The organism is Myxococcus sp. AB036A, from assembly GCF_006547355.1.
GTDB classification, from domain to species: Bacteria; Myxococcota; Myxococcia; order Myxococcales; family Myxococcaceae; genus Myxococcus; species Myxococcus virescens.
Map to the genome: position 1 here is coordinate 1 of NZ_VHLC01000030.1, position 57547 is coordinate 57547.

Genomic DNA, 57547 nt, shown 5'->3' on the forward strand with positions numbered 1-57547 from the left:
CGGGTGGTGGTGGCGGGCCCACCGGAGGAGGTGGTGGGCCTGCCCTTCAGCCAGACCGCGCCCTTCCTGGAGGAGGCGCTGGGCTGAGCTTCCAGCGCCCGCTGGAGCCTCCGAGCCGTGGCCGTGAGGGCCGCCGGGCTCGGAGGTGGAGGCCGCGGAATCAGCGCGCCTGCGCCTGCGCCGCGGGCACGGACAGGCCTTCCGCCTTGAGCGTCTGGCTGGCCATGCCGGACATGCTCTCCGCGAGCGACTGCACGGAGCGGGTGGCTTCCTGCGTCTCCTGCACCGTCTTCAGCGTGCGCTGCATCTGCCCGGAAAGCTCCTGGATGGCCTGGGCCATCTGGTGGGTGCCCGCATCCTGCGCGCTGACTGCGGCGGTGATCTGCCGCACGCTGGAGCTGGTGTCGCCGATGATGTCGGCCAGCTGCTGGAACTGCGCGCTGGAGGTCCGCACGGCGTCGAGGCTCAGCCGCACGCGCTCGTCGCCCTTCTCACTGGAGCGGGCCGCCTCACGCATGCTGTTGCTGACGCCGTCGAGCACCTCGCGGATGCGGTGCGTGGCCTGGATGGACTGGTCCGCCAGGCCGCGCATCTCCCGGGCCACCACGCCGAAGCCACGGCCGCTCTCACCACTGCGCGCCGCCTCGATGGCGGCGTTGATGGCCAGCATGTTGGACTGGTCCGCCAGGTCCTTCACGGAGTCCACGATGCCGGAGACCTCGCGGGTGCGCTCGTCGAGCGCGAAGATGCGCCGGGCCATGTCGGAGACCTCGGTGCGGATGGCCGCCAGGTCCGACAGCGTGCGCTCCAATGCGGCCGTTCCCTCGCGGCCCACCTGTTCGGCGCTCTCCGCGGAAGCCGCGAGCGCGCTGGCCTTCTCCGCCGTCATCTGCGAGCTGCGGCGGATCTCCTTCACCGTCTGCTCCGCCTCCTGGAGCGCCACGGCCTGACGGCTGACGCCCTCGGTCTGCTCGTCGCTGGACGAGCGGAGCTGCTGCACCACCGTGGCGAGCTCGCCGGCGCCGTTGCCCATGCGCTCGGCCAGGTTGCGCACTTCCTGCGCGCGCGCCTCCAACTGGTGGGTGTGCGCTTCGAGCGTGCGCACCACCATGATGGAGCGGCGGGTGACGATGCCCAGCAGCGACAGCGTCAACGCGACGTAGCCCCAGTGCGTGACGTTGCCCAGCGACCAGCCCACCAGGCCGATGACGGGGAGGATGGTGAGGACGATGGAGAGGACGAGCCCCGCGAAGCCACCGACGAAGAGGCGCGCGTCCGGGTTGCCCAACCACGCCTGGGTGATGGCCACCGAGAGCACCACCAGCAGCACCACCATCGCCATGGGGAGGAAGGGCACGAGGATGCGCTGCCCGATGCCCAGGTCCAGGAGCGTCGCCAGGGCGCACACGCCCGCCACGGGCGAGAACACCATGGCCGCCTTCTGGAACCAGCCGCGCCGGTTGTCGAGCAGCGCGTCCGAGACGAACTCCATCAGACCGGCGACGAGCAGGAAGATGCCCACCGTGGTGCCCAGCGTGGCGGCAGCGGACGAGCCCCACAGCGCCGTGGGCATGCCGCTCAGGCCCAGGAGGATCAGGCCGCCGCTGGCCGCGGAGACCGCCAGACCCGCCAGCATCCGGCGCCGCCAGTGGAGCGCGAAGGCGCCACCCGCGCCGAGCGCCACCGCCAGTAGCAGGCAGCAGATGACGAAGGGCGCCTGGCCCTGGCGCGTCACGTAGACCAGCAGGTCATACTTCGAGCCCACCTGCGCGGCCTGGGCCACGCCGATGTTGGGATTGCTGGACTGGATGCGCAGCAGCACGCGCTTGCCCTGCGCGTCGCGCGGCAGGGGCACGATGTGCCAGGACAGGTTCTCGCCAACCTCGTAGCTGTCCGGCCGGATCTTGCCGCTCGTGTAGATGCGCTGGCCGTCCGCGTACACCTCGAGCGCGTGGGTGATTTCGCCCAGGTACAGCGCGGGGTCCGTCCAGCCGCCGTCGGGGATGGGGATGCTGAGCCACATGAACTTGTGGTCGCCGCGACCCTCTGGCGCCGTGAGCGCGGGCGTGGTCCGCCACTCCTTCGAATCCCCCGTTTCCTTCGCCCACAGGGGCGTGCCATCCGAGCCCACGGGGGAGTCGCCCCATCGGAAGCGCCACCCGTCGAGCACGTTGACAGGAGGTCCCGCCTCGGCCGCGTGGGCCGAGGACGTGAGGGCAAACATCAGCAAGAGGGCGGAACAAAAGCGGAAGCCAGCCATGGAGTGCGTATGGTCTTCCGCCCGGGCACCGAATGTAAATGGGTCTTCCCGACCTCTCCCGAGAATCGATTGGCGTTGCTTGGAATTGAGGTCCACAGAGAGCGTGGCAGGCAATGAATGCCGCGAATTTTATACTTCCGGTGAATTCCTCGCTCCGGCAGCCCGTGGGGGAGGCGGCCCACCGGCAAGGTTGTTCCTGGAAAGCCGGATGATCCTCCGCGTGCGGACCCTGTTCCGATCGGGTTTGAACGGCGACCCGGTGCGTCATGTTGAGTCCGAGGCGGGCGTGGGCATCAGCCGGGGGCCCCTCCCTTCCCATGGGGTGGGCCAAGCGGCGACACTGGGGCCATGGCGCATCTGGAGTTGATCCCCAAGCGGGACCTGTCGAGCTTTCGCAAGCTTGCGATTGGAAGTTGGAAGACGGCGTACGACCCCACCGTCTACGGAACGCTGACCGTCCGCATGGACAAGGCGATGGCCTACATCGAGGCCTTCCGTCAGCGCACGGGCGTGCGGCTCACGGTGACGCACCTGGTGGCCAAGGCCATGGGCGAGGCGCTGCGCCGCTGCCCGGACGCGAACGCCATCCTCCGCTTCAACCGCATCTACCTGCGCCAGCGCGTGACGCTGTCCACGCTCGTCGTCCAGACGGACGGCGGCAAGGTGGACCTCACGTCGGCCCGCATCGAGGACGCGGACAAGAAGAACCTGAAGGAGATCGCCAACGACCTGGAGGAGGCGGTGCGCCGCGTCCGCGAGCGTCGGGACGTGGCCCTGGAGAAGGGCAAGGGCACCATCCAGAAGATTCCCTACCTGTTCCTCAACACCTTCACGTGGCTGCTGTCCTTCTTCATGTACACGCTGAACCTGGACATGAGCCGGTTCGGCATGCCGAAGGACGCCTTCGGGTCCGCCATCATCACCAACGTGGGCTCGCTGGGGCTGGACACGGCCTACGTTCCGCTGGCGCCGTACACGCGCGTGCCCATCTTCGTCGCGCCCGGCGCGGTGAAGGAGGTGCCCGTGGTGGAGGACGGCAAGGTGGTGCCGGGCAAGGTGATGAACATCAACGCGACGTTCGACCACCGCTTCATCGACGGGTTCCACGCGGGCGTGCTCGCCAACACGCTCCGGGAGATGCTGGAGAACCCGTTCGAGAGCTTCGACGCGCTCCCGGAGACCGCCGACGCGGCTCCGGTCGCCGCCGTGGGGTAGGGCGGCTCACAAGCCGCTGGCCTCACCTCCGCGAGGGAACCCGGACCAGGCGGAAGCCGATGTTGGGCGCCGCCCCGGTGTCGCTCGCGGAGCGGAAGCTGACCCGCAGCGCGTCCGCGCAGTCCGCCCACGAGCCGCCGCGCAGGACGTGGATGCGCTCGGGGATGTCCTCGCCCAGCACGCAGACGGGGGACGTCTTTGGCGAGCGCCGGTAGTACTCGGCGTCGTAGTGGTCCTGGCACCACTGGCTCACGCCGCCCGCCATGCCGAAGAGGCCGTAGTCGTTGGGCGGGAAGGCGCGCATGGGGCGGAGCGAGAAGTCATTGAAGCGATCGAAGTCCGCGCGGCTCGCGTCTGGAGGTTCGTTCCCCCATGGATACGCCGCGCCACGGAAGCAGCCCCGCGCCGCGCGCTCCCATTCGGCTTCGGTGGGCAGGCGATAGGTGACGGAAGGCGTGCTCAAGCGCCGCGCGAACTGTTCCGCGAGCGAAGGGGCGACCGCGACCATGGGCTTGCGGTCATAGCGCAGCGGGCCCTCGCCCGCGCGCGCTGGCGTGCCGAACAATTCCTGTGAGGTCTTGATGACGCCGTCGCCGGTTTCCCATCGCGTGTGGATGGCGTGGGCGTGCCAGTCACTGGCCTGCAGGGTGTCGTTCTCGCAGTACTGCAGACGAATCTTCGAGTCGTTGAAGTACGCGAAGCTGTCGGGGAATCCGTCGAGTTGTTCGTTCGTGGGGAACTCGGGCGGTTCGGGCCAGTCCAGGAGGCGAGCGAAGGCGCTCCAGGACAGCGGTGTGTCGCTCATCCAGAACGCGGACAACGTCACCGCGTGGGCGGGGCGCTCGTCGGGTTCGCCGTCGTCGCTGCCCATGATGAACGTGCCCGCGGGGACATAGCGGAACACGAAGCCGTTCTCGATGACGGTGAGCTGCTCCAGCACGTCCTGGAGCAGCGGCAGGACGTCCTCGCGTGCCTGCCAGGCCACCGCGTCCAGCGTCGCGGCGGCGCCTTCCAGGTCTCCACTGGCATGCTGGACCCGGGCTTTCCCCAGCGCGGCTTGGATTACCGACATGCGCCCCCCTGGCCCCGCTCCGCGCCGAGCACGGGCAGTGGATGTGACTCCGTGGCGGCGCCCAGGGACTGGGCCTGCCAGGGGTCCTCCGCGAACGCGGAGCCATTGTAGAACTGCGCACGCGCGCGGCAGCCCCCGGTGAAGCGGTCTCCCGCCTGCTTCGCCCGGAGGCGCTGGAAGGCCTGCCCGTCACGCCAGATGTCCTCGAAGGGGCGCGTTCGGATGTTGCCGGACTCGAAGGCCCGGCCCAGGAAGCTGCACGGATTCACGTTGCCCTGGACGGAGACGGAGGCCACCGTGTTCGCGGCCCCGCAGCCCGGGCCCTCCGTCACGACGCCGCGCAGCTCCTCGCGCGCCGAAGGACTGAAGGGGTCCAACGCGAAGAGGTCCGAGTCGGCTTCGACGCGCTCCAGCCGCGCGAGTGCGTCCACGTAGCCGTCGAACGTGGGCATCAGCTCTGGGTGCCGGGTGGCGGTGCCGACGGGGTACAGCGGGCGGAAGACGGCGGTATGCGCGCCCACCCGCCGGGCCAGTTCGACGCAGGCCTCGACTTCCGCCACGTTGTTGCGCGTCAGCGTGAAGGCGAGGGTGAAGCGCGCATGCTGGCCGAGCAGCGCGAGCTTCTCCATCACCCGGTCGAAGACGCCAGCGCCCCGCACGGCATCGTTCGTCCCCGCCTGGGCGCCTTCCAGCGACACGTTCAGCCACACCAGCTCGCGCTTGCCGAGCTCACGCGCCCACCGTTCGTCGATGAGCAACGCGTTGGTGGTGATGCAGGGATGGAGGCCGTGGCCCGTCGCCGCGTCGAGGATGTCCAGCAGGTCCTTGCGCATCAGCGGCTCACCGCCGGTGAGTCCCAGCCGGAAGCTGCCCAATCCGGCGAGCTGCGCGAAGAGCGCGTCCATCTCCTTCACGGAGAGCGGGGACTGATTGCGCGGCAGCTCCCCCGCGAAGCAGTGCGTGCACGTGAGGTTGCACGCGCCAATGACCTCCAGATGGACGGCGAGCGGGCCCAGCAGGTGGTCGGGTGGGGGCGCCCGGTCGATGCGGGCCGCCGCGAGCCGGCCATCCATCCGGAGGTAGCCCTTCGTCGACAGGTGCTGGATGAGCCCGATGACGGCGTCCCGGTCGCCAGCCTCCGCATCACCGATGACGTCGTCCGCGGTGTGCTCGGTGAGCCGGGTGAGCACGGCCGCAGCGGGGGCGTCGAACGGCATGTAGCGAGAGGAGCGCCGGTCGAAGAGGAGGGCGCCGAAGTGCTGCGGGATGAGCACCAGGGAAGGGCGGCTCATTTGAAGCCCTCGTCGTCCACGTGGAAGGACCACCGCACCCAGGCCTTCGTGGCGCTCGAGGCCAGGCCCAGGCCCGTGGCGTCGTCCTTGAGCATCTGCCACCGCCAGCGCTCGTTCGTCTCCGGTTCGGGAACGGGCCGTTGCACCAACGGCGCGAAGCCCGCGTCAGCGAAGTCCGGGAGGCGCCAGCCTTCGGGAGGTGGCCATGTCATGGCCTTCCATCGGCCATCCGGAGCGGATGCCAGTTTCGGGTGGACCGCGCTGGCGATCTCCGGATCCAGCCGGGCCTGCATCAGGACGAAGCCCTTGTCTCCGGGACGGTTCACGTCAAATGACAGGACGTGCGCACCCGGGGTGACGAGCACCCGTTGCTCCACGAGGGGATTCCCATCGAGGAACAGGCCGCCGTCCGGGACGCCATTCAGGTAGGAGAACAGCGACAGACCGATGGCCGCACCGGGCCTTCGCCAGCGAAGCACCACACCGCCACAGCCCGCGGGCACCTCGCAATGGCTGTGGACCTCCAGCGCGAGCTGGCTCGACCTCTTGCGGTAGCGCGCCAACGCATTGAGACGGAAGTCGTCCGAGTCCGACATGCCGGCGTTGTACCGCGTGCCGGCCAGCGGCGCGCTGAATAACTTGGGACTGTAGCGCGTGCTCATTCTCTCCAAGGACCCGTGATGAAGCTCGAAGGCTCCTGCCACTGTCGCGGCGTGCGGTTCCGCGTGGAGACGCACCACCCGTCTCCCTTCATGCGGTGCTACTGCTCCGTGTGCCGCAAGACACAAGGGGGCGGAGGCTTCGCCATCAACCTGTCGGGGGACGCGCGCTCGCTCAAGGTGCGCGGCCAGCAGCACGTCAAGGTGTACCGGGCGCGCATCCAGAATCCGGAGGACGCGAAGGCGCACCAGAGCAAGGGGCAGCGCCACTTCTGTGGCCGCTGCGGCTCCGCGCTGTGGCTGTATGACCCGACGTGGCCGGAGCTCATCCATCCGTTCGCGTCGGCCATCGACACGCCGCTTCCCGAGGCGCCCGAGTTGGTCCACATCATGCTCGAGTTCAAGCCGGACTGGGTGCCCGTCCATGCGGGCAAGAAGGACAAGAAGTTCCAGCGCTACCCGAAGGAGTCCATCGCGGAGTGGCATCAGCGCCACGACGCGGAAGTGGACTGAAGCGGCTCGGGGGGCCGCCTGCTGCCCGGACGGGCGGCACGACGTTGCCCGGAGCGTGGGTTGTGGCGGGTGCCTCGGGGGCCCAGCGTGTCACTCATACGCGGAGGCAATCGATGGCACAGGGCAGCTCGCGGCGAATCCGGTATGCGGTGGTGGGCGCGGGGAATATCGCGCAGGTGGCTGTACTTCCGGCCTTCCAGCACGCCCGTGAGAACTCGGAGTTGGTGGCGCTCATTTCCTCCGACGCGGAGAAGCGCGACGTGCTGGGGAAGATGTACGGCGTGCGCCACACCGCGAGCTACGACGACCTTGAACAGGTGCTGCGCGACGCGGACGTGGACGCGGTGTACATCGCGTTGCCCAACACCCAGCATCGCGCCTTCACCGAGCGGGCCGCTCGCGCGGGTGTGCACGTCCTCTGCGAGAAGCCCATGGCGACCTCGGTGGAGGACTGTGAGGCGATGATTCGCGTCACGGACGAGAATCACGTCAAGCTGATGATCGCCTACCGGCTCCACTTCGAGGAGGCGAACCTGCGGGCCATCGACCTGCTGCGCTCGGGGCGCCTGGGTGAACCGCTGATGATGTCGGCGCTGCTGACACAGCAGGTGCGGACCGGGGACATCCGGACGCGCGTGGACGTGGGCGGAGGCGCGCTGCTCGACGAAGGGCCGTACCCCATCAACGCCGCGCGCTACCTCTTCCGTGACGAGCCCACCGAGGTGTTCTGCTACACCAACGAGGAGCAGGACCCTCGCTTCAAGGGCGTGGATGCCACGGCCTTCGCGTTGATGCGCTTCTCGAACGGGCGCATCGCGCAGTTCGGCATCAGCCACGCCGCGTCGGCGGTCTCCAGCTACCGGGTGGTGGGGGAGAAGGGCGATCTCCTCGTCGAGTCCGCGTTCGGCTACGAGAAGGAGCGCAAGCATGTACTCACGCTGGAGGGCAAGACGGAGGAGCGCGTCTTCGCGACGCACGACCAGTTCGCGCCGGAGTTGCTCTACTTCTCGAAGTGCGTGCTGGAGGACCAGGAGCCCGGGCCGTCCGGCCGGGAGGGGCTCGCGGACGTGCGCGTCATCACCGCGATGCAGGAGTCCGCGAGGACGGGGCGCCCGGTGAAGCTGGAAGCATTCCCGATGAAGCGGCGGCCGTCCTTGGACCAGCTCATCGTCCGCCCCGCGGCCAGGCCGCCAGCGCCGGTGAACGCGCCCGCGCCAGCGCAAGGATGAACTTGCGTCCACTGGAAATATTTCCCGCATGCGCGCTTCTTCGTGCGCTGAATGTGTGGCGACATCCGCCTCCGCAAGTCGTGTCAGACCCTTGATGCATTCATTGCCGCGAACCGGGAAACCAGAGGTCGGCAATGACAACACACGCATCTCATCAGGGCACCTACGCGGTCGAGCACGTTCTCCAGCGGATTCGCCGTTGTGCCGCCGACGTCACGCGGTACCCCGTGGACATCCTGACGGCGGACGCGCAGCTCGAAGACGAACTCGGCATTGACTCCGTCAAGCTGGCGGAGATCGCGGCCGTGGTCGGGCGCGAGTTCAACATTCCGTCCGAGCGACTGCCACGGGGCGCTCAGGCGCGTACATTGAGTGCGATGGCGGACGTGGTGGCGCGGCTGCTCGCGGACACGCAGCCCGCCGCAGTCGCGACGCCTCCACCGGCGCCTGTCGCGGCTCCCATGCCCCCGGTGGCGTCAGCGGGCTCTCCGGTGGAGGACCTGGAGGAGCGGGTCCGTGCCGTCTTCGCTCGGGTGACGCGCTATCCGGAAGAGCTCTTGACGCCGGAGGCGGACCTGGAGGACGAGCTGGGCATCGACTCGGTCAAGCAGGCCGAGGTGATGGCCGTGCTCATCAAGGAGCTGGGCCTGACCGATGCTCCGCAGCCTTCGCAGCGGCTGCGGACGATTTCCTCTATCTGTGAGATGGCGCGCGCTCGGCTGACGGTCGCGGCGCCCGTGCGCGAGGACCGAGCGCCGCGTCCGTCGCCAGCCGTGCTGCCCTTCGCGGGGAAGGTCGCGTTCGTTACGGGCTCTGGGAAGGGGATTGGCAAGGTCATCGCGGCTCGCCTGGCCAGCTCGGGGGCGACGGTGGTGGTGAACTCGTTCCACTCCCGTGACGAAGGAGAGCGGACGGTTCAGGAGATTGTTGACGCAGGAGGAAAGGCGTTCCACGCCTGGGGCTCGGTCGCGCAGGAAGAGCACCTGGACCGGATGTTCGCCAGCATCGAGGCGCAGTTCGGTGGGTTGGACTTCCTGGTGTGCAACGCGTCCAACGGCCTCATCGGACCGTTCGACCGGATTACTCCGCGCGACTGGGACAAGGCGTTCCGCACCTGCATCACGGGGACCTATGAGTGCGCCATGCGCGCGCGGCCCCTGATGGCCCGGCGTGGCGGCGGCAGCATCGTGACGATGTCCACCTCCATGTCCCAGCGGTACATGCACGACCTGGGCTGCCAGGGCGTGGTGAAGGCCGGGGTGGAGTCGTTGACACGCTACCTGGCCGCGGAGCTGGCACCGGATGGCATCCGGACCAACTGCGTGTCCGCGGGACCGGTACATGGCGAGCTGCTGCGCATGTTCCCCGACGCCGAGAGCCGGGTCGCGCGCTGGGAGTCGGCGACGCCGGGCGGGGAGATCTGCACCGCCGAGGATGTCGCCGACGTCACCGAGCTCCTCCTGGGGCCCAAGACGCGCCGGGTGAACGGCGCCATCTGGGTGGTGGATGCGGGGCTCTCCGGCACGGTGGACGGCCTGCTGCCGGTCGCGTCGGAGGCACGGCGTCCCGAAGCGCCGCGCGGGTCTCACCGCAGTGAGCACGACGTGCGAGCGCTTCTCGCGCTCGATTCCTGAACCTCGTACCGGAGCCAATCGCCATGGGTTACTTCGCGGTCCCGTACGACATTCATTTCGATGACACGATGGCCTACGGGAGCCATCACTTCCTCACGAACTTCAAGTTCCAGTGTGCTGGGCGGGAGCACCTGCTCTTCAGCCCGGACGTGTTCGACGTGCCGGAGTTCCGGCGCGACTTCGACCAGGTGCTGCTGCTCACCTACGAGGGCTACTCGCGCAACCTGGCACCGGCCAACCTGGGAGACCGGTTGGTGGTGCTGACGACACTGGAGGAGCGGGGCGCGGTCTCCATCCGCTTCTGCTTCCGGACCTTCAAGAGCGATGGGACGCCAGTGGCGTGCGGCTTCCAGACGGTTCTCTGTGCGGACCGGACGTCGGGCGCCCTGTGTTCGTTTCCCGAGTCGTTCCTGCGGTGCTTCGATTCGTTGTCCGGCATCTTCGAGCACGCCGGGGCACGGAGCTTCCGGGACTGTGTCCTGCAGGGAGGCTCCGCACTCAAGGAGGTGTTTCCAGAGTCCATCCGGGCGCTGGCGAGGTCGCTGCTCGCGGACCCGGCGTCACTGGGGACGTCCCGCGTCGTTTCGTTGGAGGGGGCGCCCGCGGCGAGTGCTGCCAAGAGTCCCGACGCGCTGGTGCTGCCGCCGGGGGCGACGGCATTTCTGTTCGCCGGGCAGGGCTCGTTTGAGCCAGGGCTCTATCTCCAATTGAAGGCGCTCGACCCTGACCTCGGAGACGAGCTTCAGGGGGTCGCCGCCGCATGTCGTGCGGCCGGAGTGGAGGCGGAGCCGTTGCTCGCCGCGCGTGATGTCTCGGACGTCCAGCGTGCGCTGGAAGAGGTGCCTCAGCTCGACCAACTGGGCATCTATCTGTCCGGAGTCCTGGGCGCCCGGTGGATGCAGCGCCAGGGAGCGAGCCCGGACGTGTTCGTGGGGCACAGCTTCGGGGAGATTGCCGCGATGACGGCGGCGGGTGCGCTCGACTTGCGCGCTGGCGCGCAGGTCGTCTGCCACCGCATCCGAGCGCTTCAGGTCCTTCCCGACGACTTCGGAACGCTGGCGGCGGTGGCGCTCGGGGAGTCCGAGGCCGTTCGCGCCATCGCGGAGTGCGGCGCTTCGGGATTGCACATCGCGGGACGCAACCACGCGCGGCAGACGGTGGTGGCGGGGGCGCGCGGTCAGCTCGCGCGGCTCCGCGCGCTGCTGGAAGGCCGGGGGCAGGGATTCACCTTCGTTTCGAGCCGGTACCCCTTCCACCATCCGGACATGGCCCCGGCCGCGAAGGCCTTCCGCGAGATGCTGGGCCGTGTCCCCATGCAGGCGCCGCGGGGCCGTGTCTATTCGCCCATTGAACGGCGCGCTTATGTGGGCGGGCGGCCAGAACTGGCGGATGCGCTCGCATCGCACCTGGTGCGCTCGTTCGACTTCCTGGGGACGGTGGAGACGCTCTCCCGCGCGGGATGCGCGCGCTTCGTCGACTGCGGAACCACGGGCGTCCTGGCGCGAATCGTCCAGAAAATCATCCCGGAGAAGACGGCCGCCGAGGTGAGCGTCATCAGCAAGCTGCTTCCGGCGGAGCGGTCTGCCCCGTCGGCTGGCATCGAGCCGAAGTCCGTGGATGCCGCCGAGGGCGACGAGAGCGGCATTGCCGTGGTGTCGCTGGGCTGCATCCTTCCGGGGGGCGCGAAGGACCCGGAAACGTACTGGCAGAACATCCGGAAGGGCATCAGCGGCATCGTCGACCAGGGACTGTTGCAGCCCGAGTTGGTGACGGACTTCGCGGGCCCTGCTGGAACTCCAGACCGGACGTACACCCTGCTCACGGGGTATGTGCGGGATGAGGACCTGGTTCCGCCGCCGGGCTTCGACCCGACGCGTTTCCAGCAGTACGTCCGCGAGCAGAAGCTGCTGGCCATCGCTCTCTCGCAGGCCATGCAGGGACTGAAGCCGATGGCATCGAAGTCGCCGGGGCGCATCCAGTGCCTGCTCGGTTCGACGGCGGAAGGGTCGGCCGAGTACGACGCCGCGCTGAGCGTGGAGGCTGGAGAGGCGCTGCTGAGTGCGCGGGGGGAGCGGGTTCATGACATCGCGGCGCTGGCGTGCGCGGCGCGTGAGGCACTTGGGGTTGAGGCCATCTCCCGTGACCTGGCGCCGCATCCCACCCTGCAGGCCGTGGTGACGGACGTGGTGGGGCAGGGTGTCGCCACCACGCTGCTCGACGCTGCTTGTGCGTCGTCGCTCTATGCCATGGCGCTGGGCATGAAGGCGCTGGAGCGAGGGGACTCGGACCTGATTCTTGCTGGCGGCGTGTTCTCGCCGGGGCCTGGCAACAGCTGTCTGTTCTCACAGTTCAACGGACTGTCCGCCACGGGGAGCCGGCCCTTTGACGTGCGCGCGGACGGCGTCATCTTCGGTGAAGGCGCGGGCGTCGTTGGGCTGATGCGCCTGAAGGACGCCGTCGCGGCGGGGCACTGGGTCCATGCCGTCATTCGAGGCGCGGGGCTCTCCAGTGATGGACGGAGCAGCTCGGCGAACGTGCCCCGGTCGGAGGGGCAGGTGGCGGCGATGGAGGCGTGCTACTCGGGGGCCCAGGTTGACCCGGCGAGCGTGCAGTACATCGAGGCGCACGGAACGGCGACTCCCGCGGGGGACGCCACCGAGCTCAGGTCGATTGCCCGCGTCTTTGGTGGCAAGCGCAGTGGCGTTCAGCTCGCCAGCGTCAAGGCACTGATTGGCCACGTTGGCTGGGCCGCGGGGGCTGCTTCGGTCATCAAGCTGTGCAAGGCGATGGAGCACCGGACCTTCCCGGTGCAGTCCAACTTCGATGCGCCCGGTGCCGCGCTGCGCGCCATGGGGCCCGGCTTCGAAGTGAACACGCGCGAGCAGCCTTGGCCGGAGAATGGCGAATTGCCTCGTCGTGCCGCCACCAATGGCTTTGGCTTTGGCGGAACCAACGCCCACCTGGTGCTGGAGGAGTACCGGGGGCCTTCGCCAGCGCCGAGGTCCCGCGAGGGCATCTCATCGGAGGCCGAACTCGTGGTCGTGGCCACGGAGGGCTTGTTCCCGGATGGACGCGGGCGGCCCGAAGCGGGTGTCCCTGTCGAGGTAGGCGCGCGCTTCGATCTGAAGGCACTGCGCCTGCCGCCCACGGTGCGCCTGCTGCCCGACATCTCCGAGGACATGGATGCGACGCAGCACCTCGGGCTCGTGGTCGGGAGTGCGCTCGCCCAGAAGCTGGGGGCGTTCGACGCGCTTCGTTCAGGGACGGCCATCGTGCTGGGGCTCGAGGGCAAGACGCGCCGTGGTGTCGAGGCGGTCCAGCGTGTCCTGGCTTTCACGCTGAAACGGCGCTTGAGTGAGAAGGCTCGTCGCGAGCCAGCATCCGCCGCGGTGCTGCCCATGGCGGAGCGTCTTCACTCGGCGGTGATGGAGAGCCTCCGTCCCTCGGGGCCGTACACGCTCCAGGGGATGATGCCGAACGTCACGCCCGGCCGTGTCGCTGGGGCGCTCGACGTCAAGGGGCCCAATTTCGTGGTGGATGCGGGGGCTGCGTCGTCCTCAGCGGCGCTCCAGGCTGCGCGGGGGCTGCTGGAGAGCGGCTTCGAGCTGGTCCTCGTGGGCAGTACGCACATTGGCAGGCCGGGTGAAGTCAGAGGGGCGCAGCAGCCCGAGGAAGGCGCGGCGCTCTTCGCGGTGACGACGGCGGAGAAGGCCCGAAGGCTCGGCTTGAAGCCCATGTGCCACCTTCAGCTTTCCACCCGTGGCACGAAGGGGACAGGTGCGGGTGTCGACCTGCCACCGCACTCGGCGGCGGAGAGCCTGGCGTTGCTGCGCGCCGTACACGCGGCGGCGGATGGTCGTGCTGGCACGTTGCGGTTCCACCCCGATGCCGCGACAGGTGTCCGGCTCGAAGTACGGCTCAAGCCGATGGCGGATGTGCTGCCCGTGGAAGCACTGCAGTCGTCGTCGCGAGCCCATGCCCATGCCGCAACGGAGGGCCAGCTTGGCGTGTCGTCTCGGGCAGCGGAGCAGGGAAGGCGGATTGACGCCTCCACGTCACCTCTTCGGACGCATCCTGATGCCGTGACGGACGGCCGGAGCGAACTGCCGTCCCGACCGTCAGAGGGCGTGCGGCTTGCTCCTTCCCGTCCTGTTGAATCCGTGTCGTCACCCGTCGCCGGTGTATCGGGAGCCGAGTTGCAAGCCGCAGCGGGAGGCTTCGACCACGCCGCGCCCATTCAGTACCTGTCGCCCGTGCTGGTGGAGCGGCCGGCCCGGAAGACACGGCCGTCGTATCTCAGAGGCCGTCGGGTGCTGTTCATCGCGGAGGACGTGGCGCTCGCGCGTGAGCTCGCAGCACGGGCGGAGGCGCTGTGCGGCTCGGAGCACCTGATTCTCTGCCCGGGAACAGGTTCGGATTCGGGACGCCTCCGGTTCATCGACCTCACGACCGACACCTCCGCGGAGGCCGGGCTGGCCGCCCTTGGCTTCGAGCCCGAGGTCATCCTCGCGGTCAGCCGCATCGAGGCAGGGGCGCTCGAGGCCGTGGTGGTCGCGGACACGGCCATGAAGCACGGGGCCCTGGAGTTGCTCTTCCTGGCCGCCCGTCGCGCCTATGAGCGCCTGTCTCGTGGCGAAGTGGCGCTGGTGAGTCTGTGCATTGGCGCTGTGGGCCCACGGCGGTGCCTGCATCCCATGTCGGGACTGTTCGCAGGGATGCTCAAGTCCATCGGGCGGGAAGTGCCTGCCCGGAACGTTCGTGCCGTCTCCACCACGGCCATGCCGATCCAGGAGGCGCTCGAGCTGGCCGAGGCTGAGCTGGGCTCGGAGGTGGAGGGGAATCACTCCATCGAGGTTTGCTTCGAAGGTCCGGTGCGCTGTGTCCGCGTGTTGCGGGTGACGGACGTCACGGCGGACCCGGCGGCGACGCTCGATTCTCGCTCGGTGATTCTGCTCACTGGCGGGGGACGGGGCGTCACGGCAGTCCTCGCGGGAGCCCTGCTCAAGCGGTTTGGATGCAAGGTGGTCCTCGTAGGGCGGAGCGATCCGGATGAGGCCCCCCTGCGCGTACTCCAGGCCCGTGAGGAAGACCTGCCGGCGATGGAGCGGGAGTTCTACGCCTCGGAGCTGGCCAGCAATCGGGGCGTGCGCATGCCAGAGCTGCGCAAGCGCTTCGAGCGCTTCCTGGCCGCTCGCGAGCTGAAGGCCACGCTGGAGGGCCTGGGCCGGCTCCCGGGCGAGGTCCTCTACCGGGCCGCGGACGTCACGCGAGCGGCGGACGTGGACCGCGTGGTCCAGGAAATCGTCGACTCGCATGGGCGACTGGACCTGGTGGTGCATGGGGCGGGCACGCAGACGTCCAAGAAGCTGAATCGCAGGCAGCTCGGGGAGTTGCGGACGAACCTGGGCACCAAGCTGCTGGGGCTCAGGAACCTGCGGGAAGCCTGCGCGAGCCGGCTCGCTCGGCCGGTGGCGTTCCACGTCCTTACCTCCGCGTTCAGCTACATCGGGAATGACGGGCAGGCGGATTACGGCGCGGCGAACGAGGCGCTGGACCGGCTCTGCGCCTGGGTCAGCGACGCGAGCCAGGAGGTCCGCTGGTGCAGCGTGGGCTGGTTGGCCTGGGACGGAATCGGCATGACACGGGGCTCGGAGTACCGCGTGCTCGGTGCCAGCCGGCATCTGCGAGGAATCCGAGCGGAGGAAGGCGAAGCGCTCTTCCTGCAACTCGTGGATGGGCGTCCGCGACAGGCCATCAACGTCCAGCTCACGGAGAGCGAGCGTTCCTACTACGCACTGGAGGTCTTGCCCGCGGAGGAGGTGCGTTCTCTGTCGGCGGGGCCCGTGCAGCGCGAGCTGGTCGTGGATGCGGCGAGTGTGCCGTGCCTGGAGGACCACCTCGTGCGCGGCACGCCCACGTTGCCGGGGGCCTGGGCGTTGGACCTGATGCTGCAAGCCGCGGTGGGCAACGGGCGGCCGGAGCTGCGCACCGTCACCATCGAGGACGTCCGGTTCTCACGCTTCATCCGCGTCAAGCAGGGAGGCCGCCAGCACCTGCGCGCCGAATGCACGCCCCTCATCGATGAGCCCGGACGTCATGGCGTGCGGGTCCGGCTGATGGGGGACATCGTCCATGCGTCGGGTGTCGTGCTGGAGAAGGACCTCGTCTATGCGGAGGCTCGGTTCACGCTGACGGCGGAGCCGCCGCGAGGCACGCCGGAGCTGGATGCGGCGGCGCCGTCGGGACAGGCCCTGCGGGTCCACGACCCACACTGCGCCGCCGGTGCGCCCATCGAACTGCGGAAGATGTTCGACTGCCTGGAGGAAATTCGCATCGAGCCGTCGGCCCGGTTCGCGCGGTTGGGGCTGCCGACCGAGCCTCGTCAGGCGGGCAGCACCGTGCCCGCGCTCGTCCTGGATGCCGCTTTGCGGCTGAGCGCGATGCATGTGGATGGGGAGTCGAGCGCGGTGTTCGCGCCCATCCAGTTCCAGCGGGCCACGTTCGACCGCGGCCTGGTGGACGTCCGGGGTGGAGCGCCGCTTCACCTCTCGTTGAAGGCACTTCCTCCGCGAGTGGATGGCGACCTGCTGGAGTGCGGCACCGTCGCTGCGCTCGACGAGGCGGGACGGCTTCGGATGTTGCTCGAGGGCGGCCTTGCGCGGCCCATGGCTTGAGACCTCCTTCCTTCGGGTGAACGCATGAATTCTTCCAATCCCCAGGTGGGTCCCATTCCCGCCGATGACCCCCGGTGGCTGCGGTCGGAGCTGCGCCGGGTGATGCCGCCGGAGTCCTTCCAGCCGCAGCCCCTGCGAGGCATCGTCGCGTTCGGGCTGGTTCCGGTGATGGTGGTCTTGATGTGGGCCGCGGGAAGCGGGCGGCTGCCATGGTGGGCGTGCCTGCTCATCTCGTTCGCGCTCGGGCAGATGGTGACGGCCGTGGGGCTGGCGGCGCATGAGGCGCTGCACCACGCGGTGTTCCGCAGCAGGGCGCTCGAGAGTCTCCTGGGCTGGGTGGGCTTCAGCCCGTTCCTGGTGACCCCCGGGAACTGGCGGGCGTGGCACGTCCAGGCACACCACAGCGCGGCGAACGTCCTGGTTCGGGACCCGGACATCCTGCCGCGTCAGAGCGAGTGGCGGACCCAGTGGTTCGCGAAGGTGTTCCACGCGATGTCCCCGGGCTCGGGCTCGTTGCTGAGCTTCGTCAGCTTCAGCTTCTTCTTCACCGCCCAGGGACAGGCCTTCCTCTGGCACCACAGCCGGCTGCCGCAGTTCAAGCATGTGCACATGCATCGAACGCGGGAGCGCGTCCTCACGGTGCTCGTGCTGTTGGGGTGGGTCGCGGTGGGCTGGTGGATGGGGCCCATGGGGGCGCTCTATGCGCTCATCCTTCCGCTCCTCATCGGCAACATCACCTTGATGATCTACATCGCCACCAACCATTGGCTGCTGGCCGCGCACGAGGAGTCGGACAACCCCTTCGTGAACACGGCCAGCGTGGCCACGCATCCGGTGATGGACTGGCTGCACTACAACTTCAGCCACCACCAGGAGCACCACATCTTCCCGGCCATGAGCCCGAAGTTCGCGCCGCTGCTTCGCAAGCACCTGCGCGAGCTCAACCCCGAAGCGTCACAGGTGTACCCGCACCTGCACGCGCTTCGGATGCTGTACCGGCGCCCGGCGCTCTATGCCGAGGACGGACAGACGCTCATGGCACCGGAGGGGGCGCCTTCGATTTCGACGGAGGCGCTGCGCAGCCAGCTCAAGGGAGGTGATTCAAGCCTTGAACACGGCCTGAACCGGTGAACGGCGACGCCTATGTTATGGGGCACCATGCCTCCCTCCGACACCGAGTCCTACCTCCTCGACTACCACCGCCGGCTCGCGGGCGTGACCGCGCGGTGGTTCGCGAAGACTCCCGTGATTCGGGGCGACAGCCGATTCGCCTCCACCTATGAGTTGCTGGCGGCGGAAGTCCCCCAGGACGCGCGGCCGAGGACCGTGCTCGACCTGGCTTGCGGCGATGGCTACCTGCTCGAGTTGCTCGCGCGGCGGGCGCCTCAGCCTCCGCGACTCGTTGGCCTGGACATGAGCGAGGACGAGCTCGCCCAGGCCCAGGTGCGATTGAAGGGGGCCGCCACGCTGATTCGAGGCGTGGCGCAGTCGCTCCCCTTCGAGGACGCGAGCCTCGACGTCGTGCTCAGCCACCTGGCGCTCATGCTGATGGATGACTGCGAGAAGGTCCTCTCCGAGATTCGCCGCGTCCTGACGCCTGCCGGGAAGCTGTCCTGTGTCGTCGGAGGAGGCTTCGTGCCTTCCGGGGTGCTCGCGGTGTTCCGCGCCCTGATGAAACGCGCCATCGAGGCGCAGCCTCGCCCCCTGCTGAGCCTGGGCGACACGCGCTTTCGCTCCACCGAGGGGCTGAGGGCACTCTTCGACCTCGTCTTCGAGCATGTCGAGGTCTTCGACCTCGAGGTCCAGGAATGCGGACAGCCGGAGCAGGTCTGGGCTTCCCTTTCCTCCACCTACGACGCCGACCAGCTCCCGCCCGACGCACGCGAGGACGTCCGGTGCGCGTTCCTCGCGGCCGTGGAGCCCATGAAGGATTCAACTGGAAACATCACGTGTCTCTGGAGCATGCGGCAGGTGACGGCGAGCACGCCACGACGCCGCGGCGTGTAGGGCCGGGCGCCTTGTCGCCCAAACGACACGGTGACCGACTCGTGATGAGTTGGCGCGCGGGCATGGGCAACCCACTCTCCTGGGCCTTCTGGCGAATGGAGACATGCCCATGCAGCGCAGGAGCTTCCTTCGACTCACGGCGATGAGCAGCGGACTCCTGGCCCTGGGGCCGGGTTTCTGGCGTTCCGTCTATGCCGCTCCCGCCCGGCCGGGGCCTGGCCCCTACGGTGCCATCTCCGGCGCTCCGGACGCTCAGGGGCTGAGGCTGCCGGCGGGCTTCAGCTCACGTATCGTCGCTCGCACCGGACAGCGCGTCCCCGGCACCCGCTACACGTGGCACGCTGCTCCGGATGGCGGCACGTGTTTCCCCACCGACGATGGCGGCTGGGTCTACACCTCCAACTGTGAGTTGCCGCTGATTGGAGGTGCCTCATCGATTCGCTTCGATGGCGGCGGCAACGTGACGAGCGCCTACCGCATCCTCGAGGGCACCCAGCTCAACTGCGCAGGTGGGCCCACGCCCTGGGGCACCTGGCTGTCCTGTGAGGAGTGGGACGGGGGCCATGTCTGGGAATGCAATCCCCAGGAACCCTCACAGGGCCTGCGGCGCAGTGCCCTGGGCACCTTCGCCCACGAGGCCGTCGCGGTGGACCCGGTGGGCATGCGCCTGTACCTGACGGAGGATCGGCCGACGGGGCGATTCTACCGCTTCACCCCCGCCCAGTGGCCCTCGCTGTCCTCGGGCACCTTGGAGGCCGCGAAGCTGAACGGCAGCGCGCTGGATGGCACCGCCACCTTCAGTTGGGTGAGGGTCTCCGCCTCGCTTCCCGCGTCTTTGCAGCTCGCTCGTTTCCTGACGACCGCGTTCGATGGCGGCGAGGGCTGCTGGTACGACAGCGGCACCATCTACTTCACGACCAAGGGCGACAATCGCGTCTGGGCCCACACCCCGGCCACCGGCAAGGTGGAGCTCCTCTATGACGACGACCTCCACCCGGAGTCACCGCTGCGCGGCGTGGACAACATCACCGTGTCCCGCTCGGGTGACCTCTACGTGGCTGAGGATGGTGACGACCTCCAGTTGTGCCTCTTCACCCCGGGGCCTGAGCGCTCTGTCGCGCCATTCCTCCAGGTGGTGGGGCACGCGGGCTCCGAACTCACCGGCCCCGCCTTCTGTCCGGATGGCCAGCGGCTGTACTTCAGCTCGCAGCGCGGGGCGGATGGCAACGGCGTCACCTTCGAGGTGCGCGGCCCGTTCCGCTGAAGCCAGGATGCGCACCGCGCGGCGCTGTTCGTCGCGTGGGGTCGTGTCACGGCGCAGGGCCCGAAGCCATCGAGAGCAATCGCTCGGCTCCGGGCCCTTCGTCGTTAGGCGAGACGTCGCTGCCGCGCGTACCGCGTCAGGCCGTGGCGGAGCGCACCGCCGCGAGCAGCTCGCCAGAGTCGACGAGCCGGCTCACCGCCTCGATGTCGAGGTGCAGCTCGCGGTCCTTGTCCATGTGGGGGACCTTCGAGCGCACCAACTCGTATGCCGCGAGGGCGCCCTTGCCGGGCTTCAGCGGCAGGCGGAAATCCAGGGCCTGCGCCGCCACCAGGATTTCAATCGCGAGGCACGAACGGGCGAAGTCGCTGACCTGGCGGCCCTTGAGCGCCGCCGTCATGCCCATGGACACGTGGTCCTCGCGGCCCGCGGATGACGGAATCGAATCCACGGACGCGGGGTGGCTCAGCACGCGGGACTCGGCCACCAGCGCGGCGCTGGTCACCTGCGCGATCATGAAGCCGGAGTTCAACCCGGAGTTCTTCGCCAGGAACGCCGGCAGGTTGGACAGCGACGGGTTCACGAGCTGCTCCACGCGCCGCTCGCTGATGGACGACAGCTGCGTCAGCGCCATGGCCACCACGTCCATGGCCAGGGAGATGGGCTGGCCGTGGAAGTTGCCGCCCGACACGATGCGCTCCGTGTCCGCGAACACGAGCGGGTTGTCCGTGGCGCTGTTGACCTCCACCTCCAGGATGCGCCGGGAGAACGCGATGCCCTCGCGCGCCGCGCCGTGCACCTGCGGCATGCAGCGCAGGGAGTAGGGGTCCTGCACCTTGCTGCAGTTGACGTGCGACTCCACCAGCTCGCTGCCCACCAGGATGCGCCGCAGGTGCGCCGCGACGTCCTTCTGGCCCGGGTGCGCGCGCACGTCGTGAATCTCAGGAATGAAGGGCTTGTGGCTTCCCAGCAGCCCCTCCAGCGTCATGGCGCCCGCGACGTCGGCGATGTCCGCCAGGGACTCCGCGCGCAGCTGGAGCAGGGTGCCCACCGCGCACATGGCCTGCGTGCCGTTCACCAGGGCGAGGCCCTCCTTGGCCTCCAACACCACCGGTTGCAGGCCGGCGCGATCCAGCGCCTGCTTCGCGGGCATCCGCTGGCCCTGGTAGAAGGCTTCACCTTCGCCGATGAAGACGAGCGCCAGGTGCGCCAGCGGCGCGAGGTCCCCAGAGGCGCCCACGCTGCCCCGCTCGGGGACCACGGGTACGACGTCCCGGTTCAGCATGTCCAGCGCCAGGGCCAGCGTCTCCATGCGGATGCCGGAATAGCCCTTGGCGAGCACGTTGCAGCGGAGCAGCAGGAGCGCCCGCGCTTCCGGAAGCGGGAGGGGCGTGCCGACGCCACACGCGTGGGAGAGGATGAGGTTGCGCTGGAGGTCGCGCAGGTCCTTCTTGTCGATGCGGACCTCGGCCAATGTGCCAAAGCCGGTGTTGATGCCGTAGGCGGGCGTGTCTCCGGCGGCGACGCGGTCCACCAGGGCGCGCGAGGCCCGCACGCGGGTGGCGGCGTCGGGCGACAGCTCCACGGTGGCCTCGTTGCGAGCCACCTGGAGGATTTCCTCGAGCTTCAGGGTGTCACCGTCGATGAGGATACGGGGGCGCGACATTCGGGACTCCAATGGGTGCGGCGAAAGGGCGGGCACCCTAACGTAAACGGGTGCGGTGGTGCTGGCCGGCGCTTTACACCCGCCAGCCGGACTCGTATAGCTCCCGCCCGTCTGAAGAGGGAGGTTGCAGGCGCCGTGGCACTCATCGTCCAGAAATACGGCGGTACCTCTGTAGGTGACGTGGCCCGCATCAAGCGCGTGGCGCTGCGCTGCCTGGCCGCCCAGGAGGCGGGGCATGACGTGGTCGTCGTCGTGTCCGCCATGTCCGGCGAGACGAACCGGCTGATGAAACTGGTGGCGCAAATCACCGACCGGCCGGACGAGCGCGAGCAGGACGTGGTCGTCGCCACCGGTGAGCAGGTCTCCATCGGCCTGCTGGCCATGGCCATCCACGCCCAGCAGGGGAAGGCGACCAGCTTCCTCGGCCAACAGGTGCGCATCGTCACCGACAGCACCTTCGCCAAAGCGCGCATCAAGAGCATCGACGCGCAGCCCATCCGCGCAGCGCTGGCCCGGGGCCACATCGTCGTGGTGGCAGGCTTCCAGGGTGTGGACGAGTCCGGCAGCGTCACCACGCTGGGCCGTGGCGGCTCCGACACCACCGCCGTGGCCCTGGCCGCCGCGCTGAACGCGGACGCCTGTGAAATCTACACGGACGTAGACGGCGTCTACACCTCCGACCCCAACATGGTTCCGTCCGCGCGCAAGCTGGACCGCATCACCTACGAGGAGATGCTGGAGCTGGCCAGCGTGGGCGCGAAGGTGTTGCAGATCCGCTCGGTCGAGTTCGCCATGAAGTACAAGGTGCCGCTGTGGGTGAAGTCGTCCTTCACCGATGACCCCGGCACCCTCGTGTGTGAGGAGGACAGTTCCATGGAGGATGTGCTGGTCCGCGGCGTCGCGTATGACCGCAACGAGGCGAAGATCACGGTGTGTGGCGTGCCGGACGTCGCGGGCGCCGCGGCGAAGATCTTCGGACCGCTCGATGAGAAGCACATCGTGGTGGACCTCATCGTGCAGAACCCGTCCAAGGACGGACGCACGGACGTGACCTTCACCGTGGGCAAGGCGGACTTCCTCACCGCGCAGGAAGTGGTGCGGAAGGTCGCCGAGGAGATTGGCGCGTCCGGTATTGAGACGGACGGGGACATCGCGAAGGTGTCCATCGTGGGTGTGGGCATGCGCAATCACTCGGGTGTGGCGGCGCGGATGTTCCGGGCGCTGTCCGCCGAGGGCATCAACATCCAGATGATCTCCACGTCGGAGATCAAGGTGTCCTGCGTGGTCCAGGCCAAGTACACGGAGCTGGCCGTGCGCGCGTTGCACACCTCCTTCGGGTTGGATCAGCCGATGCCGCCGGAAGGCATCTCCGCCGTCTCCGAGATGGCGGCCCTGATGGGCGAGAAGGTCTGAGCGCGTGGCGAGCCGCACCGCCGCGCTCGCCGCCGTCGCGCTGGGGGTGTTGGGCGTGGGCGTCGTCGCGCGCCTGCGCTGGCCGGATACGGCGCCCGCGTTGGACTGCGCCACTGAGTCAGTGCGGATCCGCCCGGATGGAGTGGCCACCTGTGGAGACGGCGCCGTGCCGACCGGGGCTCAGGCGCTGGCCCTGGGGCGTCCGTTGGATTTGAACTCGGCGACCGAGGAGGAGCTTGCCCTGCTCCCTGGCGTCGGGCGCTCCCTGGCGCGGAGCCTCGTGGAGGCCCGCGAGGAGCAGGGCGGTTTCAAGAGCTGGGATGACGTGGATGCCGTCCGTGGCGTGGGGGCCGCCAAGTTGCAGACCCTCCGGGCGGCCGCGGCGCTTGGAGCGCCTCCCGACGCCGGGCCCGTGTGGTAAGCACGTCGAGTGCAGATCTCGTGCCCTCAGTGCTCGATGCAGTACGTCCTCGACTCCCGCTTGCTGCCGCCGGGGGGCGCCTCCGTTCAGTGCACGCGCTGTGGTCACGTGTTCATGGCCACGCCACATGGTGCGCCGCCGCCCTCGCGGTCGACTCCGGCGGTGACGGGCGGGGCGGGGCCCGCGCGATCGAGCATGAAGTCCACGCAGCTCTTCGCGGGGACTCCCCCTGGCGCCACGGCGGGTTCGTCCATGACGACGACGCAGTCGTACGGTGCGGTGGCGTCGAAGGGGCAGGGCGCCGACAACGCGACGCAGGCGTTCGGGGCGGTGCCTCCCGTGGTACCGGTTGGAACGACGCAGACCTTCGGAGCCGTGCCGGCAGCGAGCAACCCGACGCAGACGTTTGGCGCGGTGCCTCCCGTGGCACCTGTGGGAACCACGCAGACTTACGGGGCAGCTCCCGCGACGAGCAACGCAACGCAGACGTTCGGAGCGGTGCCTCCGGTTGGAACCACCCAGACTTACGGGACAGCTCCCGCGACGAGCAACGCAACGCAGACCTTCGGAGCGGTGCCTCCGGTTGGAACCACCCAGACTTACGGGGCAGCTCCCGCGACGAGCAACGCAACGCAGACCTTCGGAGCGGTGCCTCCGGTTGGAACCACCCAGACTTACGGGACAGCTCCCGCGACGAGCAACGCAACGCAGACCTTCGGAGCGGTGCCTCCCGTTGGAACCACGCAGACGTTCGGGGCAGCTCCGGCGCCTGGGCGGGGAACTGACAACGCGACACAGGCGTTCGGAGCGGTGCCCCCTGTGGGCAGGACCCAGGCGTTCGGGACGATGCCTTTCAGGGGACCGGCGGCCGATGCTGGCACCTCGTCGCAGGGCGGAACTCCCGGAGCCGGGACGCAGATGTTCGGCGCTGTTCCTCCGGTGGCGCCTGTCATTCCCCCCGTAGCAAGGACGCAGACCTACGGCACGGTTTCCGGGCAGCAACAGGGGGCCCCAGGGAGTGCCGGACCTGGCTCCGTGGCACCCGGCAACGCGACCCAGACCTTTGGTGCGTACGCACCTCCTCAGGCTGGCGCTTTCATGATTCCCGACCCGGGTTCCGTGCCCACTCCGCCTCCAGTGAGCCCGATTCACGCCGGTGGGGCGCAGGTTGCGTCCCAGGGCGCCGCCTCGGCGGACGGCGCCCCCGTTGGATTCGCCGAGCCTCCCGCGAGCGACTCCGTGGCTCCATTGGGGCGCAGCCAGACGTTCAGCGCCGTTCAGCCGCCTGCCTCCGAGGCACCTGTGGGGTCGAAGCGAATCGTCGGCTCCGTGCCGCCCGTTCCCGCGCCCGCGAGCCTGTCCGGCGAGGCCCCCACGTCGTCACCGGATACCGCCGAGCCCTTCGTGCGCGTCCGAGCGACGAGCCCCTTTGGTCTGTCACCGCTATCCGGCGCCGACAGTGGCATCCAGCTCCCGCCAGAATCGGAGCCCACCGCGACGCCGGGCGCCGGGGCAGGGGGGCTGAGTTCCCTCAATGACGCCAGTGCCTCGGACCTGGGCCCTCTGGCCGGAGCCGCATCGCGCCGGGCCCCACTGGAGCTCCCTCCGGACCTGATTGCGTCGACCCGTCTGTCGATGGACGGAGCACGGGCGTTCGAGCACGGCAGGTCCCAGCGAATCCGTCCCCGGGTGGTGCTGGCCATCCTGGTTGGACTCATCGTGGTGGCCTCGCTGGGCTCCGTCGCGCTGAAGAATCGCGGGGTGGAGATCCCCGCCGATGTGGTGGATGCGACGGACCGTGCGTCGGTGCTGCTCCGTCGGGATGACTCCGCCAACCGTCATCAGGCCATCGAGCGGCTGCGAACCATCGCCACCGAGAATCCCGGCTACGTCGACGCCCAGGCCGAGCTGGCGGTAGCGCTCACGCTGAGTCTGTCGGATGTCCAGGCTGATGCCGAGCGTCTGCGTCTCCGGGGCGCTGCCATCGCCCGAGGGCTGGAGGCCGCGGCGAAGATGCGCGTCCTTGCCGACCAGGTGGCTCGCCGCACCGCACTCCAGCAGGAGCAGGACGCCAACGCGCGCGAAATGGCGTCCCTGCGTGACGCCACCGACACGCTTCGCAAGGAGCTGGACGCGCAGCTGGCTCAGCTCCGCAAGGCGCCGGAGTCCGAGCCGCCCAGTGCCGCGGCGGCGCGGCTCAAGGCACGCGCCCTCCATGCCTCCGTCCTGGCGGCACCGGACTCCCTGGCCCTGGCCGAGCGTCTTCGCAACGTGGAGAGCGCACCGTACCCGTGGAGCACGCTGGCTCGGGCCGAGTACGCGCTGGTCGCCGGGTCGCCGCCGGAGTCGCTCGAGGCGGTGGCCAGGGATTTGGAGGCGCTGCGCCAGGCCGACAGCACGCTGCTGCGCGCCTACCTGCTCGGTGCTCGCGTGGCGCTGAAGCTGAAGGACACGGCCGCCGCCCGTTCACTCCTGGACGACGCCGTGGCGCTGAACCCGGACCACCAGGCGGCGGCTCGGCTGATCGCGCAGATTGACGCGGACGCCGCCTCACCCTGAAACGACGACCGCTTCCGCCGTCTCGAGGGCTGGAAAAAGTCCAGTCCCTCACCCAGTGCAGAGCCCTCCGCGGCGCCACTGCGTGTGATTTCAAGCGCGTGGAAGAGGCACGCCTCTTGCTGAACCCGGACCCGTTTCGAGGACTGGGTGCTGGGAGGCAGGGTTGATGGCGGAGGTCTTCTTCTGGTGTGCCGTGCTGCTGCTAGCACACACTTACTTTCTCTATCCCTTGAGCCTTTTCTTGCTCGAAGGGGCCGCGCAGGTGCTCAAGAACGCCCGCGATGGACGGCGCGCGGAAACAGTCAATCAAGGCTCCGGCGGGCAGCGGGCGTTGCCCTCGGTGAGTCTGGTGGTGGCGGCCTACAACGAGGCTTCGTGCATCCAGCAGAAGCTGGAGAACAGCCTCGCGCTGGCGTACCCGGCGGAGCGGTTCGAGGTGCTCATCGGTTCGGATGGTTCGTCGGACGGGACGGATGACATCGTCCGTGCTTGCTCCGACGCGCGCGTGCGGCTGTCACCGGCGCCTCGGGCGGGCAAGACGACGGTGCTCAACCGCTGCATCCCCATGGCGCAGGGGGACATCGTCGTTCTTTCCGACGCCAACACGATGATTGAACCCGAGGCCATCGAGCGGCTGGTGCGCCACTTCGAGGACCCGGAGGTGGGGGCCGTCTGCGGCAAGCTGCGGCTCTACAACCCCACGAAGCAGGACTATGAGGAGAGCGCGTACTGGAGCTACGAGTCGCTCATCAAGATGTACGAGGGGCGGCGCGGCGCGGTTGTGGGCGCCAACGGTGGCCTCTATGCCATCCGGCGCTCGCTGTTCACCCTGCTGCCGCCGTCCACCATCGTGGACGACTTCGTGATTCCGCTGCGCATCCTGGATCAGGGCTACAAGGTCGTCTACGAAGAGCACGCCGTGGCGCACGAGGAGACCACGGAGGATTACGGCAAGGAGTTCGGCCGTCGGGCGCGCATCGCCGCGGGCAACTTCCAGAGCATCCGCATGGTGCCCGGGCTGTTGCTGCCGACCGCGGGCTTCCCGGCCTTCGCCTTCTGGTCGCACAAACTGCTGCGCTGGTGCGCCCCCGCGCTGATGGGGATGGCGCTGGTGGCGAACCTGTTCCTGCTGGACCGGCTCTTCTACCAGTTCACCCTGTTCAGCCAGGCGCTGTTCTACGCGCTCGCGTACCTGGGAAAGACGGGGGTGTTGAAGCGGGGCACGGCGAAGAAGGCCGCGTCGGTGGCGTACTACTTCGTGACCATGAACCTGGCCATCGTCGTGGGGTTCTGGCGCTTCCTGCGCAACTCGCAGCGCGCCGCGTGGGACCGGACGGCGCGCGCGTAGTCGGAATCCAGGAGCCCGTTACCGGAGTGCCACGGGGACGGGCTTCTGGGCCTTGGGGCTCTTGGGCAGCACGCTGCCGTAGCCCCCGAAGAGCTGCCCGGTGAGGACGGGCTCGCGGTTGGGGCCCGGGTGCCGGAGCATGTCGTTGAGCACCTCGCCCGTCTTCGGATCCCTCCGAAGGTGCGGGCGTTCCAGGTTCATGCGGTAGCGCACGACGCCTCGGCGCACGCGGTGGATGACGGTGACCGTCCCGCTGGCGCTGACGTTCTCCACGATGCCCACGTGGGTGAGGCCGTCATTGCGGCGCCCGTCGCGGTTCTGGTCATACGTCTCGTTGAAGAAGACGAGGTCGCCCGGGGTCGGCCGCTCTTCCTGGTACACGCGGCCTCGCGAGCGGGCGAAGCGGTACATGGCGGTGACGCCGTTGTCGCCGGGCTGCACGGTTCCCCGGAAGGTGACGCCGGCCTGGGCATAGACGCCTTCGATGAGGCCGGTGCAGTCGGACGGGTACTTGCGGCCGTTGAGTGCGACTTGTGTCTTGCCCACCAGCGAGCGCGCCGTGGTCACCACCTTGGCGCGGGCATCACCGGCCACGGGGGTGGGGCGCGTGGCTCGGGCTGGCGTCGCGCGGGACTTGCCACCCGACGCCTTGGCCGGGCGGGCGGCCACCGTGCCGGGACGCGCCGCGGGCGCCTCGCGGTTCGCGGTGGCCACCTGCTTGGAAAGGGACTCGCGCGGGAAGGCGGGCGGGGAGGCGGAGCGGTAGCGAAGACTGTAGGAGTCCAGCCATGGCTCCAGCGGCGCGCCCGTGGTGGCGCAGCCAGTCGCCAGCGTGGCGAGGATTCCCATCAGCGTGACTGTCCTCATGGTGCGACCTCCCTGTAGCGTCCTGGGGGCACATGGTCCGCCCGGGAAGCTGTGTCGTCAAAAAACCTACCCAGGCAACCGTCCGTCCGCGCTTGGGTTTCCGGGTGGGCGCGGGTGCGGTATTGCTCCAGGGACATGGCCTCCTTTCGCCGAGCCCTCGCCGTCCTGTTGCTGGCCACTGGCTGCATCCCCTCGCCGTATGACCGCGCGGCGAAGAAGGACACCATCGACGGCTATCGCGCCTTCCTTCGTGAGTACCCCACGCACGCGGACACCGACGCGGCCGAGGCGCGACTGGAGGAGCTGGAGTTCGAGGAAGCGAAGCGCCTGCACACGGTGATTGCCTACAAGCGCTTCCTGGAGGCGTACCCCGACGCGGCCCAGGCACGCACGGCGAAGACGCTGCTAGAGGGCCTGCGCTTCAACGGGGCGAAGGAGACGGACACCGTCGCCGGCTGGCGCCAGTTCCTCCAGGAGCACCCGGACGGCGTCCAGCGCGACGAGGCGAAGCGCCTGCTGGCGGAGGCGGAAGCACGTGAGCTGGCCACCACGGAGGATCCGCGCAAGCTGGCGGAGTACCTGCGCGCGTCGCCGGATGATCCCCGCCGCCAGGACGTGGAGGCCCGCCTGGATGCTCAAGCCTTCGCGCAGGCCAAGGCCTCCGGGGCGACGAAGCTCTTCGCGTACCTCAAGGAGCACCCGGCCGGCGCGCACCGCGAGGAGGCGCGCGTCCTGTTGCTGCAACTGGAGGTGGAAGGCCTGCTCGTCTCCGGCCTGGTGGACGAGGCCGAGGCCCGGGTGAAGGCCCATCCCCTGGGCCCGAAGCTCACCGCCTTCCCGGAGCGGCTGGCTCACGCCCGCGCCGAGCGCGCCGCCCTGGCCCGGCCGGAGCCACTGGCCCAAGCCGCCCACGTGGGGCACTACCTGCGCGGGGCGGAGGACCTGAGCCGCGCGCTGGTGGCGCCCGACGCGCTGGACCGCTGGCAGGCCGCGGAGGAGCTGGGGCAGCACGTGTCGGTGCGCGTGTTGGAGCCGCTGCTGGAGAGCCTGCGCGCGGCGCGCAACCCGCTGATCCGTCAGCACGCCCTGGAGTCCCTGCGCACGGTGCTGGCGGCGCTGCCCAAGCCCGTGGCGGAGTACGAGGTGGCCTCGCGCCTGGATGCCCTGCGCGAGCGCGCCACCAGCGCGGAGATGTACCTCACGGTGGCGGTGCTGCTGGACCTGTCCGGCCAGTTGGCCCAGGCGTCCACGGAGTACCAGCGCGCCGCTGAGTCGGGCGTGCCGGATCCGGTCATCCTGCGGCGCTGGGTGCAGATTCGCGAGGAGCGGCGCCAGCACTTCTCCGCGGCGGTGGCGGCGCGGCAGCTCGCGCTGTGGTCCCTGGAGGTGGCGCAGGAGGAGCCGGTGACGCCCGAAGGGCGTGTTCCCCTGGCGTCGGCGCGGCAGCTCTGTGCGGCGGCCGTCAACGCGAACTTCGCCGTGGCGGCCATTGCCCGCGCCCGGTCCGCGAGCACCGAGTTCCCCGAGGACCTGGCGGAGTTCGAGCGCAAGGCGGCGGACGCCAAGCGGCTGGCGGACGCGCGACTGGCGGACGCGGAGCTGCTGCTGCGTGAGCAGACACCCGGCGTGAAGACGTGCGCGGACCGCGGTGTGCGTGACCGCCTGGAGAACGCCGTGAAGGAGCGCACCGCCGCGCTGGACTCGGTGGCGACGAAGCTGCCGCAAGTGGGGCGGCTGCTCCTGGAGGTGGCCCGGGAGCGGGATCCGTCGCCCCAGGTCCGCGCGGCCGCGTCCGCCCGGCTGACCGCGCTCAAGCCGGTTCCCTGATCCGGGTGTCCCGGTGCGCCGGGCCGGTTAGAGTCTGCGTCCTCATGGCCTCCCGCACCGATACGCTCCAGGCTCCGGCCGTGACGCCCTCGCTGCGGATCGACTATGCCGCGCTCCTCAACGAGGAGCAGTTGCGCGCGGTGGAGGCGGGGGAGGGGCCCGTGCTGGTGATTGCCGGCGCGGGCTCCGGCAAGACGCGCACGCTGACCTTCCGGGTGGCGCGCATGCTGGAGCGGGGTGTTCCGCCCGAGGGCATCCTCCTGCTCACCTTCACCAACAAGGCGGCCCGGGAGATGACGCGCCGAGTGGCGGAGCTGGCCGGCGCCTTCGTGGACGTGCGGCGCATCCTCGGCGGCACCTTCCACCATGCCGCGCACGTGCTGCTGCGCCAGTACGCGGGCGTGCTGGGCTTCTCCACGAACTTCACCGTGCTGGACCGCGAGGACGCGCGGGACCTGATGGTGACGTGCATCGCCGAGCGCCGGCTCAAGAGCGACAAGCGCTTCCCCCGGCCAGACCTGGTGTTGGACCTGGTTTCCCTGGCGGCCAACCTCCAGCAGCCCGTGTCACACGTGCTGATGGACCGTCGGCCGCAGATGTTGCCGCTGGCGCCCGAGGTGCTCGCCGCCGCCGCGCGCTTCCAGCAGCGCAAGGCGCAGATGCACCTGATGGACTTCGATGACCTGCTGGTGCACCTCAAGCGCCTGCTGACGCATCACCCGGACGTGAAGGCGCAGCTCACCGAGCGCTTCCGCTGCGTGCTCGTGGACGAGTACCAGGACACCAACCGGCTCCAGGGCGACCTGGTGGATCTGCTCGCCGGAGAGCGCAAGGACCTCACGGTGGTGGGGGACGACTGTCAGTCCATCTACAGCTTCCGGGGTGCGGACTTCACCAACATCATCGGCTTCCCCGAACGCTACCCGGGCTGCTCCGTCCATGCGCTGACGCGCAACTACCGCTCCACGCCGGAAATCCTGCGGCTGGCCAACACCTCCATCGCGCTCAACACGAACCAGTTCCCCAAGGTGCTGACGGCGGCACGGTCCCCGGGCGTCAAGCCGCTCATCGTCCCCGCTCGGGACGCCGGGGAGCAGGCCGCCTACGTGGCCCAGCGCATCGGTGAACTCCGCGACCAGGGCCTGTCCCTGGAGGCCATGGCCGTGCTGTACCGGGCCCACAATCACTCGCTGGAGCTCCAACTGGAGTTGACCCGGCGCGGCATCCCTTTCCGGGTGCGCTCCGGCGTCCGCTTCTTCGAGCAGTCCCACATCAAGGACGTGCTGGCCCACCTCCGGTTGGTGAACAACCCGGGGGATGAGCTGGCCTTCAAGCGCGTCATCCGGCGCGTCCCAGGCGTGGGACCGGCGACGGCCGAGCACCTCTGGACCGCTCTGCGCGCATCGCCGGAGGGGACACCCCTGGCGGAGGGGCTGGCCCATGCGGACGTCCGCGCGCACCTGCCACGCAAGGCGCAGAAGGGATTCCAGGCCTTCGGTGACCTGATGGGGCGGCTGACCCGGCCGGAGGCGTCCCCCTCACCAGGGCGCCTCATCGAGGACGTCCTCGCCGGGGGCTACGCGGACTTCCTCCGGGCGGAGTTCTCCGAGGAGGAGCACCGGGAGGACGACGTCCGCCAGCTGGCGGAGTTCGCCGGTCGCTACGAGGACGTGGCGCGCTTCCTGTCGGAGATCGCCCTGGTGTCGGAGTTCGCGGCGGGGGAGGCCTTGAGGGAGGAGGGGCCGGAGGCGTGCCTGACGCTGTCCACCGTCCATCAGGCCAAGGGGCTCGAGTGGAGGGCCGTCTTCGTCCTGTGGCTGGCGGACGGGCGGTTTCCGCTGTCATTGGCCACGCGCCTGCCCGAGGAGGAGGAAGAGGAGCGGCGGCTGTTCTACGTGGCCCTGACCCGGGCGCGGGACACCCTGGTGCTGGTGTACCCCCAGTCGGTGCTGCCCCGGGACAGGGAGCGGATCCTCCTGCGTCCGTCCCGGTTCCTCCAGGAACTGCCCGGCGGGGAGGACGCACCGTTCGACCGGTGCGTGCTGTCCACCCTGGAGGCGGAGCCCGAGGCGTCCGTGGGGCAGGATGGTCCCCCTCCGGGTGGCTCGGACCCGGTGGACTGACACCGTCGCCCAGAAACGCGCACTCCCGTGCGCGACGTGATAGACAGTGGAGTCAGGGGCGGCGTCTTTTGGCACGAGCCCCCTCACTTCATGGCGGACAGACCTCGCATCATCGGGATTGACCTCGGAACCACCAACACGCTGGTGGCGTCCGTCCGCAACCGTATCCCGAAGATCGTCCCCACCGACCGCGGCAACCTCACGCTGCCCTCCGTCGTGGCGTTGTCGGCGCGCGGCGACCTGCTGGTGGGCGGGGTGGCCAAGGACCAGATGGTCACCAACCCGAAGAACACGCTCTGGGGAACCAAGCGGCTCATCGGGCGGAAGTACAACTCCAAGACGGTGGAGGAGCTCCGGGGCTACTTCCCCTACGACATCGTCGAGGGCGCCAACGGGGACGCCGCGGTGATGATGGGCGGCAAGCTGTACTCGCTGCCCCATGTGTCCAGCTTCGTGCTGGGTCAGGTGAAGACCATCGCGGAGCAGTTCCTGGGCGGCCCCATCGAGGGGGCGGTCATCTCCGTCCCGGCCTACTACAACGACAACCAGCGCAACGCGGTGAAGGAGGCCGGCCGGCTGGCGGGCTTCGACGTGAAGCGCATCGTCAACGAGCCCACCGCCGCGGCGCTGGCCTACGGCTTCAACCGGGGCCTGGATCAGAAGGTCCTCGTCTACGACCTGGGCGGCGGCACCTTCGACGTGTCCGTGCTGCACCTGGCCGGCAATGTCTTCGAAGTCCTCGCCACCGGCGGTGACACCTTCCTGGGCGGGGCGGACTTCGACAACCGCATCATGGAGTACGCGCTGGAGCGCTTCCGGGAGGAGACCAAGGTCGACCTCAACACGGAGAACCCCATCGCGCTCCAGCGCATCAAGAACGCGGCGGAGGCGGCGAAGATCGACCTCACGCTGATCCCCAACGTCGTCATCGACCTGCCCTACATCGACGAGCGCAAGGGCAAGCCGATGGACATGCGCATCCCCCTGACGCGCGAGTTCCTCAACAGCCTCACCGGCGACCTGGTGGACCGCACCTTCGAGATCTGCGACCGGGTGCTGGCGGAGAAGGGCATCTCCCGCGCGGAGATCGACGAGATCATCCTGGTGGGCGGCCAGAGCCGCATGCCGCTGGTGCAGCAGAAGATCCAGGCGCACTTCGGCAAGGCGCCGCGCAAGGGCGTCCACCCGGACGAGTGCGTGGCCCTGGGCGCGGCGCTGCTGGGCGACTCGCTGGGCAGCATCGACGCGGTGACGCTGCTGGACGCGCTGTCCATGCCCATCGGCTACGCGATGCCCAACGGGCGCGTGAAGCGCATCATCGAGAAGAACTCGCTGATTCCCATGGTGAAGAGCTTCCGCCTGCCTCCTCCCAAGGAGCCGGGCTTGCCCTTCATCGAGCTGGACATCTACCAGGGGGACAGTGACCTGCTGGTGGACAACGAATATCTGGGCACGGTTCGCGTGCCCTCGGCCGCCGCCGGCCGGAAGATCGACTTCCGCCTCACCGAGGAGTGTCTGCTCCAGGTGACGGTGGAGGAAGCGAGCGGCATGCGCAAGGTGGACCTCGCCACCCGCGACACGCCGGAGCAGCTCAAGCGGGCGCTCCAGGAGGTCGCGTCGCGTCACTCACAGCAGGTGCCCAGCTCCAGCAGCAGCGGGAGCGACGACCGGGGGCTCTTCTCCAGTATCAAGAGCATCTTCCGGAGGGGCTAGGAGTCCAGATGGCGAAGTTCCCGTCGAAGGAGTGGGTGGACGAAGCGGTCCGCCTCACCAATGAGGATCCCGAGTGCGCCATGGCCGGCAAGGGCTGGAAGGGCGACTTCGGGGCGGTGGTGGAAGCCGAGCCCGGCAAGCTGGCGAAGGCTTTCGTGGTGCACGTCGTCCCCGGTGACTGCCGCATCGAGAAGGCGCGCGTCCTGGCGGATCCGGACGACCTGGACGAGCTGGAGCCGGTGTACCTGGCCCGCGCGCCCTACAGCGTCTGGAAGCAGCTCCTCAAGGGGACGCTGGACCCGGTGGAGGCGGTGCTCAAGCGCCGCATCTCCATGAAGGGCGACCTGCAGCCGCTGATCGAACGCATGAAGTACAAGGGCATCGCCGACCGCGTCTTCGCGCAGCTGCAGACGCAGTTCATCGACGAGCCCTGAGCGAGAGACCCCATGGGAATCAAGGACGACCTGAAGAAGCAGGCCCTCAACGTGTCAGGCAAGGCCATGGAGAAGCTCATGGCCGACGACCGTCGCGCCATGGCCATCGCCAACGCCATTGGGAAAGCCCAGCGCGGGAAGCAGGCGCTCGACCGGGGGCAGGAGGAGCTGATGAAGGCGCTGAACTTCGCGCCCCGCAGCGAGTTCAAGGCCCTGGGCAAGCAGCTGTCCGGCCTCAAGCGCCGGCTGCGCGAGCTCGACGAGAAGCTCGGCGAGCTGTAGTCGAAAATGCGTTGACACCTGAGCGGGCGAATGGCATCTACACCCGCGTTCGCCGCTGGCAACACCGGCGGCGGGCAGCAGACAGCAGAAGGGCGTATAGCTCAGCGGTAGAGCACTGCCTTCACACGGCAGGGGTCGCAGGTTCAAACCCTGCTGCGCCCACTCAAGAAAGGCCGTGAGTCCGAATCGGGACTCACGGCCTTTCTGCTTTTGGGGCTCCGCCTTCACCGCCTCGCCAGACGCAAGAAAGCCCACCCCGCATACTGCGCGGAGTGGGCTTGGAAACGCGGCGTGAGGCCGCGGTGCGGCTCAGACCTTGGTCGCGTCGGCGTCGCCGGTGGGCGTGTGCCGGGCCTTGATGAGCGACGCGACGATGCTCGCGCCCAGCAGGCCGGCGATGACCGACAGGGACACCTCGGGCGGCACCTTCACGAAGTCGATGATCGCCATCTTCGCGCCGACGAAGACGAGCACCGCGGAGAGGCCCACCTTCAGGTAGCTGAACTTCTCCACCGCGCCGGCCAGCATGAAGAACATGGAGCGCAGGCCGAGGATGGCGAAGATGTTGGACGTGAAGACGATGAAGGGGTCCGTCGTCACGGCGAAGATGGCGGGGATGGAGTCGAGCGCGAAGAGGATGTCCGACGCCTCCACCAGCAGGAGCGCCATCAGCAGCGGCGTGGCCAGCTTGCGGCCGTTCTCCACGGTGAAGAAGTGGTGCCCGTCGAAGTTGGGCGTCGAGGGGATGGTCCGCCGGGCCAGGCGCATCAGCGCGCCTTCCTCCGGGTTGTCCTCCTTGTTGCGCTGGAGGAAGAGCTTCACGCCCGTGATGATGAGGAAGCCGCCGAAGACGTAGATGAGCCAGTGGAAGCGGGCCAGCATCGCCACGCCCGCGAAAATCATGATGGCTCGCAGCGCCAGCGCGCTCAGGATGCCCCAGAAGAGGACCCGGTGCTGGTACAGCGCGGGGATTCGCAGCGCCGAGAAGATGACGACGAAGACGAAGATGTTGTCGACGGAGAGCGACTTCTCGATGAGGTAGCCGGTGATGAACTGGAGGCCGGGCTCAGGCCCGAACTTCCACCAGACACCCGCGCCGAAGACGAGCGCCAGGCTGACCCACAACGCGCTCCAGCCCAGGGCCTCCTTGAACTTCACCACATGGGCTTTGCGGTGGAAGACGCCGAGATCGAGCGCCAGCATCGCGATGACGAAGGCGATAAAGCCGGCCCACAGGGCCGGGCTGCCAACGCTTGGGAAGGTTTCCATATGGGGGCGTCAGATAGGAGTCATCCGAGCCTTCCGCAAATAGGAATTCCAGCCACACTCCATCGGAAAAACCGAAGGACCCGGGCAAAATGCGACCGTGCTCCCTCTGTAGCTTGGGGGGCATACGGACAGTCAAAAACATCCCAAATGTTTGGGAAGTGGTTTTGAAGGCGATGGGTTTGGAACCGTCCCGGTTGGAAAAATCAAACACGGGGCTATGAGACCAGCCAGGCGTCACCGTCCCTGAAGGCAGCTACGCCTCCCGACGGAAGGACGCGTCGAGCCAACTCCCGGCGATAGGCGCCTGGGGACTCGTCACCCTCATGCCTCAAGCAGTAAGGACGCCATTTTGACTCGGAATCGTTTTCTGTCCTCGACGTGTGGTGCGCTCTTCGCCCTGGCCGCCATCACGGCCTGTGGGAGTGAAGCTGGTAACGAGGATTCCAACGCGCCAGGGCGGACCGAGACCCCTGGCCAGTCTCCGCAGCTGCCTGCTCCCTCTCCGTCCGAGCAGACGCCCGGAGGCCAGACCCCTGGCACCCCGGAGCCTGGGGACTCTGACACTTCGCCGGAGGGGCCTGTCGCCACCACGCCGCCCGACGAGCCCTCGACCCATCCCGAGGACCCGTCGACCGAGCCCGAGCAGCCTGTCGAGTCGGGCGCGGACAAGTTCGGCGTGACGATGATCCACCCGTCCGTCGCCGGTGGTGAGCAGTGGTTCCTGGCTGACGACGCGATGTCCGACAGCCGCTTCGATCCGCAGGACGACCTCACGCGCAACTCGGACGGCTCCTGGAATCTCAAGAGCGACAAGGTGCGCATGAACGTCTTCACGTCCACTGGCTACAAGCCGAAAGAGATCGCCACGTATGACCGTGACGTGCTCGCCAGCCGTGGCTACATGCAGTCGCCGAATGACTGGAAGAACGTCGAGATGACGGGCTTCGTGAAGCTCAACTCCGCGTCCGATGAGTCCGACAACTTCGACATGTACGCGCGTGGCGGGAAGCACAACGACGACCACGAGGGCTGTGAGGGCAGCAGCTACAAGGGCGCGCTGCACTTCAATGGCCAGGCTCGTTTCCAGAAGGAGGCGTGGCACGTCTCCTACGAGCAGGCGCCGTACAAGAAGGTGACGGAGCCGCTGACGGGCCGCTGGGTGGGCTTCAAGACGGTGATGCGGAACACGCAGGTCAACGGCAAGGAGGCCGTGCACCTGGAGCTGTACCTCAACGATAACGCCGACAAGGTCTCCTGGGAGAAGGTCTACGACTTCGTGGACGCCGGTGACTGGGGCGGTGACGCCGAGCACTGCGGCGGCGCGGATGGCGCGATTCCGCTCACGTGGGGTGGCCCCATCGCCACGTTCCGTTGGGACAGCACCGACGACGTGGACTTCAAGTGGCTGTCCGTGCGCGAAATCGCGCCGGAGCAGTGAGCCGCTGACGCCTGGCGCGCCCGCTGAGCGGGAGCGCGCTTGAACAGCAGTCCGCAGTCCCACGAGGGCGTGGGGGACCCGACGAGGTCCTCCGCGCCCTTCGTGCGTCCATGGACGGGAAGGTCCACCTCCCGGGCGGGTGGCGCGTGTGGCTTCGGCCTCCCCACCTTGCGGGCGCCGACGCGCCAGCCAGCCGCCGGCAGCCTGTTTCGCCGGGGCTCGGCGCTCAGGCCGGCCCACTGGCTGTCAGAGAGGAAGACTTCCCATGCACATTACTTTCCTGGGCCACGCCGGGTTCGTCGTGGAGACGGCGGGGGCCATTGTCGTCATGGACCCGTGGCTGTCGTCCCGCGGGGCATTCGACTCGGCGTGGATGCAGCTGCCGTGCAACCACCACCTGGCGCCGCGCGTGCGGGAGAAGCTGGAGACGCCCGGCAAGGAGCGCTACCTCTACGTCAGCCACGAGCACAAGGACCACTTCGACCCGGAGTTCCTGGCCACCATCCGCCAGAGGGACTTCACGGTGCTGGTGCCGCGCTTCCACCGCTCCGAACTGCAGGACGTGTTCGCCAGGTATGGCTGCAAGCAGGTCATCGCCTGCGAGGACGGCCACGAGGTCCCCATCAAGGGCGGCTACGTGAAGCTGTTCGTATCGGAGCAGGGGACCAACCGTGACTCCGCGGTGATGGTGCGTGGTGACGGGCAGTGCTTCCTCAACATCAACGACTGCAAGCTCCATGACCGGATGGGGCGCATCGTCGCGGAGGAGGGGCCCATCGACGTGTTCTCCGCGCAGTTCTCCGGGGCCATCTGGCATCCCACCTGCTACGAGTACCCGGCGGAGACCTACGCGGCCATCTCGCTGAAGAAGCGGGAGAGCAAGTTCGAGGCGGTGGCGCGCACGCTCGAGGTGCTTCATCCGCGGGCGTACATCGCGGCGGCCGGGCCCGCGGCCTTCCTGGACCCGGCGCAGTTCCACCTCAATTTCGAGAAGGTGAACATCTTCCCGAACGCGACGCAGCTCTTCGCTTTTCTGCGGCAGCGCCTGCCCCAGGGGAAGACGCGCTACCTGGAGCCGATGCCCGGGGACGTGCTGGACGCGAAGTCGCTGGAGTTCGTCTCACAGGTGGCCGAGCGGGTGACGCCGGAGAACCTGAAGGCGTACCTGCACGACTACGCGAAGCGGCAGGAGTCCGTGTTCCGCGAGCGGCGGCGCAACCTGCTCGTCGCGGAGGTGGCGGAGATTCACGAGCGGCTGCGCGTGGAGCTGCAGCGCAAGCTGGACCTCCTCGACCTGCACGAGCGCGTGGGCATGCCGCTCTACGTGGAGCTGACGGAGCTTCCAGAGAAGCTCTTGCGCGTGGACTTCAAGGCGCGCCGTGTCCACGTGGTGGCGGACATCCAGGAAGAGGTCCGCTACACGCTGAAGACGAGCGCGGCCGACGTGGGGCGCGTGTTGGACCGCAAGCTCACGTGGGAGGACTTCCTGCTGTCGTTCCGCCTGCGCCTGAGCCGCAACCCGGACGTGTACGAACCGGTGCTGCACGGCTTCCTGGGCGTGGAGATCGAGGACATGCGCGAGTTCTGCGAGGGCATCCGCTCCACCGAGTCCCAGCGGGAGCGAACGGTGGTGGAGGCCGGTGGGCGGCGCTTCTCCATCCAGCGCTTCTGCCCCCACCAGGGCGCCGACCTGTCCGAGGGCTGGGTGGAGGAGGGGCGCTACCTGGTGTGCCCGCGCCACCGTTGGCAGTTCGACCTGGATGCCGGGGGCGTGTGCACGCAGAACACGTCCACGCTCTGCGCGGAGCTTCTGCCCGAGCGTGAGCAGGAGAAGCCCCAGACGCCGGCGGCGGATCCGCAGCCTCAGCTGTAGTGCCGTGTTCCCTGGGCGCCGCGCGGTTGCCGTGGCGCTCAGGGGAGGCGACGTAAGCGCGGCGCCGGTGACGGCGTGCCCCTGGCGCGCCTCCCGGATGGGCCGTGGGCGTTCGGTGGGCTGGCGCGGAGGGGCCGCACCCTTCAGTGCGGCGGCGTCGAGAGCTGAAGACTCAGCCGAACGTTGTCCGAGCGCAGGCCCACCGGGGCATCCAGCGCGAGCGCCTCTTCGGGCACCTCGCCCGTCCACGCGAGCGTGTCGTCCGCCCAGACGCGGAGGACCTTGCCGTCGAGCTGGGCCCGCAGCGTGTGGGGCTCCCCTGGCGCGGGCGCTTCGAGCCGGACGTGCTGCTCGGGACGCAGGATGGTGTAGCCCCGGTTTCCGCACTCGCGGCTGGTGTGCTGTCCCGGGTTGCGCTTGAAGTTGACGACGATGCCCGGCTTGGGGGCCAGCCGCCACATCGCGTACAGCACGTTGCAGGCATCCACCGCGAAGAGCTTGAGACCCACCTGCTGGCGCTGCTCCCCGGAAGCCAGGGCCACCTGGCGCTCGGTGGGGCCTAGCAGGGTGAAGCGCAGCGCCACGTTGCTCGTCGTGCTTCCAGGCACGATGGCGCGCATGCGCGGCCCGTCGACGAGGAGCTGCTCGCCGGGGCCGGGCTCCAGGCTCCCTTCAGTGACCTTCAGTCGGGACAATGGGACGCGCGTCAGCATGGGCCTGCCTTTCTTCCGGGGAGCCCCTGGGCGGCGCGGCTCATCCCGTTCCTTCGGAGTGAGGCGTGGCGCGACATCGCCATCCCGGCCTTCATTCGCTGGACTGGAGCCGGCGCCCAGCAGCGCGGCCAGGACGCCGCAGCCCACGAGCAGCCGGCGCGGCGTCACGGCGACCGGGCACCCAGGAAGGCCTGAAGCGATTCCACATGGGCACGCAAATAGGCCTGCTCCGCGCGCAGGCGGGTGAGTTCCATCATCAGGTAGCCGCGGAAGCGGCGAACCTCCCGCGTCTGGAGCGCGTCCATGGACTGAAGCTGCGCTTCCAGGTCCGACACCAGGGTGCTCACCTCACGCAGCCGGCCCTCCTCGGTGCGGTGGACGGTGCGCAGCTCGGCGACCAGCTCGTTGATCCGCTGGGGCACGCCCGACACGTCGTCGAGCGTCGCGCGGCGGCGGCCCTCCCTCGCCCGTGCGTTGGCCGAGCCCTGCCACAGGTGGCCCAGATTGTAGGACAGCGTGAGCTGCCCGAAGAGGGGCAGGTCCTGGTCGACGTCGATGAGCTCGTCGTACCCGCCGCGCACGCTGACGCGCCAGGCGCGCGAGCGGCGCAGCGCACCGTTATACGACTCGAGCTGGTCATCCGCGGCTCGCAGCTCGTTCAGCACACTCTCCAGCCGCTGACCTTCTTGAATCCGAGGCCGTGCCGCCAGCCGCTCGCGAGCAATCTGGGTGTTGCTAGAGAGCTGACGCAGCCCATCCAGCCGGACCTGCACCGCGTTCAGCTCCTCCAGCGTCACCAGGCCTTGCTTCATGTCGTTGCGAAGCGACGTGAGCAGCGCCTCTGCGTTGGGTAGCTCCTTCTCCAGAACGCGAGCTCGAGCCTCCAGCGCGGCCTGTTCGCCCAGGCCGCTGCCCTGGCGGATGGCGGACTCCAGCACCGTCATCGCCCGCTGACGGCGGCAGTCCGCCTCCGCGCGCTTGTGGATGGCTCGACCGCGGTAGAGGCCCACGAGGTCGTACATCAACCCCGCCGTCACACGCGGGGTCGGATCACCCAGCGGCGTGGTACCAGCGCCGCCGCTGGCTTCGCCCGCGTTGACCACGCCGAAGGCCCCGAACAGCTCGGGCGCCAGTTCGAGCGCGGCCTCCGCGCTGCCCACGCCGCGGACGAAGTCGCAGTAACCGGCGGCCCGGTCCTCGCTGGACGGCGACGTGAGTTCTCCCGCGGGAGGAGGCGCCGGCTGGGCCAGCGCCAGGCGCGCGGCGAGTGACAGCAATGCGCCACAAGTGACGGTCATCCGCATGGTCGAGTGTCTCCGGCTCAGAGGCCGTCTCCAGTCAAAGGGTGGTGGGACTCACAGCAGCAGCGGCGGCCGGCCCAGGTGGAGCAGGTCTTCCCGGGCGGAAGGCGCGTCCGTCAGTTGGACCTCCACCATGACGCCGCGGAGCATGTACTGGCGGATGGGGTGCTTGAGGGACACCTCGCCCTCGAGCACGCGCCCGATGACGCCCACCTCGTGGCACCAGAAGACCTTGGCCGCGCACGAGTACAGCGGCGTGCCCTGCTCGGCGTTCGGGATGTTCTCGTACGGGACGAATGCGACGGTGAGGTCCCGCTCGATAGCCTTGAGGTACGGAGACGCACGCAGCGACGCAATCAGCGTGTCGTAGCGCAGGGCCACCTCGTCCAGGGCGGCGAGGTCCGTCTGGAGGCTCTTCAGCGTCGCCTCCGCGCGAGCCTGCTCCAGGACGGAGTGCGTGTACTCGCGCTCCAGCAGCAGCACGTCGGACGTCATGCCCTGGGGCGTCTCGTTCTTGCCCATCCCGGACTGCACCGCCGAGAGGCCGGCAATCTCCCGCTGGAGCGAATCCAGCCGCGTCTCAAGGTCCGCTGAGGACTGCGCCAGTGACAGGTTGCTCTGCGCCAGCTGCGCCAGGTGGTGGTTGATGGTGAGCTTCTCCTCCTGTTCCATCAGGCGCGCGTCGTACAGCGCGTCGGTGCGCGTGCGCGCCAGTCCGGCGAAGGCACGGTTGGACTGGAGAATCTCCGCCCGGGCGTTGCTGTACTCGCGGCGCAGCAACGACAGCCGCTGTGCCACCCGGTCCTTGGCGTCGCGCTCGCCACGCAGGGCGACGAGGAAGCGCTGCTGGAACGCGCGCTCCGCGGCGACGGTGCGCTCGGCGTCGGAGATGCGGTTCTCCACCGACCGCCGGTCCGACAACACGTGGTCGCGCGCGGACGTCTGTGCGGCCACCTGCGTGTTGAGCGTGAGAATCTGCGGGTCCGTCGGCGAGATGACCGTGGGGGTCACCCAGCTGCGGCTCACCAGGAAGAAGCCCTGAACGGACAGGAAGGACACCAGCCCGAGCATGATGAGCGCGAGCAGCAGGGAACCGATGAACTTGTAGGCAGAGACGGCGATGCTGTTGACGCGATTGGCGACGCGTTGGTTCATGGCGTAGTGCCCTCACCAGCATGGGTGGGAGGAAAGCGGCCCCCGGAGTCGACCGGCGACGTCTCGGGAGCGGCGCTGGCGCTGCCCCGCGTCTCCCAGCTCCCCGAGTCCAGCGTCAGCAGTGCCAGCGGTGTGAAGAGCGCGTACGTCACCGGCATCAGCAGGGCCATGGGCAGGAAGCTGGCGCCGTGGACTCGCCGGTCCGCGGGGAGGTGTCGGGTTTCGACTCGATAGATGACCCCGAGCAAGCCGATGACCAGGAAGTGGAAGGCGAGGATGTCCCAGAACTCGCCGGTCAGGACGTTGTGCACGATGACCAGTGGGTAGGAGAGGAGCAGCGCGAGCTGTGACACGTAGTGGACCGCGACGACCGGGTGGAGCCGCCAGGCGTGTGACAGGCCGCCCAGCAGGTCCACCAGGTTGGAGCGGCGCCACCGGAGCTGCTGGGAGAAGTACCCGGCCAGCGTCGACGGTGCGGCGGTGAAGCAAAAGGCGTCCAGCGTGTAGACCGTCTCGTAGTCGTGCTTGACGATCTGGCGCGTGAGGAACCGGTCCTCGCCGTACTTGATGGGGATGCCCGCGATGGCGCGCGCCTCGAGGATGGGCTCCAGCTCCAGCAGCACGTGGCGGCGGTAAGCGGTAAGGCAGCCCGACAGGCACATCACCTGGCGGAAGCTGCGCTCCAGGTCCTTGAGCCACTCCTGGGCGAAGTGGAACTTGATTTCAATCATCCGCGTCATCCAGTTCTGATGACGGTTCGTCACGTAGGTTCGGCCGCCCACCGCGGCGATGCGCGGGCTGACGAAGCGGCGCACCAGCTGGCGGACTGCGGCCTTGTCGACGATGACGTCCGAGTCCACCGACACGATGATTTCCGCGTCTGTGGCGGCCTTCACCGCGCGGTTGATGCCCTTGCGCTTGCCCATGTTCTCCGGGTTGCGCATGACGATGACGTTGGGATTTCCCTCCGCCGCCTTCAGTGCCCAGGCGTAGCTGTCGTCCTTGGAGCAGTCATCCACCACCACGATTTGCAGCAGGTGGCTGGGATAGTCCTGCTCCAGAAGACTTCGAACGCCGTGGTAGATGCCTTCGCCTTCGTTGAACAGTGGGATGACGATGGCGACGCGCGGCAGGTAGGTGTCGTCGACTCTGTCGAACTTCCGCCCTTTCAGGCGCCGTAGCAATGGCCCGAGGACATAGCGGTTCATCAGAACCACCATGAAGAGTAACTGAATTGGAAAGAGCTCCATCCGTCCCTGCCCCCCATCACGCCACGAGCTGCCCTCGTCGTGACCCTACCCGCCGCCGCGAACCCCAACACGAGCGAGCGAAAGGTTGGCGGGGGCAACGGTGTGTGCCATCTGCCTCAAGGGTCAGAGACAGTGGCCATCAGTGGCCATGCCACGCAGAAGCACGCAGGAGCGAACAGGTGGCGGTGGTAGAAAGGGGGCATGCCGACAGACTTCCAGCCCCTCGCGCTGCGTCCAGATGAGGTCCATGTATGGATTGTCGAGCCCGAGCGCATCGACGACCGGCGCCTCCTGGATGCCTACTGGGGGCTACTGGACGCGAAGGAGCGCGACAAGCAGCAGCGCTTCCGCTTCGAGCGGCACCAGCGCCAGTACCTGGTGAGCCATGCGCTGGTGCGGCTGACGCTGTCGCGCTACGCGCCGGTGGCGCCGGAGGCCTGGGCCTTCGACACCAACACGTACGGCCGGCCGGTGGTGCGGGGGGAGTGGGGCCCGAAGCTGCGCTTCAACCTGTCCCATACGGACGGCATGGCGCTGGTGGCGGTGGGCTGGGACGCGGAGCTGGGCGCGGACGTGGAGGACGCGCAGCGGAAGGGGGAGACGGTGGAGATCGCCGACCACTACTTCGCCGCCTCGGAAGTGGCGGCGCTGAAGGCCCTGCCGGCGGAGCGGCACCGGGAGCGCTTCTTCGAGTACTGGACGCTGAAGGAGTCCTACATCAAGGCGCGTGGCGCGGGGCTGTCACTGCCGTTGGACCAGTTCGCGTTCCACCTGGAGCAGGGACAGGCGCCGCGCATCTCCTTCGACCCGCGGATGCAAGACGTGCCGGAGGCGTGGCAGTTCGTTCAGTTGCGCCCGTCGGAGCGGCACCAGGCGGCGGTGGCGGTGAACCGGCCCCGTGGGCAGCCGCTGACGGTGCGCTGGCAATTCACGGTGCCGCTGGCCGGGGACACGCCGCCCCGGTTCCAGGCGGCGTAGACGACGGGCTCAGGGCGCGCGGCCCATCCACCGGTTCAGGTCCTCGCTGATGTGCGCGAGGAGGGCGTCCCGCTGCGACTTGATGAAGAAGTGGCCGCCAGGGAAGAGGCGGACGCGGACGTCCTCGCTCCGCGTCTCGTCGCGCCAGCGCTCCAGGTTCGCGGTGGGGACGTGCTTGTCCTCGGGCGAGCCGACGACGGAGATGGGGACCTCCAGCTTCGCGGGCTGGGGGCCGTCCTCCGTGAAGGCGATGCCAAAGTCGGCGCGCAGCATGGGCAGCACCAGCTCCAGCAGCTCGCGGTGCTGGAAGATCTCCTCGGGCGTGCCGTCGTAGCGCCGCAGCTGCGCGATGAACTCCGGTTCGGGCAGGTGGTGGATGGGCTCGCGGGTGTTGACGGACGGCGGCCCGGCGGCCCCCAGGAACAGGCCCACGGGGCGCGGGCCATTGCGGGCCTGGAGGCGCCTGGCGAGCTCCAGGGAGATGCGAGCGCCCATGCTGTAGCCGAAGAAGGCGAAGGGCCGGTCCAGCAGCGGCGCGATGGCGGGCAGCAGCGCGTCCACCAGGGCAGGCAGGCTGCCAATGGGCTTCTCGGACAGGCGGCGCTCGCGCCCGGGGAGCTGGACGGGGCACAGCTCCACACCCGCCGGCAGGCCCTGGCTCCACTGGTTGTAGATGGCCACGCTGCCACCGGCGTACGGCAGGCAGAACAGCCGCAGCCGCGGGTCCGTCAACGGCTTCCGGGTGGGGAACCAGCGGTCGGGGGCATGAGGGCTCGAGTTGGACGCGCTTTGCATGACGTGAAGGCTCTGTCGCATGGCCACGGAAAACGGGTCAAGTCCCGGAGGCCGCGTGGCGTGTTAGCGTTTCGGGGACGCGCAGGGGCGTCATTCTGGGGTCACCATGGGGCGTTCCGCGGGCTTCATACTCTGGCTGACAGGTCTGTCAGGCGCGGGCAAGAGCACCTTGTCCCGTGCCCTGTGCGCGCACCTGGCCTCGTCGATGCCCGTGGAGGTGCTGGACGGGGATGAGGTGCGCACCTGGCTGTCCCGCGGACTGGGCTTCACCCGCGAGGACCGCGAGGAGAACGTGCGCCGCATCGGTCATGTGGCCCGGCTGCTGGCGAAGCACGGGGTGGGCGTCATCGCCGCGGCCATCTCGCCCTATGCGAGCTCGCGCGCCGAGGTGCGCCGGCTGGCCGAGGAGGCGGGCATCCCCTTCGTGGAGATCTTTGTCCAGGCGCCTCTGGATGTGCTCATCGCCCGGGACGTGAAGGGGCTCTACAAGAAGGCGCTGGCCGGCGAGCTGGCGCACTTCACCGGCGTGTCGGACCCCTATGAGGCGCCTGACGCGCCCGACGTCACCGTCCGCTCGGATGTGGACACCGTGGAGGCGGGCCTGTGGCGCGTGTTGGAGACGCTGCGAAAGCGGGGCCTGCTCGACGCCGCCGCGGCGGCGTGAAGCGCGTCCCCGAGGTGGCGGAATCTCCGCGCACCTCGGGGGAGCGGAGGCGCGGACTCAGGCGAGGATGCGCTCCATCTTCACGTAGGGGCGCTCGGCCTGGATGCCCTTCGTGCGGCAGTGCTCCAGGAACTTGTTCGACTCGACAATCTGCGGGGCCTTGTCGTCGTAGACGAGGATCATCACGTGGCGCAGCCACGGCTCCTGGCCCATGGCGTAGACGTAGACCTCCTTGGGCGACAGGTAGTTGGTGATTTCGATGGCGCGAGCGCTGTCGGAGCCGTTGAGCCGGCGGGCCTGGTCCATCTTCCGGGGCAGGGGATTGCACAGCAGCGGGCCGTACATCCAGCTCATCGGGCCGCCTTCGCACTCCATGCCGAGGAACAGCACGTCGATGGTGCCGACGATGTCGCGCAGGTGCTGGTACATGCGCGGCTCGATGGCGTTGGAGTCCGCGGCCATCAGCATGGACTTGCCGCCCAGGCGCACCAGGTGCGCCGTCTTGGCCTGGATGGCCAGGTCGCTGTGCTCGCCCAGGAAGGGCAGGCCAGTGATGGAGCCGCCCGGCACGGGAATCTCCTGGAGGTCGTCAATCTCCACCACGTTCTTGAAGCCGTTGTGGTGGAGCATCAGCCGCAGCGACGGGTCCGCCAGCGAGTTGCCGTTGTTGCGCGGGACGATGATGCAGCCCACCCGGTGCCGCAGCTGGATGAGCGTCTCCATCATCAGGTGGTCTGCGTGGCCATGCGTGAGGACCACGTAGTCGATGCGCTCGGGCAGGTCGGAGTGGGTGAAGCGGGGGAGGTCCGTGGGGAACTCGTAGCTGATGACGGGGTCGGTGAGGATGCTGACCTCCTTCGTCTCCAGCAGCACGCAGGCGTGGCCGAAGTAGCGCACGCGCACGCCCTCACCGGTGTAGCGCTCCGTGCGGCGGGGCTCGACGTCGGTGAAGAGCGCGGCGAAGGCGTCCGCGGCGGAGGCGGGCACGCCGAGCATCTCCGCGACCTGTCCGGGCGAGCCCGGCGTGTGGCGCATTCGGAAGAGGGCGTCCAGGCCTTCGTGCTTGTAGGGGACGCGCAGCCACAGGGGCGTGTCCTCCTCCAGGCGGGGTGTGCTGAAGATGTAGGGCCGCCAGTCGCCGTCCACCTGCATGAGCGTCACGCTCTGCGAGGACTCCTTGTGGAAGGGGCTGCGGTACAGGAGCGGCTCGATGTACCGCGCGCTGGCGCGGTTGCTGAGGTCATACGTGAGCTCCACGTAGCCGCGGAGGATGTCGGGCACCTTGGCGTAGAGACCCTCCAGGGAGCCGCCGTTGTTGGGCGCCATGAGCTGCTCCAGCTCGGCCACCGCCTTGGTGTACGCGAGCATGTTGGCCTGCTCCTTCTGCGTCCGCTCCAGGAGCTCCTTCACGCGCGGGGCCTTCGCCGCCGGGTGGTTGATGAACGGGCCGCCCATCAGCATCGGGTTCTTCAGGGCCGCCACGTGCACGTCCGGGTTCGCCACGAAGGACTGCATCAGCTTCTGGTGCAGGTTCGTCACGAACAGCGGGGCGGTCGCCGGAGACAGCAGGTACCACCACGCGTACCACTGATTGTAGAGCGGCTCGATGGCGACGTTCGGCTTGAGGTACATGGGACGGTCCAGCATGGCGGTCTCCTCCGAGCGAGGTCCGGAAAACGTCGGGAAATTGGCAAACTTGGAGCCCGTAGATACACGGATTCGAAGGGTGATGCACGAGGCCAACACGGCGCATCTTTTGCGTTAGCTCAACCATGCGAGCATCCGGGCGTATCCCTTTCATCGTGCAACTCAAGCAAGGAGCGTCCCAATGAAGGCAGCTTGGAATGTTGTGCTGACCCTGATGGTGGGAGTGGCCGTGGGCTGTGGCGTTGGCGCCATGGATTCGGAGGACGCGCAGGATGAGGCGCTCGCCACGACGGAAGCCACGCTCGCGGTTTGTGGAGACGGTGTCTGCGAAATCGGCGAGCGGCTGAGCTGTCCCCTGGATTGCCCACGTGGCGAGTTCTGTGGAAACGGCGCGTGCTGTCCTGGGGAGACGGCCCGGACCTGTCCCGAGGACTGCACGCAGGGTGACCCAGGGCGTTACTGCTACCGGGCGCACTGAGTCCCTTACAGGGCCTCCACGGGCGCGCGAGCAACGGGTTCCCGTTGCCCGCGCGCCGTTCCGCCGTGTCAGGTCGTGCGGGGCGTTTTCGCTACATCGCGAAGCAGCCGTAGACCTTCTCGTAGTAGGAGGTCTTCGTGCCGTTGAGGACCGTCTCCGGCGTGCTGCAGCCGCAGAGGAGTTCACCGACCTTGGTGACCTTCGCGGGTTCCGCGTAGTACGTGATGACGTAGTCCCGGCCGGTGATGTCACGACAGGGGATCGCCTGGGCCTCCGTTTCGAGCCCGGTGGCGGCCTCCTCTTCGATGCCGCCACAGCCCGTCATCAGCCCTACTGCCAGCAGACCCACCATGATGCCCGTACGCATGAATTCCCCTTTTGTGAGAAGGTGATGCGTTCTCAGGATAGCTAGAGAACGCGTCAATGGCACCTGGGGGCTGCAGACTGTCGGAATGCGAACGGGCCCGCTCGGTCTGTCGACGAGGCGTCCACGCCGGAAGAGTACCGCTCCGTGGCGGATGCCCTTCATTGTGAGGTCCTCGGGCTATGTCTGGATGGTGTTCGTGACATTGATGGGCAGTAGGAGATTGAAGAGCACTGTCTCCAGCACGTGATTGCTGTCAGGGTTCAGCGCCATGTAGCGGGCAATGTCTCGGGTCTGCCGCAAGGCGACGACGCGGTCGAGGGCGACGGCCGAGCGCACTCAAGTCAGGGAACCAGGAGCGTTCAGCGTGCTCCTGCAATCTTCGTCAGCCAGGTTTTCGAGGCCCCGTGGGAAGTGCTGAACCGAAGTCCGTCATGCCAGATGACCGAAATGCCTAGGGCTGCCAGGAGGCGTTCGCGCTTGTTGCTGAGTCGGCGGTTCACAACGAGGCAGAGTTCGCCCTCTTTCGCTCCATGCACATGGCGGTACTCGAATAGCTGGGCAAGGGCGGCCCGCGTTTGGTGTATCTCGTGGCGGCCCATCGTCTTGGCTTCGAAAATGACGCGTGGTCCACCCCCAGGACTGTGGGCCCACAGATCAATAGCTCCAGGAATCTCGTTGATATGCGTCCAGCCATTCTTCTGCAGCAGCGCGTGTAGTTCGACGAGAAGGTCATGGTGGGCTTTCATTGCCTTCTCTTTCAGGACAAGCGTCTCGTCTGGCTCTGCGTGCTGTTCTCGGGGGGGACGCGGAAGCAGTCGATGGCGACGCCCCTGGCGCCGACGTACGAGTCGCCCTGGGATCGACTCACGGCAGCAGCCCTGGCCTACGCTGACGCCAGCGACGACGAGGACGAGTTCGCCAAGGCCCGTGACAGGCTGCGGAAGGCGGCCGTGGCCTATGCGCGCACGGCGCCGATGGCACCCGCGCCGCCCACGCCATCTGCACCTCGGGTGCGCAACGTGCGCACGCCGGGGCAGCTTGAGCTGTGGACAGGCGAGGCGGAGCGGCAGTAGGTCCGCCACCGCCTGGCCCCCGCATTTATCGGAGAGCAGGCCAAAGGCATGGCGGCCGTTGGCTGCTCAGGCTTAGCAGCACCAGCAACTCGTCTCGTTACGGCAACAGCCGGCCGTGCAGTAGCAGTCCTGCGACCCGTTTCCGGATGAGCAACTCCTCCCGGGCGGCGGGGGCGGTGGGCGCGCCGAAGCCGAGCCTCCAGAGGCATCGACGGAAGGGTTGGCGGCCATCGACAGCAACTCTTCGCCTTCCGGTGAGTCTGGCGCGAAGGTCTCAGCGGCGTCTTCACCTGCGACAAAGCGGTCGATGGGTGTGCCGTCATTGAGGGACGCATTCCCGCAGCCGACCATCACGGCAAACGCCACCGACAACAGCAGTGTGCGACCGATACTCATATTCCCCTCCCGAGTTGAGCGCGGATGAGTCCGGGCCAATCCACGAGTCTTGTCCGCACTTAACGGTGAAACGTCATGGCGCCCGGCCCTTGGTGGAATTCGCGCTCGTACTTCGGGGAGGGGTGGGCGCAGTGGATGCCGAATGTGCCGGTAGAGGCCATTCCTGGGCGGTGGTAATGCGCGGACGCCGTCCATACTGCCCGTGAAACTCCTTCTCAACCAGGGCGTCGCCACCGCGTCCGCTACGGCGAGCAGCCATCCGTTTTCACGGTAGGCGATGAGCACCTCCCGGCTGCCTCGGCGCGGTCCGAAGCTGAAGTCGGGAATGGCGTGGACGAGGGGGACCTGGGTGGTGGGTATCATGCCCAGGGCTTTCATCGCGCGGCGGAGAAGAGAGGCCATGGCCCCGAGAAGGGGGCCTCTACTCACTTCGGGCTGACGCGCTGGAGCAGTTCTACTGCTGTTGCCTGGGGTAGGGGTTCAGCTTGGTCAACGGAATATCCGCTGGGCTGCGGTGAGAAGATAGTGCTTGCTGCTTGTGCCAGAATCGCATCCTTCACTTTGGATTCTGTCGCCGATGATGCAAAAACATCGAATGTGCTCAATGCGATTGAGCGGTGCTTGTTGACAATGTAGTTGTGGCGACTGGTTCGGTAATTTCTGGCGCACAGTGAGAGCGCACAGAGTGAGATGGATAGCGTGAGGAATCTGGGGACATATGCAAATATGGTGAGCGGTAGCGAATTGTGAACAAGGGCGCTCGGCGGGTTGAGGCTTGCATGTATGGCTATGGCTGTCGCGAGCAATGCGGATGCGACGACTCCATAGAGCCAGAGTTGGGCATACTTCTGGTGCTCGGTTGCTTCGCGTGCGAAGTGTTCAGACTGTTTTGAGATAATTGTGTCTACGGAGTATTTTCGTAGATTATTGGCGATTGTTTCGCACTCATCCCTAGAAATGATCTCAGAATTGCCTCAAGAGGATGAGGATGCAGCCGAGGTGGAGAAAGCCGAGGAAGTTCTCCACCTTCACTTCATAGCGGGTGACGAGACGCCGGAAGTTCTGGAGCCAGGCGAAAAGCCGCTCCATCTTCCAGCGTCGGCGGTATCGACGTAGCTCGCGCCCATCCTGCGTCTTCGTCTTGCGTCCTCGACGGTGCGGGGCAATCAGCTTCACTCCCCGCTGATGCCACAATCGCTCGTCGAGCTTGTCAGCGTCATAGGCTTTGTCGCCGATGAGCCGCTCGGGAAGTTCGTCGATGAGGCTCTCGTCGAGGGTGGCTTCGAGGAGCTTGGTTTCGTGGGGAGAAGCGCTTGCCGCGCCAATGGCGAGAGGAAGACCAGCGCCGTCTGCAGCTGCCATGACCTTCGTCCCTTTGCCCCGCTTCGTTTTCCCGACGCAGGACCTCCCTTTTTCGCCGAGGCGAAGTACGCGTCGACGAAGCCTTCCTCCAGGTCGAATCCTCCGCGCTCTTTGAGGTCCAGGGCCAAGGCTCGCAGGGCGGCGCGGAAAGTACCGTCCCTTACCCAGCCCTGAAACCGGAGGTGGACCGTTTTGTAGGGCGGATACTTCTCCCGCGGCAGCTCGCTCCATTGGGCCCCGGTGCGCAGAATCCACAGGATCCCGTCCCACAGCGCCCGTGAGGGCGTGGGCGTTCGCCCAGGCCGGTCCTTCCGCTTCAGCTTCCGCGCGGGGAGTAGCGGCTCAATCAGGCTCCACTGTTCATCAGTCAAGTCCACCGCTCAGCTTCGAACATGGCCATCCCCTCTATGTCGATCAGCGGCCCGGCCACCGCTCTCATGCCTGCTCGCTCAATTTCGAGACCGGCTCTACTCCTGCACCGCGAGGATGCGCCAGGCGTTCACGTCAACCGCATAGGTGGCGCCTCCCTCCAGGGTGGGCGCCGTGCCGATGCCGCACTTTTTCGGGTTTGGGATGATGCTGACGAGCACAACCCCGGGGGAGGCCGGCGCTGTTGCGACCTCGTAGGACTCGCGGCGATTGAGGCACTCATAGAGCGGTGTGGCGCCCTTAGGCAGCTTCCGGTCCCAGGGAAGGTAGTCCTCCATGGCGAGTTGGATGGCGCGCAGGGTGGTGCCGCTGATGACTTGCAGCCCCTCGGTTGGCATCGCGAGCGGGATTGCGAAGGCGGCAGCCTCTTCCGGCGGCGCATGCACCGGGCGCGGCGGCCGTTGGAACAGGGCGCATGCGGGCAGCACGCAAAGAAGGGGGAGCAGAACGCGCTTCATGGGGCCTCCGTGCGGGCCACGATTTCGGATGTGCATCGACACGCTCAGTCCTCAGTCATCCACCGCAGTGACGAGCCCGAGAGCCTTGTTCTCGTGCTTGATGATGCCCACCAGCTTCCAGTGCTTGCGTTGTCGGAGGTAGACCTCTCCGGGTTGCTCGCTGCCGAGATTCGGCACGAGCTTGGTGATGGTGCAGGCGCGGTCGAACTGGATGCGGATGGTCCAGATTTGCGTCTCGGCAAGCCGGTCCACGAGCGACAGTGACGAGGGAGCCCACGGGTGGCTGTGGAAGTCCCCGAGCACTATCGTTCGCCCTCTCGGGTCGGCGACGTAGCGAGGTGGGATGCACTTCTTCCTCTTCGAGGGGCCAACCGGTTCGGGCTCGCCCAGAGGTGAGGGCATGCTGGCGTGGTAGATGCCGTCTCCCAGTGAGTAGATGGCGCCGCAGTACTCCTGCCCATAGTCGCGCGCCATCGCGCGCGGCAGCTCGATGACGGCAGGGCAGAGTTGGTCGACGACCTCGTCCACGTCGGAAGACGGGGTGATGGCTTCCCAGGGGCCTCGCACGTGGACGTGGGGGCCCGAACGCCAATAGTCCCGCGTGCCACTCGGTTCAGGCGCCCCGGCGCAGCCGATGGCCATGCCGAGCGCTGCGACGCGTCCCAGCCGAGCTGCTGTCATGGACCCCTCCCGTCCGAAATCAGGAATTGGAGTCCATATATGCAAGCCTCTAAGTCATGACAATTCGGTTTCGCTGCTTTGGGAGGGTTTGCACCAACGAGGCACGAGGCCGGGCCGGTACACCGCGGCACTGATGCCCGCGCGGGAAGAAGGGGCATCCCTCTCGCGCGGGTGGCACCGGACGTCAGCGCAGTAAGAACAGCCCCGCCGGAGCACCATGTCCGGCGGGTGTGATGACGGCAGGCGGCCCGGCGGGTGTGATGACGGCAGGCGGAAAGCCGCGCCTGGTGCCTCCCGCCACCACGACACCTCAGTCGTCGTGCCTGCCCAGGGAGCAGATGTCCCCGCGCTTGACCAGCAACAGGGGCTCGCCGCACCAGCATTTCTCATCGGGGGCATAGGTGCGTGGGGCAGGGGGGCTTCGGGCTCGCCGCGCAGCTTCGAGGCGCGCAGCAGGCCGTTGAGCGCCGTCAACGCGCCGGTGAGCACCTCCGGGGGGATGGAGTCCTCGCCGGCGAGCTGCTCCTGAATGCTCCACTGGCCTTCCTCGAAGGCACGGAGGACAGCCAGGTCCCGCTCCATGCCGTTGAGGCGGCAGGGCATGCATCGCGCGCGTCCTAGGGCAGCGCACACGCACGGCGGCACTTCGCCCTGGCCGAGCGCATCCAGCATCTGGCGGCAGTCCACCTCGTTCAGCACCAGGGAGCGCCCATTGCCAGTGGCCACTTGCAGGGCAGCGTGCAGGACGACGCCCACGGAGGCGGCGCCGGGCCCATGGACGACGCGCAGCTTGGCCTTGGAGTGCCTTTTCGGGGCGCTCACCGGGCACCCTCTGTCGTGCGCGCAGCGTCCTGGGCCGCGGACTCTCGTCCGGCGTCCGCGACGCCGCGGACCTCCGCGAGGGCCTTGTGGAAGGCGTGCAGCAAGGCGAGCCATCCCTCGCCGCGGACGATGCCCGAGCCGCAATCCATCTCCCAGCGCTCGCCCGCCTCATCGAGGTGGCGGAACCCCAAGGTGAACTCGGCCGGCAGGAGGCTCCGGCGGGGCTGGGAGGATGGCGTTAAGCCCCCGCGGCCTTGGGCATCATCAGGCCGCTCAGCGGTACAGCTTGGTGAGTGTTTGGCTTTGGCCTTGCCGCTATGCCACTCCAGCGCCACGGCGCCATCAGCGGGAGCGGCACTGGCTCCATCCTCCGCCCGAATCTCCAGTGGGGACGGGCGGTTAGGATGTGACCCCGACAGGAATCGAACCTGTGGCCTGCGGTTTAGGAAACCGCCGCTCTATCCAACTGAGCTACGGGGTCGTGCTCTCAAGTCACTGCGCTTTCTGGAGGAAGTCCACCAGAAAGGTCCATTCATGCCTCCCAAAGCCGGGGTGCATGCACAACGACGTGCGTTATAGCAGGCGGCCCGGCGCGCGCAACGCGCCAGCATCACCGTTTCGAGCCTTCCGCCCCCTAGGGGCCCTGCCGGGCTCCCTCAGCGTGACGCGGGAACGTCCCGGAACCGGACCATGCGACCCCGCTTTCCGTCCCAGACGTTGAGTCGCAGACAGGCCAGCACGTCCCTGGGGTGCAGGGTGGTGGTGCGGGGATTCTGCAGCTCGGGGATGGCGGCCATGGCCTCCGGCAGCCGGTAGAAGGGGATGCGCGGGTTGAGGTGGTGGACGTGGTGGTAGCCGATGTTGCCGGTGAACCACGCCATGACGGGGCCGCAGGCCAGGTAGCTCGACGCCTCCAGGGCCGCGCTCGCGTGCGTCCAGTCCTGGTCCTCGCGCAGCGCGACGTCCGGGAAGTTGTGCTGGGAGAAGAAGAGGTACGCCCCCAGCGCGTAGCCGATGGACAGCGGCAGCACCATCGCCGTGAGGTACACGCCCAGGCCCCCGAAGTGGAACACCGCCGCGCTGATGGCCACGTGGAGGAGCACGGCGAAGCCCGCGCTCCAGTAGCGCAGTGGGTGCTTCACGAACGGCACGATGCACAGCCCTCCCAGGAACGCGAGCGGGTACGCGAAGACCATCACGAGCGGATGCCGCTCCACCACATAGGCCAGTCGCTCCAACGCCGTGGCCTCACGCCACTGCTGCGCCGTCCAGGTGGTGAACGTCCCCGACGCGGAGGCAGCCAGCCGCGCCGTGTTCGCATGGTGGTGGTTGTGCGACTCGGTCCAGACGCGCGGCGGCGTGAGCAGCAGCACCGCGTGGGTGTGGAACAGGGCCTTCGCGATCCGCGAGCCCGACAGCAGTGAACCGTGCAGGTAGTCGTGGACCAGGATGAACGAGCGGATCATCGCCAGAGCTTGCACCACGCTGCCCACGACGCGCAGGGGCCACCAGGAGGGAAGGGCGGCGAGCGCGATGGCGCCCAGCAGGGCCGCGAAGGTGGTGCCCACTTCCCACCAGCTCCGCCGCGTGTCCTGCGTGGCGAAGGGCCGCGTGCGGGCGATGAGGTTCCGCTCGGCATCTCGGGAGAGTGAGGTGAAGGCGCTGCTGCGGGTCGCGGAGTCCATTCGGAAGTCCAGGGCTGGCACGGCGGCGGCTGCCGTCGATTCGAGTCCCTGGAACCATGCCCGCCCACTGTCATGCGACCGTCATGGGCGGTGCTATTGGCAGACACCCCTCACGGATGTCGCGATGCGTTGGAGGCCGCGCTGCCCCGTCCGGCCCATGGGGCCCGACGGGGCACGGAACGTCACGAGCGATGCTTGTTGGCCCGGAACTCGCTGGCCCACTGCTCGACGATGGATGCCACCTGCTCACGCTCGGAGCGTTGCGAGGTCGGAATCACCGAGCTCTGGGCCAACTGCAGGACCGGCGGGCTGTCGCCACTGGGCGTCGGGACCACGGGGCTGGCGCCCTTCTTGCGGACCCAGACGCGGGGACCCTCGCTGGGGCGCACGGGCTCCGGGGTGACGGCGGTCTCCGGTGCCTCCGAAGAAGACTCGCGGCGCTTCCGGCCCAGGATGACGTCCGGAATGCTGTTCGGCGCGGCGTCTTCCGTCCACGCGTGGTGCAGGCGGCCGGAGGCCACCATGAGGCGCCGCTTCTGGTAGTGGGCCGCGCAGTAGCCCAGGCTGCGCACCGGCCGCTTGCAGCCGATGACGGCGCAGGCCCGGGCTTCCGGAGCGGCTTCTTCCTCGGCGGTGTCGTGGGGCCCCGCATCCAGGGTCGCGAGCGACGATGCCAGGGCGTCCAGGGCCGCGTTCGGCAGCTCACGCCGCGGCTGGCGCCGGAGGCCGCTGGGGGACAGGCTCTCCGCGATGCGCAGAAGCGTGTCCGTCAGCGGCGACAATTGCCCGGCGAGTTCCTCGGCCAGCACGGTGCGGAACGCGCGTTCCAGTGGCGGCAAGGACGAAGCGGGAACGCGAGTGGTTCGCGTGGAGTGATGAGACGGGGCGGAACGAAGGCTACGGGGTCTTGGCATGTGGATGAGTGCCTGTGGTCGCTGCCGGTTGCTTCAGGGGACCGTGGAGCGGACGGCCGTTGCGTTAGCACACCTGTGGCCGACCGCCCAGGACAGCCTGTCAAAGGGCTCGTGAGTGGATGTTTCGCGGCGATAACCCAAGCGGTGCGTCCCCATGTCAACACGGCCCACGTCCATTCAATCCCGAGCCGCGCCCGCACCTTCGAGGTATGTCGGAATCCTACCTGTCGAGTGGTCGGCATGACTTCCGGGGAGTGCGCTTCTTCCTCGGCTGAAGCAGGCTACTGCGGCAGGATGCGCGTGTCGTGCAACTTCACTGAGAGGATTTGCCCGTGCGAAACATCTCGACTGTCGCGGTGTCCGTGGTCGCTGCTGGTTTCCTGGTGGCCTGTGGTGAGGGCGTGGACCTGAATGAAGAAGGTGCGATTCCCCCCACCCCGGAAGCCGCGCAGGAGGCTGTCTCCGCGCCCGCCGAGGTGTCCGCGCAGGCGTGCACGACGCTGTACCGTCCCCGGATCACCACCTACTGGACGTCCTTCCCCATCGAAATCGAGGGGCAGGTGGGCCGGTGCACGACGGCTAGTGACTGTACCGTGACGTGTGTCGGCGAGACGTCGCAGTACGCCATCAACTCCCAGTTCTTCTACTGCACCTATTGCCCCTGACGTGACGTCTCCGCGCTCCACGCCGGAAGCACTCGGCGTGGATGCGCTGGCCTGCCTCTTGGGTCGCAACTGTCCGTCCGCGTGCGCGGCGGCGAGCAGGAAGGGAAGGGCGCGCGCTCCCTTGCGGTGGCCGTCGATGAAGACGGGCGCGCGGGCCGGTGCTTCGTCGCCCTCTCCGAGGTGGGGTTGGCCCAGGACCCGAGCGCTCCAGCCGGGCAGCTTCACCTGCGCCACTCCGTCATGCGACTCCGCTTCCGGCCAGTTCGGCCCCATATCGAACATACGGAGCGGTGCCGGAAACGGGTCTTTGGATTAATGGTTCTCTTAGAATTAGCCGCTAGGGCCCAAGCCGTCTCGGGGCTTGGAACGCGGGAGTCTGGCCGGTACAACGCGCCCCTGGGCCCGCGGGCATGTCGTCCTGGCCCCGGCTGTCATGATCGCGAACCTCCATAACGCCGACATCCCCCAGCCCGTGCTGGACGTTATCGCGCGGCTGCGCGAACTGGGCCACGCCGTCTATCTGGTGGGGGGCTGCGTCCGGGACATGGTGCGCCTGGTCCACCCCAAGGACTTCGACGTGGCCACCAGCGCGCTGCCGCAAGAAGTCCAGGGCGCCTTCCGCAAGGTCATCCCCACGGGCATCCAGCACGGCACCGTCACCGTCC

Annotated in this window: 47 protein-coding genes and 2 tRNA genes (1 of these 49 cut by a window edge); 26 read left to right on the plus strand and 23 right to left on the minus strand. The window is 68.2% G+C overall.

The window, feature by feature from the left end; translation table 11 throughout:
• Positions 1-160: 160 nt before the first annotated feature.
• A complete protein-coding gene (locus FL344_RS14730; RefSeq protein ID WP_141618986.1) occupies positions 161-2374 on the minus strand; it encodes a methyl-accepting chemotaxis protein in 2214 nt (737 codons plus the stop codon).
• 234 nt (positions 2375-2608) lie between these two features.
• On the opposite strand from FL344_RS14730, the gene FL344_RS14735 reads away from it, so the two are divergent.
• A complete protein-coding gene (locus FL344_RS14735) occupies positions 2609-3475 on the plus strand; it encodes a 2-oxo acid dehydrogenase subunit E2 (RefSeq protein WP_011553487.1) in 867 nt (288 codons plus the stop codon).
• Positions 3476-3497: 22 nt separating this feature from the next.
• On the opposite strand, the gene FL344_RS14740 is transcribed toward FL344_RS14735, so the two are convergent.
• From FL344_RS14740 to FL344_RS14750, 3 genes are read right to left on the minus strand one after another with little or no spacing between them, the layout of a single operon-like run.
• Positions 3498-4547 carry an SUMF1/EgtB/PvdO family nonheme iron enzyme gene (locus FL344_RS14740; protein WP_141618987.1) on the minus strand — a complete coding sequence of 350 codons (1050 nt, stop codon included), beginning with the start codon at positions 4545-4547 and terminating at the stop codon, positions 3498-3500.
• Positions 4538-5839, minus strand: a complete 1302-nt coding sequence (locus tag FL344_RS14745; RefSeq protein WP_141618988.1) for a radical SAM protein — start codon at positions 5837-5839, stop codon at positions 4538-4540. The genes FL344_RS14740 and FL344_RS14745 overlap by 10 nt, the downstream gene beginning before the upstream one ends.
• On the minus strand, positions 5836-6501 hold the full coding sequence (locus FL344_RS14750) for a hypothetical protein (protein ID WP_228565058.1): 666 nt from the start codon (positions 6499-6501) through the stop codon (positions 5836-5838). Before FL344_RS14750 ends, FL344_RS14745 begins: the two co-directional genes overlap by 4 nt.
• 18 nt (positions 6502-6519) lie before the next feature.
• Between FL344_RS14750 and FL344_RS14755 the strand changes: the two genes are divergently transcribed.
• The 7 genes from FL344_RS14755 (at position 6520) to FL344_RS14785 (ending at position 19819) form a co-directional block, all read left to right on the plus strand.
• Positions 6520-7011: a GFA family protein gene (locus tag FL344_RS14755; protein ID WP_194863117.1), complete on the plus strand. Its 492-nt coding sequence runs from the start codon at positions 6520-6522 to the stop codon at positions 7009-7011.
• A 113-nt stretch (positions 7012-7124) separates the two neighbouring features.
• The gene (locus FL344_RS14760; protein ID WP_194858300.1) at positions 7125-8240 is read left to right on the plus strand and encodes a Gfo/Idh/MocA family protein; all 1116 of its coding nucleotides are present in this window, start codon (positions 7125-7127) and stop codon (positions 8238-8240) included.
• Between the two features lie 134 nt (positions 8241-8374).
• Complete coding sequence (locus FL344_RS14765; RefSeq protein ID WP_141618990.1) at positions 8375-9874, plus strand: SDR family oxidoreductase; 1500 nt, start codon at positions 8375-8377, stop codon at positions 9872-9874.
• 23 nt (positions 9875-9897) lie between these two features.
• A complete protein-coding gene (locus FL344_RS14770; RefSeq protein ID WP_141618991.1) occupies positions 9898-16548 on the plus strand; it encodes a type I polyketide synthase in 6651 nt (2216 codons plus the stop codon).
• Positions 16549-16572: 24 nt separating this feature from the next.
• On the plus strand, positions 16573-17679 hold the full coding sequence (locus FL344_RS14775) for a fatty acid desaturase (RefSeq protein WP_141618992.1): 1107 nt from the start codon (positions 16573-16575) through the stop codon (positions 17677-17679).
• Between the two features lie 27 nt (positions 17680-17706).
• Entirely contained in the window at positions 17707-18555 is an 849-nt protein-coding gene (locus tag FL344_RS14780) for a class I SAM-dependent methyltransferase (RefSeq protein WP_228565059.1), read from the plus strand.
• Between the two features lie 103 nt (positions 18556-18658).
• Positions 18659-19819 carry an alkaline phosphatase PhoX gene (locus FL344_RS14785; RefSeq protein ID WP_141618994.1) on the plus strand — a complete coding sequence of 387 codons (1161 nt, stop codon included), beginning with the start codon at positions 18659-18661 and terminating at the stop codon, positions 19817-19819.
• A gap of 136 nt (positions 19820-19955) precedes the next feature.
• Here FL344_RS14785 and hutH read toward each other — a convergent pair whose 3' ends face one another.
• Positions 19956-21482, minus strand: coding sequence for a histidine ammonia-lyase (gene hutH, locus FL344_RS14790; RefSeq protein ID WP_141589464.1), 1527 nt, complete (start codon positions 21480-21482; stop codon positions 19956-19958).
• A 135-nt stretch (positions 21483-21617) separates the two neighbouring features.
• Between hutH and FL344_RS14795 the strand changes: the two genes are divergently transcribed.
• Both FL344_RS14795 and FL344_RS14800 read left to right on the plus strand, forming a co-directional pair.
• A complete protein-coding gene (locus FL344_RS14795; RefSeq protein WP_141589463.1) occupies positions 21618-22895 on the plus strand; it encodes an aspartate kinase in 1278 nt (425 codons plus the stop codon).
• A gap of 4 nt (positions 22896-22899) precedes the next feature.
• Positions 22900-23316: a helix-hairpin-helix domain-containing protein gene (locus FL344_RS14800; protein WP_141618995.1), complete on the plus strand. Its 417-nt coding sequence runs from the start codon at positions 22900-22902 to the stop codon at positions 23314-23316.
• A 104-nt stretch (positions 23317-23420) separates the two neighbouring features.
• Here FL344_RS14800 and FL344_RS14810 read toward each other — a convergent pair whose 3' ends face one another.
• On the minus strand, positions 23421-23570 hold the full coding sequence (locus FL344_RS14810; protein WP_228565060.1) for a hypothetical protein: 150 nt from the start codon (positions 23568-23570) through the stop codon (positions 23421-23423).
• Positions 23571-24414: 844 nt separating this feature from the next.
• Between FL344_RS14810 and FL344_RS39080 the strand changes: the two genes are divergently transcribed.
• A complete protein-coding gene (locus FL344_RS39080; protein WP_228565061.1) occupies positions 24415-25875 on the plus strand; it encodes a lipopolysaccharide assembly protein LapB in 1461 nt (486 codons plus the stop codon).
• Positions 25876-26041: 166 nt separating this feature from the next.
• The gene (locus tag FL344_RS14820; RefSeq protein ID WP_141589461.1) at positions 26042-27223 is read left to right on the plus strand and encodes a glycosyltransferase family 2 protein; all 1182 of its coding nucleotides are present in this window, start codon (positions 26042-26044) and stop codon (positions 27221-27223) included.
• 18 nt (positions 27224-27241) lie between these two features.
• Here the strand turns inward: FL344_RS14820 and FL344_RS14825 are convergent, their stop codons facing one another.
• Entirely contained in the window at positions 27242-28090 is an 849-nt protein-coding gene (locus FL344_RS14825; protein WP_141589460.1) for a CHAP domain-containing protein, read from the minus strand.
• A 135-nt stretch (positions 28091-28225) separates the two neighbouring features.
• Here FL344_RS14825 and FL344_RS14830 point away from each other — a divergent pair, with 135 nt between their 5' ends.
• From FL344_RS14830 to FL344_RS14855, 6 genes are all read left to right on the plus strand, one after another.
• Entirely contained in the window at positions 28226-29917 is a 1692-nt protein-coding gene (locus FL344_RS14830; RefSeq protein WP_228565062.1) for a HEAT repeat domain-containing protein, read from the plus strand.
• 44 nt (positions 29918-29961) lie between these two features.
• Entirely contained in the window at positions 29962-32040 is a 2079-nt protein-coding gene (locus FL344_RS14835) for an ATP-dependent helicase (RefSeq protein ID WP_141618997.1), read from the plus strand.
• Between the two features lie 90 nt (positions 32041-32130).
• A complete protein-coding gene (locus FL344_RS14840) occupies positions 32131-33753 on the plus strand; it encodes an Hsp70 family protein (protein WP_141589457.1) in 1623 nt (540 codons plus the stop codon).
• Between the two features lie 8 nt (positions 33754-33761).
• Positions 33762-34187: a hypothetical protein gene (locus tag FL344_RS14845; protein ID WP_011553507.1), complete on the plus strand. Its 426-nt coding sequence runs from the start codon at positions 33762-33764 to the stop codon at positions 34185-34187.
• 12 nt (positions 34188-34199) lie between these two features.
• On the plus strand, positions 34200-34469 hold the full coding sequence (locus tag FL344_RS14850; RefSeq protein WP_141618998.1) for a hypothetical protein: 270 nt from the start codon (positions 34200-34202) through the stop codon (positions 34467-34469).
• Positions 34470-34559: 90 nt separating this feature from the next.
• A tRNA-Val gene (locus FL344_RS14855) sits at positions 34560-34631 on the plus strand.
• A 147-nt stretch (positions 34632-34778) separates the two neighbouring features.
• Here FL344_RS14855 and FL344_RS14860 read toward each other — a convergent pair.
• Positions 34779-35738 (minus strand): TerC family protein, encoded by a 960-nt coding sequence (locus FL344_RS14860; RefSeq protein WP_141618999.1) that lies wholly within the window; start codon positions 35736-35738, stop codon positions 34779-34781.
• A 349-nt stretch (positions 35739-36087) separates the two neighbouring features.
• Here FL344_RS14860 and FL344_RS14865 point away from each other — a divergent pair, with 349 nt between their 5' ends.
• Both FL344_RS14865 and FL344_RS14870 read left to right on the plus strand, forming a co-directional pair.
• Entirely contained in the window at positions 36088-37176 is a 1089-nt protein-coding gene (locus FL344_RS14865; protein WP_141589455.1) for a carbohydrate-binding protein, read from the plus strand.
• A 265-nt stretch (positions 37177-37441) separates the two neighbouring features.
• Positions 37442-39049 (plus strand): Rieske 2Fe-2S domain-containing protein, encoded by a 1608-nt coding sequence (locus tag FL344_RS14870; protein ID WP_141619000.1) that lies wholly within the window; start codon positions 37442-37444, stop codon positions 39047-39049.
• Between the two features lie 143 nt (positions 39050-39192).
• Here the strand turns inward: FL344_RS14870 and FL344_RS14875 are convergent, their stop codons facing one another.
• From FL344_RS14875 to FL344_RS14890, 4 genes are all read right to left on the minus strand, one after another.
• Positions 39193-39762 (minus strand): hypothetical protein, encoded by a 570-nt coding sequence (locus FL344_RS14875; protein ID WP_228565063.1) that lies wholly within the window; start codon positions 39760-39762, stop codon positions 39193-39195.
• A 164-nt stretch (positions 39763-39926) separates the two neighbouring features.
• Complete coding sequence (locus FL344_RS14880; protein ID WP_141619002.1) at positions 39927-41066, minus strand: hypothetical protein; 1140 nt, start codon at positions 41064-41066, stop codon at positions 39927-39929.
• A 51-nt stretch (positions 41067-41117) separates the two neighbouring features.
• Complete coding sequence (locus tag FL344_RS14885) at positions 41118-42218, minus strand: hypothetical protein (RefSeq protein ID WP_141619003.1); 1101 nt, start codon at positions 42216-42218, stop codon at positions 41118-41120.
• Entirely contained in the window at positions 42215-43468 is a 1254-nt protein-coding gene (locus FL344_RS14890) for a glycosyltransferase family 2 protein (RefSeq protein WP_141619004.1), read from the minus strand. The genes FL344_RS14885 and FL344_RS14890 overlap by 4 nt, the downstream gene beginning before the upstream one ends.
• Before the next feature lie 201 nt (positions 43469-43669).
• On the opposite strand from FL344_RS14890, the gene FL344_RS14895 reads away from it, so the two are divergent.
• Complete coding sequence (locus tag FL344_RS14895; protein WP_141619005.1) at positions 43670-44446, plus strand: 4'-phosphopantetheinyl transferase superfamily protein; 777 nt, start codon at positions 43670-43672, stop codon at positions 44444-44446.
• Between the two features lie 9 nt (positions 44447-44455).
• Here the strand turns inward: FL344_RS14895 and FL344_RS14900 are convergent, their stop codons facing one another.
• Entirely contained in the window at positions 44456-45241 is a 786-nt protein-coding gene (locus tag FL344_RS14900) for a thioesterase II family protein (protein ID WP_216608500.1), read from the minus strand.
• Between the two features lie 106 nt (positions 45242-45347).
• Between FL344_RS14900 and cysC the strand changes: the two genes are divergently transcribed.
• Positions 45348-45905: an adenylyl-sulfate kinase gene (cysC, locus tag FL344_RS14905; RefSeq protein ID WP_141619006.1), complete on the plus strand. Its 558-nt coding sequence runs from the start codon at positions 45348-45350 to the stop codon at positions 45903-45905.
• 57 nt (positions 45906-45962) lie between these two features.
• Here the strand turns inward: cysC and FL344_RS14910 are convergent, their stop codons facing one another.
• Positions 45963-47552 (minus strand): MBL fold metallo-hydrolase, encoded by a 1590-nt coding sequence (locus tag FL344_RS14910; RefSeq protein ID WP_141619007.1) that lies wholly within the window; start codon positions 47550-47552, stop codon positions 45963-45965.
• A 181-nt stretch (positions 47553-47733) separates the two neighbouring features.
• Between FL344_RS14910 and FL344_RS14915 the strand changes: the two genes are divergently transcribed.
• The gene (locus tag FL344_RS14915) at positions 47734-48030 is read left to right on the plus strand and encodes a hypothetical protein (protein WP_228565064.1); all 297 of its coding nucleotides are present in this window, start codon (positions 47734-47736) and stop codon (positions 48028-48030) included.
• Positions 48031-48121: 91 nt separating this feature from the next.
• On the opposite strand, the gene FL344_RS14920 is transcribed toward FL344_RS14915, so the two are convergent.
• Together FL344_RS14920 and FL344_RS14925 are read right to left on the minus strand one after the other, a co-directional pair.
• Positions 48122-48397 carry a hypothetical protein gene (locus FL344_RS14920; protein WP_141619008.1) on the minus strand — a complete coding sequence of 92 codons (276 nt, stop codon included), beginning with the start codon at positions 48395-48397 and terminating at the stop codon, positions 48122-48124.
• Between the two features lie 359 nt (positions 48398-48756).
• A complete protein-coding gene (locus tag FL344_RS14925) occupies positions 48757-49143 on the minus strand; it encodes a hypothetical protein (RefSeq protein ID WP_141619009.1) in 387 nt (128 codons plus the stop codon).
• Positions 49144-49215: 72 nt separating this feature from the next.
• Between FL344_RS14925 and FL344_RS14930 the strand changes: the two genes are divergently transcribed.
• Positions 49216-49470, plus strand: a complete 255-nt coding sequence (locus FL344_RS14930; protein WP_141619010.1) for a hypothetical protein — start codon at positions 49216-49218, stop codon at positions 49468-49470.
• Positions 49471-50829: 1359 nt separating this feature from the next.
• On the opposite strand, the gene FL344_RS14935 is transcribed toward FL344_RS14930, so the two are convergent.
• The 7 genes from FL344_RS14935 to FL344_RS14965 all read right to left on the minus strand — a co-directional run bounded on the left by FL344_RS14935 (position 50830) and on the right by FL344_RS14965 (position 56142).
• Positions 50830-51605 (minus strand): IS5 family transposase gene (locus FL344_RS14935; RefSeq protein WP_228565065.1). Its coding sequence is split into 2 segments (ribosomal slippage): positions 50830-51254 and positions 51254-51605, totalling 777 coding nucleotides; the frame shifts between segments, so codons are not numbered across the junction.
• A 90-nt stretch (positions 51606-51695) separates the two neighbouring features.
• A complete protein-coding gene (locus FL344_RS14940) occupies positions 51696-52115 on the minus strand; it encodes a hypothetical protein (protein WP_141619011.1) in 420 nt (139 codons plus the stop codon).
• A 51-nt stretch (positions 52116-52166) separates the two neighbouring features.
• On the minus strand, positions 52167-52796 hold the full coding sequence (locus FL344_RS14945; RefSeq protein ID WP_141619012.1) for a hypothetical protein: 630 nt from the start codon (positions 52794-52796) through the stop codon (positions 52167-52169).
• Between the two features lie 818 nt (positions 52797-53614).
• Entirely contained in the window at positions 53615-53809 is a 195-nt protein-coding gene (locus FL344_RS14950) for a hypothetical protein (protein ID WP_141619013.1), read from the minus strand.
• A 216-nt stretch (positions 53810-54025) separates the two neighbouring features.
• Positions 54026-54099, minus strand: a tRNA-Arg gene (locus FL344_RS14955).
• 175 nt (positions 54100-54274) lie between these two features.
• Complete coding sequence (locus FL344_RS14960; protein WP_141619014.1) at positions 54275-55303, minus strand: fatty acid desaturase; 1029 nt, start codon at positions 55301-55303, stop codon at positions 54275-54277.
• Positions 55304-55485: 182 nt separating this feature from the next.
• A complete protein-coding gene (locus FL344_RS14965; RefSeq protein ID WP_141619015.1) occupies positions 55486-56142 on the minus strand; it encodes a cell wall protein in 657 nt (218 codons plus the stop codon).
• A 407-nt stretch (positions 56143-56549) separates the two neighbouring features.
• Here FL344_RS14965 and FL344_RS14970 point away from each other — a divergent pair, with 407 nt between their 5' ends.
• Both FL344_RS14970 and FL344_RS14975 read left to right on the plus strand, forming a co-directional pair.
• Positions 56550-56882: a hypothetical protein gene (locus FL344_RS14970; protein WP_141593512.1), complete on the plus strand. Its 333-nt coding sequence runs from the start codon at positions 56550-56552 to the stop codon at positions 56880-56882.
• A gap of 433 nt (positions 56883-57315) precedes the next feature.
• On the plus strand, positions 57316-57547 hold the beginning of the coding sequence (locus FL344_RS14975; RefSeq protein WP_141619016.1) for a CCA tRNA nucleotidyltransferase. 1037 nt of this gene lie beyond the right edge of the window; 232 of the gene's 1269 nt are visible here — the first part of the coding sequence; it begins with the start codon at positions 57316-57318; its stop codon lies beyond the right edge, outside the window.

Bases quoted from the DNA above. Each gene is read 5' to 3' on its own strand.
- FL344_RS14780 (WP_228565059.1), top strand. From the start codon at position 17,707: ATGCCTCCCTCCGACACCGAGTCCTACCTCCTCGACTACCACCGCCGG.
- FL344_RS14785 (WP_141618994.1), top strand. From the start codon at position 18,659: ATGCCCATGCAGCGCAGGAGCTTCCTTCGACTCACGGCGATGAGCAGC.
- FL344_RS14870 (WP_141619000.1), top strand. From the start codon at position 37,442: ATGCACATTACTTTCCTGGGCCACGCCGGGTTCGTCGTGGAGACGGCG.
- FL344_RS14925 (WP_141619009.1), bottom strand. From the start codon at position 49,143: ATGAAAGCCCACCATGACCTTCTCGTCGAACTACACGCGCTGCTGCAG.
- FL344_RS14910 (WP_141619007.1), bottom strand. From the start codon at position 47,552: ATGCTGGACCGTCCCATGTACCTCAAGCCGAACGTCGCCATCGAGCCG.
- FL344_RS14890 (WP_141619004.1), bottom strand. From the start codon at position 43,468: ATGGAGCTCTTTCCAATTCAGTTACTCTTCATGGTGGTTCTGATGAAC.
- FL344_RS14875 (WP_228565063.1), bottom strand. From the start codon at position 39,762: ATGCTGACGCGCGTCCCATTGTCCCGACTGAAGGTCACTGAAGGGAGC.
- FL344_RS14900 (WP_216608500.1), bottom strand. From the start codon at position 45,241: ATGCAAAGCGCGTCCAACTCGAGCCCTCATGCCCCCGACCGCTGGTTC.
- FL344_RS14860 (WP_141618999.1), bottom strand. From the start codon at position 35,738: ATGGAAACCTTCCCAAGCGTTGGCAGCCCGGCCCTGTGGGCCGGCTTT.
- FL344_RS14755 (WP_194863117.1), top strand. From the start codon at position 6,520: ATGAAGCTCGAAGGCTCCTGCCACTGTCGCGGCGTGCGGTTCCGCGTG.
- FL344_RS14845 (WP_011553507.1), top strand. From the start codon at position 33,762: ATGGCGAAGTTCCCGTCGAAGGAGTGGGTGGACGAAGCGGTCCGCCTC.
- FL344_RS14750 (WP_228565058.1), bottom strand. From the start codon at position 6,501: ATGAGCACGCGCTACAGTCCCAAGTTATTCAGCGCGCCGCTGGCCGGC.
- FL344_RS14960 (WP_141619014.1), bottom strand. From the start codon at position 55,303: ATGGACTCCGCGACCCGCAGCAGCGCCTTCACCTCACTCTCCCGAGAT.
- FL344_RS14820 (WP_141589461.1), top strand. From the start codon at position 26,042: ATGGCGGAGGTCTTCTTCTGGTGTGCCGTGCTGCTGCTAGCACACACT.
- FL344_RS14850 (WP_141618998.1), top strand. From the start codon at position 34,200: ATGGGAATCAAGGACGACCTGAAGAAGCAGGCCCTCAACGTGTCAGGC.
- FL344_RS14915 (WP_228565064.1), top strand. From the start codon at position 47,734: ATGAAGGCAGCTTGGAATGTTGTGCTGACCCTGATGGTGGGAGTGGCC.
- FL344_RS14775 (WP_141618992.1), top strand. From the start codon at position 16,573: ATGAATTCTTCCAATCCCCAGGTGGGTCCCATTCCCGCCGATGACCCC.
- FL344_RS14760 (WP_194858300.1), top strand. From the start codon at position 7,125: ATGGCACAGGGCAGCTCGCGGCGAATCCGGTATGCGGTGGTGGGCGCG.
- cysC (WP_141619006.1), top strand. From the start codon at position 45,348: ATGGGGCGTTCCGCGGGCTTCATACTCTGGCTGACAGGTCTGTCAGGC.
- FL344_RS14885 (WP_141619003.1), bottom strand. From the start codon at position 42,218: ATGAACCAACGCGTCGCCAATCGCGTCAACAGCATCGCCGTCTCTGCC.
- FL344_RS14920 (WP_141619008.1), bottom strand. From the start codon at position 48,397: ATGCGTACGGGCATCATGGTGGGTCTGCTGGCAGTAGGGCTGATGACG.
- FL344_RS14765 (WP_141618990.1), top strand. From the start codon at position 8,375: ATGACAACACACGCATCTCATCAGGGCACCTACGCGGTCGAGCACGTT.
- FL344_RS39080 (WP_228565061.1), top strand. From the start codon at position 24,415: ATGATTCCCGACCCGGGTTCCGTGCCCACTCCGCCTCCAGTGAGCCCG.
- FL344_RS14840 (WP_141589457.1), top strand. From the start codon at position 32,131: ATGGCGGACAGACCTCGCATCATCGGGATTGACCTCGGAACCACCAAC.
- FL344_RS14825 (WP_141589460.1), bottom strand. From the start codon at position 28,090: ATGAGGACAGTCACGCTGATGGGAATCCTCGCCACGCTGGCGACTGGC.
- FL344_RS14930 (WP_141619010.1), top strand. From the start codon at position 49,216: ATGGCGACGCCCCTGGCGCCGACGTACGAGTCGCCCTGGGATCGACTC.
- FL344_RS14830 (WP_228565062.1), top strand. From the start codon at position 28,226: ATGGCCTCCTTTCGCCGAGCCCTCGCCGTCCTGTTGCTGGCCACTGGC.
- FL344_RS14880 (WP_141619002.1), bottom strand. From the start codon at position 41,066: ATGCGGATGACCGTCACTTGTGGCGCATTGCTGTCACTCGCCGCGCGC.
- FL344_RS14835 (WP_141618997.1), top strand. From the start codon at position 29,962: ATGGCCTCCCGCACCGATACGCTCCAGGCTCCGGCCGTGACGCCCTCG.
- FL344_RS14740 (WP_141618987.1), bottom strand. From the start codon at position 4,547: ATGTCGGTAATCCAAGCCGCGCTGGGGAAAGCCCGGGTCCAGCATGCC.
- FL344_RS14735 (WP_011553487.1), top strand. From the start codon at position 2,609: ATGGCGCATCTGGAGTTGATCCCCAAGCGGGACCTGTCGAGCTTTCGC.
- FL344_RS14745 (WP_141618988.1), bottom strand. From the start codon at position 5,839: ATGAGCCGCCCTTCCCTGGTGCTCATCCCGCAGCACTTCGGCGCCCTC.
- hutH (WP_141589464.1), bottom strand. From the start codon at position 21,482: ATGTCGCGCCCCCGTATCCTCATCGACGGTGACACCCTGAAGCTCGAG.
- FL344_RS14945 (WP_141619012.1), bottom strand. From the start codon at position 52,796: ATGACAGCAGCTCGGCTGGGACGCGTCGCAGCGCTCGGCATGGCCATC.
- FL344_RS14940 (WP_141619011.1), bottom strand. From the start codon at position 52,115: ATGAAGCGCGTTCTGCTCCCCCTTCTTTGCGTGCTGCCCGCATGCGCC.
- FL344_RS14895 (WP_141619005.1), top strand. From the start codon at position 43,670: ATGCCGACAGACTTCCAGCCCCTCGCGCTGCGTCCAGATGAGGTCCAT.
- FL344_RS14770 (WP_141618991.1), top strand. From the start codon at position 9,898: ATGGGTTACTTCGCGGTCCCGTACGACATTCATTTCGATGACACGATG.
- FL344_RS14810 (WP_228565060.1), bottom strand. From the start codon at position 23,570: ATGGACGAACCCGCCGTGGCGCCAGGGGGAGTCCCCGCGAAGAGCTGC.